The organism is Clostridium sp. AM49-4BH (assembly GCF_003478335.1).
Lineage (GTDB): Bacteria > Bacillota > Clostridia > Lachnospirales > Lachnospiraceae > Butyribacter.
The window spans coordinates 1-52,334 of sequence record NZ_QUFB01000018.1 but is presented as its reverse complement, the minus strand read 5'-3'; the positions used below and the strand labels follow the sequence as shown (position 1 = coordinate 52,334).

47 protein-coding genes are annotated in these 52,334 nt (G+C 41.1%); 37 read left to right on the top strand and 10 right to left on the bottom strand.

Going from position 1 to position 52,334, the window contains the following annotated elements; genetic code table 11:
- Positions 1-118: 118 nt before the first annotated feature.
- From DW981_RS15615 to DW981_RS06945, 7 genes are all read left to right on the top strand, one after another.
- Positions 119-2,857, top strand: coding sequence for an ATP-dependent RecD-like DNA helicase (locus DW981_RS15615; protein WP_182434176.1), 2,739 nt, complete (start codon positions 119-121; stop codon positions 2,855-2,857).
- Between the two features lie 187 nt (positions 2,858-3,044).
- Positions 3,045-3,896: an HAD family hydrolase gene (locus DW981_RS06970; RefSeq protein ID WP_347474526.1), complete on the top strand. Its 852-nt coding sequence runs from the start codon at positions 3,045-3,047 to the stop codon at positions 3,894-3,896.
- A gap of 45 nt (positions 3,897-3,941) precedes the next feature.
- Complete coding sequence (locus DW981_RS06965; protein WP_243034678.1) at positions 3,942-6,842, top strand: DEAD/DEAH box helicase; 2,901 nt, start codon at positions 3,942-3,944, stop codon at positions 6,840-6,842.
- A gap of 84 nt (positions 6,843-6,926) precedes the next feature.
- Positions 6,927-7,328 carry a (deoxy)nucleoside triphosphate pyrophosphohydrolase gene (locus tag DW981_RS06960; protein ID WP_118507225.1) on the top strand — a complete coding sequence of 134 codons (402 nt, stop codon included), beginning with the start codon at positions 6,927-6,929 and terminating at the stop codon, positions 7,326-7,328.
- 26 nt (positions 7,329-7,354) lie between these two features.
- The gene (locus tag DW981_RS06955) at positions 7,355-8,296 is read left to right on the top strand and encodes a hypothetical protein (protein WP_118507224.1); all 942 of its coding nucleotides are present in this window, start codon (positions 7,355-7,357) and stop codon (positions 8,294-8,296) included.
- A 27-nt stretch (positions 8,297-8,323) separates the two neighbouring features.
- On the top strand, positions 8,324-9,403 hold the full coding sequence (locus DW981_RS06950; RefSeq protein WP_118507223.1) for a protein kinase: 1,080 nt from the start codon (positions 8,324-8,326) through the stop codon (positions 9,401-9,403).
- A gap of 7 nt (positions 9,404-9,410) precedes the next feature.
- Positions 9,411-9,884: a hypothetical protein gene (locus DW981_RS06945; protein WP_118507222.1), complete on the top strand. Its 474-nt coding sequence runs from the start codon at positions 9,411-9,413 to the stop codon at positions 9,882-9,884.
- Positions 9,885-10,063: 179 nt separating this feature from the next.
- Here DW981_RS06945 and DW981_RS06940 read toward each other — a convergent pair whose 3' ends face one another.
- Positions 10,064-10,729 carry a DUF4230 domain-containing protein gene (locus DW981_RS06940; RefSeq protein WP_022024635.1) on the bottom strand — a complete coding sequence of 222 codons (666 nt, stop codon included), beginning with the start codon at positions 10,727-10,729 and terminating at the stop codon, positions 10,064-10,066.
- Positions 10,730-10,800: 71 nt separating this feature from the next.
- Entirely contained in the window at positions 10,801-11,115 is a 315-nt protein-coding gene (locus DW981_RS06935; RefSeq protein WP_022024634.1) for a helix-turn-helix transcriptional regulator, read from the bottom strand.
- A gap of 339 nt (positions 11,116-11,454) precedes the next feature.
- On the opposite strand from DW981_RS06935, the gene DW981_RS06930 reads away from it, so the two are divergent.
- The 7 genes from DW981_RS06930 to DW981_RS06900 all read left to right on the top strand — a co-directional run bounded on the left by DW981_RS06930 (position 11,455) and on the right by DW981_RS06900 (position 17,413).
- On the top strand, positions 11,455-12,141 hold the full coding sequence (locus DW981_RS06930) for a hypothetical protein (protein WP_118507221.1): 687 nt from the start codon (positions 11,455-11,457) through the stop codon (positions 12,139-12,141).
- A 271-nt stretch (positions 12,142-12,412) separates the two neighbouring features.
- Entirely contained in the window at positions 12,413-12,934 is a 522-nt protein-coding gene (locus DW981_RS06925) for a flavodoxin family protein (protein WP_118507220.1), read from the top strand.
- Between the two features lie 29 nt (positions 12,935-12,963).
- Positions 12,964-13,233, top strand: coding sequence for an FYDLN acid domain-containing protein (locus DW981_RS06920; protein WP_118507219.1), 270 nt, complete (start codon positions 12,964-12,966; stop codon positions 13,231-13,233).
- Between the two features lie 33 nt (positions 13,234-13,266).
- On the top strand, positions 13,267-13,605 hold the full coding sequence (locus DW981_RS06915; protein ID WP_118507218.1) for a hypothetical protein: 339 nt from the start codon (positions 13,267-13,269) through the stop codon (positions 13,603-13,605).
- Between the two features lie 640 nt (positions 13,606-14,245).
- Positions 14,246-14,707, top strand: coding sequence for a YaiI/YqxD family protein (locus DW981_RS06910; RefSeq protein ID WP_022025934.1), 462 nt, complete (start codon positions 14,246-14,248; stop codon positions 14,705-14,707).
- 253 nt (positions 14,708-14,960) lie between these two features.
- Positions 14,961-16,739: a diguanylate cyclase gene (locus DW981_RS06905; protein ID WP_118507217.1), complete on the top strand. Its 1,779-nt coding sequence runs from the start codon at positions 14,961-14,963 to the stop codon at positions 16,737-16,739.
- A 230-nt stretch (positions 16,740-16,969) separates the two neighbouring features.
- Entirely contained in the window at positions 16,970-17,413 is a 444-nt protein-coding gene (locus DW981_RS06900; RefSeq protein ID WP_147352623.1) for a hypothetical protein, read from the top strand.
- A 10-nt stretch (positions 17,414-17,423) separates the two neighbouring features.
- On the opposite strand, the gene DW981_RS06895 is transcribed toward DW981_RS06900, so the two are convergent.
- The 4 genes from DW981_RS06895 to DW981_RS06880 all read right to left on the bottom strand — a co-directional run bounded on the left by DW981_RS06895 (position 17,424) and on the right by DW981_RS06880 (position 24,251).
- Positions 17,424-20,762, bottom strand: a complete 3,339-nt coding sequence (locus DW981_RS06895) for a leucine-rich repeat protein (protein ID WP_182434175.1) — start codon at positions 20,760-20,762, stop codon at positions 17,424-17,426.
- A 2-nt stretch (positions 20,763-20,764) separates the two neighbouring features.
- Positions 20,765-22,123: an MATE family efflux transporter gene (locus DW981_RS06890; RefSeq protein WP_243034677.1), complete on the bottom strand. Its 1,359-nt coding sequence runs from the start codon at positions 22,121-22,123 to the stop codon at positions 20,765-20,767.
- Between the two features lie 126 nt (positions 22,124-22,249).
- Positions 22,250-22,960 carry a LytTR family DNA-binding domain-containing protein gene (locus tag DW981_RS06885; protein WP_118507214.1) on the bottom strand — a complete coding sequence of 237 codons (711 nt, stop codon included), beginning with the start codon at positions 22,958-22,960 and terminating at the stop codon, positions 22,250-22,252.
- Between the two features lie 22 nt (positions 22,961-22,982).
- Positions 22,983-24,251, bottom strand: coding sequence for an ATP-binding protein (locus DW981_RS06880; RefSeq protein ID WP_118507213.1), 1,269 nt, complete (start codon positions 24,249-24,251; stop codon positions 22,983-22,985).
- A gap of 213 nt (positions 24,252-24,464) precedes the next feature.
- On the opposite strand from DW981_RS06880, the gene feoB reads away from it, so the two are divergent.
- The 3 genes from feoB to DW981_RS06865 all read left to right on the top strand — a co-directional run bounded on the left by feoB (position 24,465) and on the right by DW981_RS06865 (position 28,644).
- A complete protein-coding gene (gene feoB, locus DW981_RS06875) occupies positions 24,465-26,801 on the top strand; it encodes a ferrous iron transport protein B (RefSeq protein WP_118507212.1) in 2,337 nt (778 codons plus the stop codon).
- Positions 26,802-26,866: 65 nt separating this feature from the next.
- Entirely contained in the window at positions 26,867-28,357 is a 1,491-nt protein-coding gene (locus DW981_RS06870; RefSeq protein WP_118507211.1) for an alpha-L-arabinofuranosidase C-terminal domain-containing protein, read from the top strand.
- 20 nt (positions 28,358-28,377) lie between these two features.
- On the top strand, positions 28,378-28,644 hold the full coding sequence (locus DW981_RS06865; RefSeq protein WP_118507210.1) for a DUF6171 family protein: 267 nt from the start codon (positions 28,378-28,380) through the stop codon (positions 28,642-28,644).
- A gap of 165 nt (positions 28,645-28,809) precedes the next feature.
- Here the strand turns inward: DW981_RS06865 and DW981_RS06860 are convergent, their stop codons facing one another.
- On the bottom strand, positions 28,810-30,072 hold the full coding sequence (locus tag DW981_RS06860; protein WP_118507209.1) for an AGE family epimerase/isomerase: 1,263 nt from the start codon (positions 30,070-30,072) through the stop codon (positions 28,810-28,812).
- 82 nt (positions 30,073-30,154) lie between these two features.
- Between DW981_RS06860 and DW981_RS06855 the strand changes: the two genes are divergently transcribed.
- The 11 genes from DW981_RS06855 to DW981_RS15905 all read left to right on the top strand — a co-directional run bounded on the left by DW981_RS06855 (position 30,155) and on the right by DW981_RS15905 (position 41,048).
- Positions 30,155-30,649, top strand: coding sequence for a GNAT family N-acetyltransferase (locus DW981_RS06855; protein WP_118507208.1), 495 nt, complete (start codon positions 30,155-30,157; stop codon positions 30,647-30,649).
- Positions 30,650-30,813: 164 nt separating this feature from the next.
- The gene (locus DW981_RS06850) at positions 30,814-31,584 is read left to right on the top strand and encodes an ABC transporter ATP-binding protein (protein ID WP_022025635.1); all 771 of its coding nucleotides are present in this window, start codon (positions 30,814-30,816) and stop codon (positions 31,582-31,584) included.
- 2 nt (positions 31,585-31,586) lie between these two features.
- Entirely contained in the window at positions 31,587-33,263 is a 1,677-nt protein-coding gene (locus DW981_RS06845) for an ABC transporter permease subunit (protein WP_243034676.1), read from the top strand.
- Positions 33,245-34,252 (top strand): extracellular solute-binding protein, encoded by a 1,008-nt coding sequence (locus DW981_RS06840; RefSeq protein ID WP_118507207.1) that lies wholly within the window; start codon positions 33,245-33,247, stop codon positions 34,250-34,252. Before DW981_RS06845 ends, DW981_RS06840 begins: the two co-directional genes overlap by 19 nt.
- Positions 34,253-34,277: 25 nt before the next feature.
- A complete protein-coding gene (locus DW981_RS15605) occupies positions 34,278-35,390 on the top strand; it encodes a 2-aminoethylphosphonate--pyruvate transaminase (RefSeq protein WP_022025632.1) in 1,113 nt (370 codons plus the stop codon).
- 45 nt (positions 35,391-35,435) lie between these two features.
- Positions 35,436-36,164, top strand: coding sequence for a phosphonoacetaldehyde hydrolase (gene phnX / locus DW981_RS15600; RefSeq protein ID WP_347474524.1), 729 nt, complete (start codon positions 35,436-35,438; stop codon positions 36,162-36,164).
- A 253-nt stretch (positions 36,165-36,417) separates the two neighbouring features.
- Positions 36,418-37,236: an ABC transporter substrate-binding protein gene (locus DW981_RS06830; RefSeq protein WP_022025630.1), complete on the top strand. Its 819-nt coding sequence runs from the start codon at positions 36,418-36,420 to the stop codon at positions 37,234-37,236.
- Positions 37,226-38,110 carry a hypothetical protein gene (locus tag DW981_RS06825; RefSeq protein WP_118507206.1) on the top strand — a complete coding sequence of 295 codons (885 nt, stop codon included), beginning with the start codon at positions 37,226-37,228 and terminating at the stop codon, positions 38,108-38,110. Before DW981_RS06830 ends, DW981_RS06825 begins: the two co-directional genes overlap by 11 nt.
- A gap of 71 nt (positions 38,111-38,181) precedes the next feature.
- The gene (locus tag DW981_RS06820; RefSeq protein WP_118507205.1) at positions 38,182-39,399 is read left to right on the top strand and encodes an ATP-binding protein; all 1,218 of its coding nucleotides are present in this window, start codon (positions 38,182-38,184) and stop codon (positions 39,397-39,399) included.
- A gap of 78 nt (positions 39,400-39,477) precedes the next feature.
- Complete coding sequence (locus DW981_RS15910; RefSeq protein ID WP_279220183.1) at positions 39,478-40,095, top strand: alpha-amylase family glycosyl hydrolase; 618 nt, start codon at positions 39,478-39,480, stop codon at positions 40,093-40,095.
- Positions 40,056-41,048, top strand: coding sequence for an alpha-amylase family glycosyl hydrolase (locus tag DW981_RS15905; protein ID WP_279220182.1), 993 nt, complete (start codon positions 40,056-40,058; stop codon positions 41,046-41,048). Before DW981_RS15910 ends, DW981_RS15905 begins: the two co-directional genes overlap by 40 nt.
- On the opposite strand, the gene DW981_RS06810 is transcribed toward DW981_RS15905, so the two are convergent.
- Complete coding sequence (locus tag DW981_RS06810; protein ID WP_022025627.1) at positions 41,045-41,488, bottom strand: helix-turn-helix transcriptional regulator; 444 nt, start codon at positions 41,486-41,488, stop codon at positions 41,045-41,047. The genes DW981_RS15905 and DW981_RS06810 overlap by 4 nt on opposite strands.
- A 182-nt stretch (positions 41,489-41,670) precedes the next feature.
- Here DW981_RS06810 and DW981_RS06805 point away from each other — a divergent pair, with 182 nt between their 5' ends.
- The 4 genes from DW981_RS06805 (at position 41,671) to DW981_RS06790 (ending at position 44,622) form a co-directional block, all read left to right on the top strand.
- Positions 41,671-42,993, top strand: a complete 1,323-nt coding sequence (locus tag DW981_RS06805; protein WP_118507204.1) for a serine/threonine-protein kinase — start codon at positions 41,671-41,673, stop codon at positions 42,991-42,993.
- Positions 42,994-43,231: 238 nt separating this feature from the next.
- Positions 43,232-43,918, top strand: coding sequence for a hypothetical protein (locus DW981_RS06800; protein WP_147352622.1), 687 nt, complete (start codon positions 43,232-43,234; stop codon positions 43,916-43,918).
- Positions 43,915-44,133: a hypothetical protein gene (locus DW981_RS06795; RefSeq protein ID WP_118507202.1), complete on the top strand. Its 219-nt coding sequence runs from the start codon at positions 43,915-43,917 to the stop codon at positions 44,131-44,133. The genes DW981_RS06800 and DW981_RS06795 overlap by 4 nt, the downstream gene beginning before the upstream one ends.
- An 84-nt stretch (positions 44,134-44,217) precedes the next feature.
- On the top strand, positions 44,218-44,622 hold the full coding sequence (locus DW981_RS06790; RefSeq protein ID WP_022024250.1) for a hypothetical protein: 405 nt from the start codon (positions 44,218-44,220) through the stop codon (positions 44,620-44,622).
- Between the two features lie 173 nt (positions 44,623-44,795).
- On the opposite strand, the gene DW981_RS06785 is transcribed toward DW981_RS06790, so the two are convergent.
- Positions 44,796-45,035 (bottom strand): Veg family protein, encoded by a 240-nt coding sequence (locus tag DW981_RS06785; RefSeq protein ID WP_022024251.1) that lies wholly within the window; start codon positions 45,033-45,035, stop codon positions 44,796-44,798.
- A 258-nt stretch (positions 45,036-45,293) separates the two neighbouring features.
- Here DW981_RS06785 and DW981_RS06780 point away from each other — a divergent pair, with 258 nt between their 5' ends.
- The 3 genes from DW981_RS06780 to DW981_RS06770 are packed head-to-tail and all read left to right on the top strand — an operon-like array spanning position 45,294 to position 47,239.
- Positions 45,294-45,965, top strand: a complete 672-nt coding sequence (locus DW981_RS06780; protein ID WP_118507201.1) for a 3'-5' exonuclease — start codon at positions 45,294-45,296, stop codon at positions 45,963-45,965.
- Between the two features lie 59 nt (positions 45,966-46,024).
- A complete protein-coding gene (locus DW981_RS06775) occupies positions 46,025-46,360 on the top strand; it encodes a hypothetical protein (RefSeq protein ID WP_022026061.1) in 336 nt (111 codons plus the stop codon).
- 15 nt (positions 46,361-46,375) lie between these two features.
- Positions 46,376-47,239 carry a hypothetical protein gene (locus DW981_RS06770; protein WP_022026060.1) on the top strand — a complete coding sequence of 288 codons (864 nt, stop codon included), beginning with the start codon at positions 46,376-46,378 and terminating at the stop codon, positions 47,237-47,239.
- Positions 47,240-47,741: 502 nt separating this feature from the next.
- Here DW981_RS06770 and DW981_RS06755 read toward each other — a convergent pair.
- The gene (locus DW981_RS06755; protein WP_182434174.1) at positions 47,742-49,379 is read right to left on the bottom strand and encodes a lectin like domain-containing protein; all 1,638 of its coding nucleotides are present in this window, start codon (positions 49,377-49,379) and stop codon (positions 47,742-47,744) included.
- Between the two features lie 533 nt (positions 49,380-49,912).
- On the opposite strand from DW981_RS06755, the gene DW981_RS06750 reads away from it, so the two are divergent.
- Positions 49,913-50,761, top strand: coding sequence for a DUF368 domain-containing protein (locus tag DW981_RS06750; protein ID WP_022026058.1), 849 nt, complete (start codon positions 49,913-49,915; stop codon positions 50,759-50,761).
- Positions 50,762-50,875: 114 nt separating this feature from the next.
- On the top strand, positions 50,876-52,003 hold the full coding sequence (gene ytvI / locus DW981_RS06745; protein ID WP_118507198.1) for a sporulation integral membrane protein YtvI: 1,128 nt from the start codon (positions 50,876-50,878) through the stop codon (positions 52,001-52,003).
- Positions 52,004-52,334 lie beyond the last annotated feature (331 nt).

Sequence of the window (52,334 nt, the reverse complement as noted above, 5' to 3'; positions counted from 1 at the left end):
ATTTCAGTACCCGATACATCGAAATGCTCATAGCTATGGTTTATTCGCTGAGATAAAAAGGTTGAGAAACCCTGAATTTTCAATAAAAAACACTTGATTATATGAGGAGATGATGAGGATGCCATATATTGATGAACAAATAATGAATATAGACCGATCTATTTGTAGTAATATTGATTTGCTGGAGTTTTCCGGTGTGACAAGAGATATTATTTCTCAAAATCTTTTGGCACAATCACGAAATCTTGTAGAGCATATTGCGGTAAAAGGATATAGTAATGGTGCCGATATTATGGCTGATCGGCAAACAATTCCTAAAGCGTTAGAGTTTATAAAACATGATAACAAATATTTGTTTCTACGAAAATTTCATGGCTTTTTACAGGAATCTAAATCACATTATACACCTGATGCAGATGGAGCAGAGCGTCTTACCTTAAAATACTATGAATATTATATTATGCTTCGCGAGTTTGTAAAAAAACAGCATGGATTAGATATTCTGCACAATATAGAAAAATTTCCAATAAATATGGACAAGGCGGTAATTGGATATTATCGCGCAGTAAAAAATTGTTTTACAAAAATATACAATGATATAGATTATAAAAGAAGCGAAAGACTTTATGTGCTGAGGTCAAAACCCGTAATAGTTGATCAATGTATAATTTATGAGAATACTTTAATACCGGCTAATGATGTGGGAAGTAAATTCGATCGATTTATTACTTTTTCAAAATTTATGCTTCCTGATCATTATGCTGTGAGGGTTGATATACGAGGAGAACAAATTACCGTAGAAAATCAACAAATGCCGGTCAATATCTTAAATGAGTATCAAGTATCTATTAGACCATGCGAACTGAATAATTTTGCAAAAATATTTGGTTGTTCTGTTGAAATGAATCAAGGGCTTGCCGAATATCAAGGACTAATGAATTATTTAACTAAAACAGGTGGAAGCATTACGGATATTATTATGTCTCCTGATGTACAATATGCGGCGACTAAATCTTGGATATTACAGAATGCTAGAACGGTGAAATTTTATGATGCTTTGGATAAGGCAAGGAATGTGATATTGAATAATATGCCGGGTGCAAATGTTGTCAGATATTTATCATACATTATGCGAAATAAAGTAATTAAGAGCCAAATATGTGACGAAGAGAATAGCACTTTATCTAACTTGTATCTCGAATATGGTTCAATACCATTTGAAACGATGCCGTTTTGTACATCATTAATTGGGCATAATCCTGAAATGAAGGATATTTTTGGATGTATCCCAAAATCTGAAAATGAATCACAATTATTGGCAAAGTATATACAGACTAATACCACTTCCAATGGGCATTTATATACGAAAGTAGAGGAAGTAGCGCATTTCGGTGATATTGATTGCTTGATAAATGATCATAATCGCAGACTATACAAAAAGCATCATTCACGTGATTTGTGTCGTTTTGGAAAAAATTATTTGTATATTAATGAACATTATGAAGATACAAAACGGATATTAGAGGAATTAATAGACTTATCAGAAGAAGGTATTTCAGGATATTGTAACTTTGCTACATACTGGATGAACGAGAATCCGGAAACCGTTAATTGTGAAGAGAAAAAGAAAATTTTGCAAGAAATGTTTGTGGATTCGAAAGTGGCACTCATATATGGTGCGGCAGGAACTGGAAAAACATATTTATTAAATCATATAGCACAAATGTTTGATGAACGAACAAAGCTATTTCTTGCAAATACGAATCCTGCTGTAGATAACCTTCGACGAAAAATGAAAGCACAGAATTGTGATTTTTCTACTATTGCAATGTTTTTGAAAAAAGACAATGTGAATGTTGAATATGACATGTTGGTTATGGATGAGTGTAGCATGGTAAGTAATTCTGACATGCGCAAAGTTCTTGAAAAGGCAAATTATAAGCTATTGGTTTTGGTAGGAGATACTTATCAAATAGAGGCAATATCTTTTGGAAATTGGTTTTCACTTGCAAAATATTTTTTGCCAAAAAAAACATGGAATGAATTAATGACGCCGTTTCGAGCAAAGAATAGCGAATTGCTTGAATTGTGGACGAAAGTAAGGACTTTGAAGGAAGATGTTACAGAGCATCTTGTAAATTATGGTTATTCCTCTGTGTTGAACGAGAGTATTTTTCAGCGAAGTTCTGACGATGAAATTATTCTATGCTTAAACTACAATGGACTTTATGGAATCAATAATATTAATCGATTTTTGCAAAACAATAATCCATCAAAGGGTGTCCGGTGGGGATTGTGGACATATAAAGTCGGGGATCCAATTCTTTTTAATGATAGTCAGAGGTTTTCACCGGTATTATTCAATAATCTTAAGGGGAAAATTGTAGATATCGAACTTGAAAAGAATGGTGATAGAATCTGGTTTTCGATTGAAATTGATAAGGTTATTAGTGAATTCGACATAGAAGATGTTGCGTTGGAACTATTAAACCCGGATGAGTCAGGTAAATCTGTAATAAAATTTTACGTGAATAAGAGTAAAGATTCAGACGAAGATAATGATACAGAAATAGATACTATAGTTCCGTTTCAAATAGCATATGCTGTTTCTATTCATAAGGCGCAAGGTCTAGAATATGAATCAGTGAAAGTTGTCATTACTGAAGATATTGATGAAATGATTACACATAATATTTTTTATACAGCGATTACTAGAGCAAGGAACACCTTAAGAATATATTGGAGTCCGGAGTCACAGCAGAGAGTTATTAGTCGATTTGAAAAGATGGATGCAAGGAATGATGCCAATATTTTTTCAGGGCATTCAGGGTTAAAGTTATTAAATAAAAATATTTAACTGTAATAAGAAAATGGAATCAACTAAATTTAAAGAAGGGCTGTCTGTATGACTTAGACTTGTATTTTGTGGTGGGGATTATGCTTAGTATGTAGGATGTTTTTTTAGAACGTCTATAATTTTAATCTATAAGAAAAATTTAAATCTTAAAAAATATAAGTGGAATATTGAAATTGTGCATGGTACAATGAGAAAGGAAAAATTTGAAGTTGACGGAGGAAAATGCATGAGTGATTTGTATGTTTCAGATTTAGATGGGACATTATTGAGAAGTAACGAAGTAACCTCTAAATACACAAATCAAGTAATCAATTCATTGGTTGAAGAAGGGATGATTTTTTCCTATGCTACAGCTCGTTCTTTAGTTACAGCTAAAAAAGTGACCGAAGGAATAAATGCAAAAATTCCGTTGATTGTGTACAATGGAGCCTTTGTGATTGATAATATTACAGAAAAAATATTAATTGCTAATTATTTTGATGATTCGGTACATTCCGTGCTAGAAGATTTGTTTAGCAATAACGTGTATCCTATTGTTTACGCATACATTAATGGGGTGGAAAAATTCTCGTTTGTGCGAAAAATGTGTACAGAGGGTATGAATAGGTTTCTCGAAAGCCGTAAAGGCGATGTTCGAACAAATGAGGTGAATTCATTGTCTGAGTTGAAAGAGGGTAATATTTTTTATATTACCTGTATTGATACACCGAAAAAACTTATGCCTTTGTATGATAAATATAAGGAGAAATATCATTGCGTATATCAGACGGATATTTATACAAATGAACAGTGGTTAGAAATTATGCCATTAGACGCATCAAAATCAAATGCTATAAGGCAATTACAAAGCATGTTGAATTGTGAAAATCTAATTGTGTTTGGTGATGGAAAAAATGATATAGACATGTTTCAAATAGCTGATAAAAGTTATGCTGTTGCAAATGCACACAATGATTTAAAACAATATGCCACAGAGGTGATTTTGTCGAATGACGAAGATGGTGTTGCTAGATGGCTTGAAGCAAACTATAAGCAATAGAAGCGGGTAAAAAATTCCAGTTTAGCAGGTGAAAGGAGTACCGCTATGGCAAAGAAACTATTAGAGATGCAAAAGGGTTTCCAAACCGCATTTATTGATGCATCATATGATTCTAACCTGGCATATAAACCAGAGTTTGTATATAATGACAACAAAAATGGACAGAAAGTTTTTTCGACAATAGAAGATGAATTGCTGCATTGTGATCGCTTTGCGATTAGTGTTGCGTTTATAACGAGAGGCGGTGTCACACCACTTTTACAGACACTCCAAGAACTGGAGCGTAGGGGTGTGCCGGGTAGAATATTGACAACGGATTATCTTTGCTTTAGCGATCCGGTCGCATTGACTACACTTGCGGGATTGACGAATATAGAGCTTCGGATGTATCAAACCGAGAAAGCGGGGAATGGATTTCATACAAAAGGGTATATTTTTCAGGAACAGGAGGAATATCGTTTTATTATTGGCAGCTCCAACTTGACACAGGATGCCTTGACGCGCAACATGGAATGGAATACCAAACTTATTTCTACTGATCAGGGTGAGATGATAAAATCTGTGATGGGCGAATTTGATAAACTATGGAATGCTAAGGAATACACGAAGTCTTATGAGGATTTTATTGACGAATATCAAAGGCAATATGAAGAGAAACAGTTATTTCAGAAAATGGTTGCCGAGCAGAAAAGGATTGCGAAAAATGAGGTTATTCCGTCTATTCAATCCTATTCAATGCAGCCGAATACAATGCAGAAATCCTTTGTATATAATCTGCGCAACCTAAGAAAACAAGGAATTGACAAAGCGTTATTAATCTCAGCGACAGGTACGGGAAAAACGTATGCATCAGCATTTGCAATGCGAGAGCTTGGTTTTAAACGTGTCCTATTTTTGGTACATAGAAATCAAATTGCAAAACAGGCTAAAAAATCATTTGAAAATGTATTTGGTAGTAGAATAAAGACAGGATTGGTTTCAGGGGCTTATCATGATTATGATGCAGAGTTTGTCTTTGCAACGGTACAGACATTAAGTAAGGATGAGCATTTGCAGCATTTTTCAAAAGATTATTTTGATGCGTGTATTTATGATGAGGCACACCATACTAGCGCAAATAGTTATAAAAAGGTAATGGACTATTTTACACCGCAATTCACATTGGGTATGACTGCTACGCCTGACAAGAGAGATGATAATATGGAAGGGCGGAACATATATGAAATCTTTCATCACAATATTGCATACGAAATTCGTTTGCAGCAGGCGATGGAGGAAGATTTGTTATGTCCGTTTCATTATTTTGGAATAACAGATTTGCAAACGGTTTCTGATGCTGGAAAATCACATGAAGAGCAATTAGAGCATTTTCGGTATTTGACATGTGATGACCGCGTAAATTATGTTATGAAACAGGCTAACTATTTTGGATATTCAGGGGATCGTGTGAAAGGGCTTATTTTTTGCAGCCGCATAGATGAGGCACGTGAATTGTCGAGAAAGTTTAATGAGCGGGGATGGCGCACGCTAGTGCTTAGTGGTGCTGACTCGGAAGAAGCTAGGGCAGAGGCGATCGAGCGTCTTGTCATGGATGTTACATCAGAGGAAGATGATTATTTGGACTACTTGATCACAGTCGATATTTTTTCTGGGGGAACAGATATTGTTGAGGTAAATCAAGTGATTATGCTGCGTCCAACGCAATCGCCGATCGTGTTTGTCCAACAATTAGGACGCGGACTCAGAAAACATTCCGAAAAAGAATACGTTGTGATCCTTGATTTTATCGGCAATTACAAGAATAACTTTATGATTCCAATTGCGTTATCAGGTGATCGAACCTACAATAAGGATACGATCCGAAGATATGTGATGGAAGGGGCTCGTGTTATTCCGGGTAGTTCCAGCATTCACTTTGACGAAATCAGTAAAAAAAGAATTTATGAGGCAATAGATAAGCTAAGTACGCCGAAAAAAATGTTAATTGAAAAATATACTCTGCTAAAAGAACGTTTGGGAAAGGTTCCAAGTATAGTAGATTTTTATGTACAAGGTGAGGTGGATCCGCTTTTGTTTATTCAGTATGCCGGTTCCTATCCGAAATTTTTGCAAATGGCAGAGAAAAACTGTGCTTTGAATTTAAGTGATAAAGAGCATATGACATTAGAGTTCGTGTCACAAAATATAGTAAATGGAAAGCGTATCCACGAGCTGTTATTGTTGCGTCAATTGATGCAGGATGGAAGGATTGATAAGGAGAAGCTGACGGAATATTTACAACGTGAATATTGCGTAAAGTTATCAGATCAATCATACGAATCAGCAATAAGTGTTCTTCAAGGACATTTTTTTAACACACAGACGGAGAAGAAGAAATATGAGAAATTAGATATATTAGTAATGAATAATACGGGGGCATTTTCGCGAATGTTATCGTTATATTCCGGCATAAAGAAGTCCGATTTTTTGGACCAGCTTAATGATTTAATAGAACTTGGCGTGAAACGATATACGGATTTATACTTGCCACTGCAAGATGAATTGGGGTTATCCCTTTATCAAAAATATTCGCGTAAAGATGTTTGTCGTATTTTGAATTGGGAACAGGATGAGAGTTCTACAATTTACGGTTACAAGATTAAGTATAATACCTGTCCTATTTTTGTCACATATGAAAAAAAGGATGACATTGCCAGCAGTACAAAATACGAAGATGAGTTTATAAACAATCAAGTGTTTAGTTGGATGACGCGAAGTCGGGTTTCTGCAGATAGTATAGAGTCTAGAAAGTTAATCGCATCTTCAGACTCAGGACTTAAGATACTTCTTTTGTCAAAAAGAGCGATGGAGAAGGAACTGATTTTTATTATATGGGACGTGTTCATCCTATTGCGTGGGAACAAAAAGAAATATATAATGATAAGGGTATTGCTCTTCCAATTATGAACTTTCGGTTGAAACTGGAGCATAGTGTAAGAGAAGATATTTATCAATATTTTGTATGTACGTAAACACAGAAACGAGGTTGCTATGAAAACAATTCGGGTTGTAGCTGCTGTAATACAGGCAGAAAATGCCGAAGGAAAACCTATGATCTTTGCTACCCAAAGAGGATACGGGGAGATGAAAGATGGTTGGGAGTTTCCTGGAGGTAAAATTGAAAAGGGAGAAACACCGGAAGAAGCGTTGAAAAGAGAAATTATAGAGGAGCTCGAAACTGAAATTGAAGTTTTAGAACACATCGATACAATAGAATATGACTATCCTACCTTTCATCTTTCTATGGAGTGTTTCTTTGCAAAAATTATAAAAGGAGATCTTGTGCTGAAGGAGCATGAGGCTGCGAGATGGCTGACAGAAGAGGAACTGTATTCTGTGGAGTGGTTGCCAGCGGATATTTCATTGATTGAAAAGATTAAACGAACCTTATAACCTTACACCCTATGAAAGGACATACTATGAAGAAAAAAATAATTATTACGATAACACTGGTCTGCATGATACTATGCTCGTTTTTTGTTGTGGGAAATATAGCATCGAATCCCCAGAATCATCAAAAGGCGATTAAATATCTGGACCAGAAGAAAGCAAATGTTTTGAAATTAACCGCGTTGTCGACGGCGTCATCGACAGCAATCACTATGATACCGGGAGATACGGCAACGCCTATCGCGACGAAGCTGGCGGATCTTACTTCATGGTTTTTGCTGATCTTATGCACGATTTTTTTGGAAAAATATTTGCTAACGATAACAGGCTATGCAGCATTTAAAATCCTGATACCGATAGCACTATTGTTTGTGATAATAAGAATTTATTGGCCAAAAGATATTTTGGTTAAATTGGCACTTAAATTAGGACTGTTTGGATTGTTCTTGTTTGCAACTGTGCCGGCAAGTGTATTTGTATCCGATTTGATCGAAAAAACATACCAGGTTACATTGGATGCCACAATGAAAGATGCTGAGCAGACAAATGAAACGATCAAACAAGAAACGCAAACAGACGATTCCAAGAAAGCTGCAGATGATCAGAATAATAAAGATGGACAAACACAGGAGAACAGTGATCAGAAGAATCAATCTATTTGGAATTCGATCGTAAATGGTGGAAAAGAAGTGCTTGATGACACGAAACAATCGGCGCAGGATATTGTTTCGGATATCACGTCGTTTGGTTCTAAAAAAATTGAGGAATTGACGAGCAAAGCGGAAAAAACGCTAAATAATTTTATCGAAGCGACCGCTGTAATGGTCATCACATCCTGCATTTTCCCATTGTTGGTTGTGATGTTTTTCTTTTGGCTGATGAAAGTGTTCTTAGGGATAAATATTGATGTCAGCAAATTTACGAAGTCGGGGAAAAAGGGCACTAAGATGGTGGCCGTGGAAGAAAAATAGTAAATTAGCCAGGGATAAGTGATTAGTATGAATAAATTGCTGAGTTTTCTTTTTCGCCGCAGTCAACGTGAATATGCTGTCGAGTTTTGCCCGCGTTGTGATGCGAATCTGACGTTGCAGAGAGGATACCGAAACGACCTTCTCTATTGGGCGTGCAAGGGCTGTGGCGAGATGTTGATCAATCCAAATATTGATACAGAGACAAATATTGTATGGCTTTGTGATGAGTGTGGTGCAATGCTAAATGTGCAGAAAGGATTTCAGGAAGATTGCGGAGAATGGGAGTGCACAAAGTGCGGCTTTGCTAACGCAATAGAAGAGCGGGCCATATATTTATCAGAAGATGAATATCAGATGTCTCTGCAGAATCCTTATAAGGGGATGAAGGATGAGGATGTATTATCGTTGCTTTGCTATGAAGAAATAGAATCTGTTGGCGGGAATCAAGATGTTATTTTAATATGTGATCGAACGGGTAAGACGTATATAAAAAAGCAGCTCACGATATTTGATGCTAAGGTATATGAGAGTTTACGGGAGCATCCAATTGCACATATGCCACAAATCTATGGGATATATCAGGGGTCAAGATATTTGGTTGTTGTCGAAGAGTATATCGAAGGAATGACTCTCGCTGATTGTTTGCAACAGGGAAGAATGTCGGAATATACGGCAGTGCGGATCGCGAGGGATTTACTTAGGATATTAATAGACCTGCATACACGGGATATACCTATTATTCACAGAGATATTAAACCATCTAACGTAATGCTTGGCAATAATGACGAGGTGTTTTTGTTGGATGTTAATGTAGCCAAAAAATATGCACCTGATCAACTTGAAGATACAAAATTATTGGGGACATTATATTATGCAGCTCCGGAGCAGGTTGGCTTTGGATATGGAGCGTCAACGCCTAAAACAGATATATATGCGCTCGGTGTATTATTAAATGTTTTAATTACCGGGAAATTACCCAAAGAAGAAAAAGCAAAAGGGGAGGTTTGGGTGATTGTTGATCGATGCATCAAGCTGGATCCGGAAGAACGATATAGCGATGAAGAATTATTGAGTGTGCTTAATACATATTTGGAAAAAGGAGTGTGAAACTGTTATGCAGGAAAAGTCGACGGACGAACTGGATGCTCAGCTAAGAAATATCACGCCAGAATGCATGGATAAATATTATAAAGAAAATCGATATTATATTGCAGAAACTTCGAAGGCGTTTACATATTATATGAAAGATGTTATTGATAAGAAAAATCTCGCATTTTGTCATTCCAAATTATATTATAAGGATATTTATTCCTTTGCAGGAGTGTCAGAATCGTATGGAGAAAAAATACTCAATATGGAGAAACATACGAAAAATCGAGATTTGATTATTCGATTTTGTGTGGCAGGACGATTTCAATTGAATGAAATAAATACTGCGCTTAAATTGTATGGGATGAAACCGCTATATGCCAAAGATAAACGAGATGCATGCATTATTGTAGCAATTAATAATCGTAAATATGATCTGGGTGATATTGATGATATGCTTGTAAAAAATGGGCTGCCTAAATTGTCTGCGGATGGTTGATGTAATAGCTGGCAATTGGTGCATTCGGTTTTAAGTAACGGAATACACCAGACTCTGTAAGTACGATAACATCAGAGTGTCCTGTCAGGCAGTAACAAAGAGACCAAGATAGAAAAGAATAACAGCAATAATAATGATCACAAGTACAATTCCAATAATTGTTTTGATAGTATCAAACATCAGTTCGCCTCCCTTACTTCAATATTACAATCTTTATATTCCTTAAAAGAATGTACAAAATTAGTGATTACTTTTTTGGCATTAGCATATGCAAGATCATATATACCATTATCAATAGCATTTTGTTTGGCATTTTCTTGCATTTTTTTCTCTTGTGCATTTATTTTGTCCAAAGTAAGAGGTGTAAAACAATTTTTGTCTTCTTCATATACTTTTAATGAAGAATGGTCGACTTCGGCCTTTAATATTTCCGCTTTAGGTAGTTCTATAATTATTTTTTCACCTACATACTTCGGAGCTTTAATTTTTCTAAAATCATAGCCGGCATCTACAGCGACATTATATGTATAGATGTATTTATTTTGTGTGAAGGGTATCTGTATATTGGTACCCCAAAATTTACGGGAATCATTGATTTCATTAATCATGGTTTCGTGGGCAGATTGCGTTGCTAATTTTCCAATGTTTTCGAAGGAAAGCTTGACAGGATCGGAGCTGTCGCGAAGACTGTATTTACTTCCAACATAGAACCCGACGATTAGCAAGAAAATGCCTAGGATTGAAATGAAGGATATCAATCTTATTTTTTTGTGCATACTTTTTTTCGAAATGTTCTCCTTTTTTTCTGCTAGTATCTCTTTTTGCTGTAATTGTGTTTCTTGCATTTCATGCCTCCGTGTATTGTGTTACATATATATTGTTGCTGTATAATATCATTAGAATGACAATGGAATAATCACTCTTCTCGCTCGTTTGGACGAATTACTTTATATCCATATGATTCGAGAATTTCAATAATATCCGGGGTGATATTTACCGTAAGATCAATATCTTTATATTTCATGCTTCGTATAATTTGATGCATGTCATTGACAGTTACTCCCAGTATATTAGCAAGTTTATACAGATTGTCACGATCTGGAATCCCCCCGTCTGTTTCCCATTTGGCAATTGCTGACTTGGAGACATTAGTTTTCTTTGCCAATTCTTCTTGCGTCATCAACATCCTTTTTCGACGAATTGAAATGAATTGACCTAAGCTCATTCCCATTTTTATTTCACTCCTTTGCACTGTATTTATGATATAAAACCTTGTGGTATATTTCAAATTACTTTTTGATTACTCTGCGTAATCTTTTTTACGATATAGGAAAATGCTCGTAACCTAGAGGGAAGCCACCAAGAATTGCTTTAGCAATTCTTGCAAAGCAAAGCGCTGGCTTTGCTTTTTTATAATTATCAACCTATTTTGCAAGAAACATCCACACCAAAATAGTGGCGATCTGCATATGAACACATATAATTCACAATGCATACATGAATCGAACACAAGTGGCTGGTAAATTGAATGCTATCACAAACAAGGTAGCACAAAGTTAGGAGGTCGCTTATGAAAAAGAGAAGAATTTTAAGTGTTTTATTATGCCTCGCATTGGTTGTTTTTAGTTTGTCAGGTTGCAATAAAACATCAAGTAAAAAAAGCACGAGTTCCAAGAAGGCGGATTCAGGCACGTTACAAGGAATGATAAAAAGTGTTGATGTAGATAAGAAACAAATTACGATTGCAACGATGCCGTCAGGGAACCAGCCACCATCCAAACCGGATGGAGACGGAGCGAACAACAATGACAATGGCACCAACAGCAATGGAGCTAATGATAGCGGAACGAAGAACAATGGCGGTAACAGTGCAAATGATGGCAGCACGAAGAGTAACAGTGCTAATGATGGCAAGGATAATGGGAACCAGCCACCATCCAAACCGGATGGAGACGGAGCGAACAACAATGACAATGGCACCAACAGCAATGCGCAAATGCCGCAACAGGAGGAAACTGTTTATAAGCTAAATGATGCGTCCAAATTAATGGACAAGGATGGAAATACAATCACATTGAAAAAATTATCAGAAGGTGATTTCGTAGAATTTACTGCCAAGAATTCGTATATTGTATCGTTGGCGATTTCTGATCAAACGAAAGGTCAGGGAGAAGCCGGTGGAGGAAATGGCAGCAGTCAACCGACAGAGTATTCTGCGGTTAAACAATATTCTGCATACAAACCACAGGAAATGTGATGCTAAGTATATTTGAGTAGAAAAAGACTGCTTGACAGGGAAACCTGCAAGCAGTTGTTTTTGTATATTAAATTTTATATATATTTTTTGATATGATTATAAATATTTAAACCACGACCATCGCTAAATTTAGGGGGTCAATGCCGTCTGACGAACGATTTGACATTAGAGACCTGTTTCAAAAATTTGGCATCGTGAGGAATATTTGCATTTTACACTGCTTCGGTTTATCATTAACAGTAACAATCGATCTATAAGTGAGGTAACAAATATGAAGATTGCAATTATTAATGGAAGTGCCAGAAAAGGCAATACACTTACCGCGATTAACGCGTTTATCAAAGGGGCATCTGCGCAAAACGAAATCGAGGTGATTGAGCCGCACAAGCTGCATATCAATCCCTGCAAAGGCTGCGGAGCGTGTCAATGTACGAAAGGCTGTGTCGATCAGGACGACACCAATGCTACGGTTGATAAGATCGTGTCGGCTGATATGATCGTGTTTGCGTCACCGGTATATTGGTGGGGAATGACTGGTCAATTAAAACTGGTCATTGATAAATGTTATTGCCGCGGTGTTCAGCTTAATGGCAAAAAGGTTGGTGTTCTTTTAGTTGGCGGTGCACCGATAGATAACGAGCAATATGACATGATTTATAAACAGTTTGACTGTATGGCAGATTATCTTTCTTGGGATATGCTGTTTCAAAAAGCTTATTCAGCGAATGGAAGAGAGGAATTGTCCAAGAATCCTGAAGCTTTAACTGAGCTAGAGGAACTGGGAAGGCTTTGATTATAAGATTATAGACAGGAGTGACAGAAATGTTTTATGTACCGGATGGAACACACCGTTGTGGATTATATACATGTGAAAAATGTGGCAGTCGATTTTTGGATGTTAAGGTAGGTCCAAGTCTTGTATGTCCGTATTGTGGGGAAGAGCCGGATATGGAAATTGGACCGGATGAGGAAATGCCAGTGATTTCAGAAGATGCCAAGCTGGTCAAAATGCTGGAGGGCGAGGAAGAGATTGAAAAGTATGATCAGTTATTGAGCCTTGCGTTGACAGGTGGAGACTATAACTGGATATAAGTAGTTATAGTGTTTGAAGATGGAGAAGATGAAATGACAACAATGTTGGATGCTTGGTTTGAGGAGTGTGTACGCTTTTTGGAACAGAATGATGCATGGCGTGATGATGCAGCATTGATCGGACAGGAGAAAGGTCGTTCTTTGTCAGCATTATGTTCGTTGCGGTTTCACTATACGATGTGGAAACGTCGAACCGGAAATGCAACAGAGTTTGCTACGCGTTATGATGAAATGATGCAGATGGTGGAAATGCTGCAAGGCGATAAAGACTATCCGTATTGGAAGTGTTTTATGAAGTTTTTTATTTGGCTGAGTGCAAGTCAGTGGCAGCAGTTGTGGGATGATGTTGATGCTGTATTGATACAATTATAAGTTACTCAAACTTTCCATACCGGAAGTTATTGCACAGCCACATATTACTTATTATGTCAATGACTTTATAGCATTTTGCAGCCACCAAAGAGCGATTTCTGCCATCAGAGAACTATAGTAATTGCCTTGCCGCATTTTCGTTTTCCGTGATTTCTAGATTTTGTTATCTCTGATGACTGATTTACATGCCTTTCGGAAACTCGAAGTCCCGGAAGCAAGGTAATCATCATTTTTGAAAGGGACTTTGCGCTCGTCGTTACTTATGTCTCGTATTTCAGAGACATTAAGTAACGTGACGTAGCGCATCGTAGCGAAAGCGTCCCGTCCAAAAATGGATGATACCTTGCTAAACCGGGACATCTCAGACACTCCGTCAGGCATGTATTCATCAGAGATTTAACAAAATAAGAAATCACGAAAAAACTCTGCGTTCTGCGGCAATTATCTTAGTTCTCTTATGACAGAACAATTTACTGTATTGGCTGCAAAATAGTTTATTTATTGCTGACATAATAAGTAATATGTGGTTGTGGAGGATTTGAAGTAGGGGAAGTTTGAGTAAGTTATAGATCTCAAACTAAACTTCGTACAGACTGTGCTAGAGTAGTATTTATTAATGTGATCGAGGTGAAAATAAGATATGAAAATATATATTGATGCGGATGCATGTCCGGTTGTCTCTATTGCGGAAAAAGTTGCAGCTAAGTTTCAAATCCCGGTGACTCTTTTGTGCGACACGAATCATATTTTGCAGTCAGACTATAGTGATGTGATCGTGGTTGATGCGGGAGCAGATGCTGTCGATTATAAATTGATCAGTCTGTGTACGAAAGATGATGTGGTAATTACGCAGGATTATGGGGTCGCAGCGATGGCACTGGGGAAAGGAGCGGCGGCGATTCATCAGTCTGGAAAATGGTATACGAATAATAATATCGATCAGATGTTAATGACCAGACATCTCAACAAAAAGGCGCGACGTGCCTCTCATAAAAATCATGTGAAAGGACCAAAAAAACGTACAGCGGAAGATGATAAGATGTTTGAGGAGTCTTTTGAAAAATTATTGACTCAAATTTCCCATACCGGAAGTATTGACTGAACCACCGATTGCTTATTATGTCGCGTATTTCAGTATATTGAACAACTGAAAAATATTGATACGAACTAAGTAGATTTACAGTATATGATAAAAGTAGAGGCTTCATTTAATAATGGGTGAGGCTTCTTTTCGTTTTGCTTATGAGTTTGAAGTGTTGGAAATTTATGTAAATTTATAGACATTTTCTTATCCTAAAGCTATAATATTAAAATTATGTGGAACAGATAGACATTGATTTTAGGAGGCGATACAAATGCAAAAGCTAAAAAAGAGATTCATTGTTCCGGTAGTGGTATTTATATTGGGCATGTGTGCGTTAATCGGTACGATATATGTAGTCGGTGAGGATCAGGAGGAGCAGAACAGGACAAAAGCGCAGCTCAATGCGATGACATATGCAGAGCGTATATATGGCGAGCTTATGGAGGGAATAGGAGTTACCGATACTTTAAAGCAGGTTGTCATAAGTGGTGATGGAAATATAAATAAGTTTTATGATATTGCAGCAAAAATGATGGACGATTCGATTCAGAGTATACAGATAGCACCGAATGGAGTTGTGACTGAAATATATCCAAAGGAGGGGAATGAATCCGGCAAGATAGATCTGATAAATGATAGTGACAGGGGAGAGATTTCGCGCTATGCGAGGGATAATGACACTGTAATTATGCAGGGAACGTTTAAGCTGAAGCAGGGCGGATATGGTATAGCAGTGCGCAATCCTGTTTATTTGGAGAATGAAAATGGTCAGAAGAGCTTTTGGGGCTTCACAATTGTTATACTGAAGGTTCCGGAAATTTTTTCTGAGTCTGTAGAGGCTCTTTCCAATTTTGGATTTAAGTACAGTCTGCAGAAGTGTGCTTCGCCGTGGGATGATACATATGAGTGGGTTTACGGTTCAAAGAAAGAGTTGAACGATCCGGTGATATATGACTTTGACGTGTATAGAGATAAGTGGAGGCTTGAGATTTTACCCAAGAGTGGGTTTTACAATAATAGCAACCTGATATACATGTTTATTGGAGGTGTAATTATAGTCCTGCTTTTGACAGGGCTTACAGTAGCATTAATTTCAATCAATGAAAACAGAAAGCTTTTCAAGAAACTTGCAGTTACAGACACACTGACAGGTATCTACAACAGACTTGGCTTTAATAGGCAGGTTGAGCAATATATGAGGCAGAACCCGCAAAAGCACTGTGTTGTGGCGATGCTTGATATTGATGATTTCAAGCTTGTTAATGATGTGTATGGACATGCGGCGGGTGATGGTGTACTGCAGAAGCTTGCAGAGAGCATGAAGCAATATTTTTCAAAGGATGTTATACTCGGCAGAAACGGAGGCGATGAGTTTTGCATTTTCATGCCGGATTGCACGGCAGTGGAGGTTAAGCCTTTTCTTAAGAAGTTTACAGAAGAAACCAGGAATTTTTATTGTAAAGGTGAAGCGCATACATTTACCATTTCACTGGGCTTTGCGGAGTATCCTGTTTTGGCTGATGAATGTTCAAAGCTTATGCGTTGTGCGGACATGGCACTTTATGCGGTGAAAATGCGTGGGAAGAACGGCTGCATAGCATATCGTGAGGGTGAGCAAGTAAAGAGTCGCGCAAAGCTTGGTTTTGCAATGAAGGATATTATTAATAATTTGCCTGGAGCTTTCATTGTTTACAGAGCAGATAAAGAAAATGATGAGATTCTGCTTGCAAACAGTGAGCTGCTTCGGCTTACAGGCTGTAAAAATATGGACGAGCTGCTTGCATATACAGGTAAGAGCTTCTGCAATCTGATACGGCCGGATGAACAGGAAAGCTGTCAAAAAAGCATATGGTCGCAGATTGACGGAGGACACTCAAATGATTATATTTTCTTTCATATGCGAAAAGCAGACGGTAAATATATTTCAGTGCTCGACCATGGCAGGATAGTGGATTCAGTGCACAATGGCAGAATATTTTATGTGATGATTATGGACTTAAAGTCACTGCAGATGCACTATGGAGACTGTCTGGAGCTGGTGGAGAAGTAGAAAAAAGCAGTTCGTAAAATTATACTTTTACGAACTGTTTGTATTTTTGGTCAGTTTTGCAAACTGGAAGTTATCGGCCTGCTTTACAGTTCATAATAATACAAATTAGATACATTGTTGTTTTATGATGTCACTGCAAAGAAAGTAAGGTGTTTCAGACTCTTTTGAAATCACAATATGTGGATGCAGGGAGTATGGTGAAACCGGAACAGGAATACAAGGAGGACATTATGAAGAAACAAGTATTTATCATTACTATTATGGTAGTGGCAGCACTTGCAACGGCATGTGGTCAAAGAGCAAGCGGACGAAAAAATACAATGAGTACATCGAAGCAGAAAGCTGTTGCAAGCCCAACGAAGAAAGAGCAGAAAGCTGTTGCAAGCCCAACGAAGAAAGAGCAGGAAGCGACTGCGAGCCCAACGAAGAAAGAGCAGGAGAGGGCTTCTGCAGTCGCTAAGGAATCTCTTGATGAAGAAGATATTCACGCAGCACTCAAGGTGGCTAAAGAATATTATAAACACACCACACAAAAGGTGAAGAGCTTGGAATACAATGGTGGATCAGGTGACCAAATACAGTTCCAAGGCAAGGATACGAAGAGCGGAAAGTATCGTATCATTCGTTTGAAGAAAAAGAACGGCAAATGGGTTGTTAAAGGTGAGGGATATTGAAGCGGTCTGTTTATTTTTTGACCCATTTTTTGTACAGCCTTTTCTTGCTGGATGGCAGCTTAAATTTCGCTTTCTTTGCAATGCCATGAAATGCTTTTTTACCAATAGACTTTTTCGTTAGAGACGTCGTCTTAATGGTTATGGTGCGCAGACTGCTGCATTTCGCAAAAGAAGAGGCTCCGATTTTCTTTGTCTTTTTCAAAATGGTTACTTTCTTAAGTGCTTTGCAACCGGAGAATGCTTTACTTCCGATGGATAACACATTACTTCCGGTCGAAACACGCTTGAGTGCTTTGCAGCCATAAAATGCTTTATTGCCAATGGCAGTAACCATACAGCTATATTTGCCGTAAGCTATTTTAGCTGGAATGGATAATGTAACAGATCCCTTTTTCTTGCTTTTTAGATATTTCTTGTCATATCCGAGACAGGTTACAGTGCAAGTCTTTGTGCACACATTGCGGTTTGCAATGCGGTAACGCAGTCCTTTGACGGTAAATACAGTGCCGACTTTTGGAGTGGCGGTATTGTTTTTGTTGACAGATTGTCCATTCCCGGGATTATTGTTATTTTGGTTAGGAAGGTCAAAGTCCGGATCATCGGAGTTGTTATTGTCTGTCAGTTTTGGTATTTCCGTAATACGTGAACGTTCATTACAGCGTTTACAATGCAGTGACATTTCTCCGGTAGATGTTTTGGTTGCCGGGATGTCAATGGTGAAGTTAGTTGCCCAATCGTGTCCAAGTGGTTTTAAATATGTCTCGCTTATGTCGATTTCCTGTTTGCCGTCAGCATCCCAAAAGACCTTACAACATTCGCTGCAGGTATAATAGCTGGCGGAACCGGCTTCCGTGCAGGTCGCGGCAACCGTATCATGAAATATCATAGTATGTACATGATTTGGAATCGCTTCATCATAGTGTGTGGTAGCACCGGCATTTTTTGCCAGATTATAATATCCGATGCCATACTTTGGACAATAAAAGTCTAAAGTATTGGTTTCACTGACGACATTTTTCCAAGCGTCACTTGCAGTGGTCGGTGCGTTATCGGACTGAAAATACATTTTGCTTAATTTGCTGCAGTCAGCAAATGCTTCCGAATCAATGCGGGTGATCGTTTGTGGAAGGGTAATGCTTGTTACGTTCGTTTGTCCGGCAAATGCTTTTTTGGTGACGACACGTACCGGATATGAGGTGTTGTTGATCGTTATGGTAGATGAAACATGGATATCTCCGGTCAGTATATCGTTTGGAACGACAGAGACGGAGGCGAATTTTGTGCCCTCCACACTTTCTTCCAGGGTGAAACGTAAATGATCTTTATTTACATAACGCTGGTAGCCACATACGGTACATTCCCCATCTTTATATTGGTGTCCGAGTGCATTTACAACCTGCTGCGGCGTGAATACCAAGCCGCATTCAGAACAGTGAGATCCTTCGGTAAGTCCCGGAGTGGTACAGGTTGCCGGAACTGCTTCATCGATTACAGTCACATGTGTATGTGGTTTGGCGGCAGAGGATTGAATCGTATACGGAATCGCTGTCTGTCCACAAAACAGACCGGCTCCTGTTACCGTGACAGTTGCTGTACCGACAGCGGTGTTGTTTTCATAACGAATCGTGTAGTCCTTATTTTCGGTCAGGGTAGTACCATGCATGGTCACAGTGACTTTTGGTTTCTGTGGCTTGCCGGTATAGATGTACGACTTTTCGGACAGAGTGATTTCGGCCTGTGCAATGTCAACACTGCCGTTTTCACCGATACGAAGAGTATAGGTTTTCTTTAGGGCAGGGTTATAGGTTGGATACACAGTGATTTGTGTAATGCCTGCAGCTAATACATTAAGCGGATTTACGTAGGTCTTATCGGATATGATACCAGGCGTGGAAATGACAGACGGATCTGAGGATTCAATACGGAGCTCCTGATAATCGCTATCGCCGTTGATATTTTGCGCCCATGCATAAATGGTGGAGCCGATTGGGTTGCTGGCCGGCATGGAAGAATAATAGGAACTTGTGGTGGAGGTACTATTCCGCCAATAAATATCGAACGAGGTTGGCGGAGCGATGTAGATCGTATTCTGGCAGTCGGAGCAGATACCCGTGCTCTTGCCGTTGGCATCGATCTCTCCATATACATAGTTATGTGGTGTTTTGGGGATGATTTCCTCAAAATCTTTATTACAGGTGTCACAGTGATATGTACGTGACCCATTTTTGGTACAGGTTGCCGGTGTATAATCGGTCTCTTTACGCTTATGCGCACAAGAGATATGTACTGTTTTGGTCGCAAATATTGCGTTATCTGCTTTTGCTGTAATGGTGACATCTCCATTGGTAAGACCTGTAACGTTTCCGTTGTTATCTACCGTAGCAATCGTACGGTCGGAAGAGGAATAGGTTAGAGGCTGGACGGACCAGATCTCGCGGGTGGACACTTTGCCATTGCTGCGAGTGCGTTCCAAACGTACTTTTGCGGTTAAGCTGGAAGTCTGCTCCGTTTTTATCGTATCTGTGCCGTCTAAGAAATTCTCTTTGATATATTTGTTGGAGATCTCAACTTTTTGTATAACATCGGTCTGCACATCCTGCATGGTTTCGTTCAGACCGGTTCTCGTAGAAAATTCACCGGCAACGGTATTCGGATAAGGTGCTGCTTCGGAATAGAAATCGCCCAATCCGACATAGTTGTATTTTGGATTGATCATACTTTTATAATGACCGGTTTCATTGGACAGATTTTGATCGACCCAGTCTTTTTGTTCAGATTTCCACAGAAGGACACCTTCGGTCATGCTTTTTCCCCAACAGTAAGCGAGATCTTCACAATTGGAAGATACACCATGAAAGGATAGGGAAAAAGTATCTTTATCGCTGGGACGATCATGTCCGGATGCCATGAAATTAAACGAAATGCCAGCCTCTGCCGCACGGATGCGAGCGATGCTTTCTAAGTCTCTCGACCATCTTAACGGTTTATAATCATCGGATGTCAGCATACGGCTGGGATCGCGCGGATCCGGTATGTTGCCGGCTTCACAGGCTTCTTTACGAATTTCATTTAACTTGTCTAGAGCTTCCTGTGCCTGACTATAATACGAACCATAGATACCAAGCATTGTACATCCGTTGGATGCGCTCGCCACATCTGTTTCTAATATTGGCGGTGTTGCCTTGGAATCAGGCGTAGCGGTTGGTTCAGTTGCGGTTGCTTTGTGAGTAGTGACATCCTTAGGCGTTACAGCAAAAGCAGCTGCCGCTGATCCACTGGTGGTAGGAAGCACCATAGAGATGCTTAGAAGTGCCGCTATTGCAGTCGTTTTCCAATTGTTTTTTCTCATAATCATTTACATTCCTTTCTTTTTTTTTCAATTGAGCGCACAACGAGCAGACAAGTCGGTACGATGTAGAGCGTAGCAGTGATCCAAGCACTTTGATCGGCAAAGCAGATTGCATCGAAGTGAAAAATAGGAACCAATGCCAGACTGACGAAACAGCGTGCCGCCATTTCGACGGCGCCCGAGAGGATAGCTCTGCCGGAATAGCCAAGACCCTGTGTGGTCATGCGGCAGGTGTTTAAGATGCCGAGTGACCAATAGAAGAATCCGAGGCAGCGCAGATATTTGGCAGAAGCATCAAGCACTGCAGTAGCGGATGGCTTCACGAACAGTAGTGTCAATGTACGGCCAAAGAAGATCAGTACAATGCCTGCTACAAGGCCATATGCCATGCCGACGAAGACGCCCTGCAAGATTCCCTTCTTAATACGATCCGTCTTCCCGGCACCAAGATTTTGTCCGCAAAAGGTGGATACACCGGTTGCGATTGCATCAAATGGACACATGGCAAACTGCTTAATACGCATAGCTGCGGTGAATCCGGTAATATAGACGTCACCCAGTCCGTTGTTGGCGGACTGCATGACCATACTGCCTATCGCTGTAATGGAATATTGCAGTCCCATAGGGATCGCCATGATAAGCAGATGCGATACCATCTGTGGGCGAAAAGCGCGATCCTCTGCGGTTGGATGCAGTATCGGTACCTTCTTTAGTATAAACACGAGACAAAGCAGCCCGCTGATCCCCTGAGCGGTGATCGTTGCAATTGCAGCACCGGCACAGCCCCAGTGAAAGACAACGATGCAGACCAGATCCAAGATAATATTTAATATGGTGGAAAACACCAAAAACAAAAAAGGTGTTTTGCTGTCGCCAACGGCACGAAGTATGCTCGAAAGCAGATTGTACAGTAAAGTACAAGGGATGCCCAGGAAAATAATTAACAAGTAAATATAGGCATCTTTATAGATGTTGGCTGGTGTGGTTAAAATATGTAAAATAGCAGGGCAAAGCAGGGCGCAGATCGTTGTCAGCAGGACGGCGGCAGCAATCGTGATAAAAATGCTGTGCCAGATATAGGCGCGCATGGATCTGTAATCCTTGCCGCCAAAGCGTTGAGCGATAGGAACTCCAAATCCACAACAGATGCCGATGCAAAATCCAAGTACCAAAAATTGGACACTAGAGGAGGCACCGACTGCAGCTAGCGCTTTCGGTCCAAGGAATCGTCCAACGATCGCCGCATCAGCAACATTATACATTTGCTGAAAAAAGTTGCCGATCAACAAAGGAAATGCAAACTGCAGGATCAAAAGCAGTGGCTTACCTGTTGTCATATCTTTCGTGACATCTTTACTCATCTAATTTCGACCTCCATATGTAACGCTGAACTCCGATTTGTTTGCCTCGTATAATGTACAGGGAGTAATTAACAATTTCAATATCGCAATTATCTATTTTAACACCATAATTGGGAAATGCAACTGCTATTTTTGAAACATATATCGGAAATAAACTTCCTTGAAGGCAGCATAGTTATTTCGCGAAATTGGGATGACCATGCCGTTTTGAAGAGTCACTTCGGTTTTAGTAAATTGTTCTACGAACATTAGATTTACGATATAGCTGCGATGACACTTGATAAATCCCCGATCCATATGGAATATCTCTTCGCACTTATAAAATGGTTCACGGATTGTGATCTGCGTCCCGTTTGAAAAGGTTACAAGTACCAGTTTGTTTTGCGCTTCCAGACAGGCAACCTCTTCGATCGTCATTTTGTAAAAACCGGTCACAGTCTGTGCCGTAAAGGTTTCTTTGACCTTGCAAAATTGTTTCCGGTATTCGTCCATGACAGCAAATAATCGTATTTCGTCAATGGGTTTCAGCAGATAATGAAAGGCTTTGACCACGTAGGATTCAACTGCAAATTCACGGGAGGAAGTTAGAAAAATAATGGGAACATCCTGTCCGTTTGCACGTAATTCAGCAGCAGTGTCTATGCCGTTCAAAAGAGGCATAATGACGTCTAACAGGATCAAATCCATACATTCATCTGTATGTGCAGCGATCAGATCGTCGCCATTATCATACGTGAAGATCTGCATTTCAATACCATGTTCACCAGCCCATTTCTGTAATAAACGGGAAGTTGTTTCTATATAAATTGGTTCATCATCACAAATTGCTATTTTCATAATGTCCTCTTTCTCTCATTCGTTAAATGATAATTTGAAGGGTAAAGTAGTTGCCGGATACAGAAAAGTGGCACTGTCCGCCGAGCTTTTCAACATAATATATAATACTTCGCACGCCTATACCGTGACCGGGTGTCTCAGAGATTGGAATACCGTCTATGAATTTCGGCGGTTTTTCAATCGTATTTTCGACTTGGATCAAGAGATGTGCGTTTTTTTCAGAGATTGTTAAGGTGATCATACGATTCGGAATAGTCATGTTCTGCAGAGCATGCAATGCATTTTCCAGTGCATTGGACAGAATAGTGCTAACATCCGTTTCGGATTCCGGCAATGGTGGCATACTGCCAATATTGCATTGAAAGATAACGCCGATATCTTCAAATCGTGTATGGTAGATAGAGATTACGGAATTGATCATCTCATCTTTGCAGTAATTTGTAATGACGGTATCATCATAGCTGTCGTATAGTTGTTTGATGTAATCTATCGCATGATCCGGACTGTTGTTTTGAAGCTGTGTCAAGATGATTGTTAGATGATGCCGCATATCATGCCGCAAAATAGCAATTTTTTGTTCGCTAAGTTTGACCTGTTCAATTTCCTTTTGAATAGAAAGAAGCTGCATTTTAGTCAGATCGCTGTATTGGCGGATCTGCTGTTTGCGTTCGTATTCCTTGAAATATATAAGTAGAAATGTAAGATAGGCCAGACAGGAAGCGAAGCCCATAAACTCGACCACAGCTTTGTTGCCGGAGTATAACAGATTGGAAAATTTTGTACACATATAGTCAAAAATATAATAGACAAAAGGGAGAAAGCCAATAACCCAAAGCTCTCGTCTATCCTTCGCAAAAATCATTTCTGTCGTGTGACACACATAGCGGCATAGGAAGAAATACGTACCGAGGGTTGCGATGATGCGAAAGCAGTAATAACACCATTGTTCACTGGAGAGAGAAAGTGCGAACATTCCGATCCACGTACTGACCTGACAGCAAAGGTAGGCAGAGACGATGGAAACACAGGACGAAAGAAATGTGTAATGGTAGTAGAATGTCAAAAACAGAGCGAGCGGAAGATGTATGAACAGAGGGTAGATCTGCATGGTAGCAGTTTCACCGATAAGAGTGAGTGACAGCAGATAGACGGTACCCTCTGCCAGAGAATACAATAGCAGTTTGATCGTATTAGACTTATTTTGGCGCACGCCTAAAAAAAAGGCAGATAAAAAAATGCCAAACAGCAGAGTGGTAGTATTGTGAATTGCTGCCAGTACATGCAGTAACATAGAGCGCTCCCTCCTAATATATTTTGTGTATCAGCTTGAGCGAAAAAAATGGGATCCATTACTTTCGCAGATGCGTAGATCATTACCAAAAGAATAGCAATAAATGTCAGGAAAGTCAAAAAAAACGGTAAAAGGAGTTGACATTGAAAATATATTGATATACCGTAATTTAATGAGAAAAATTCTCAACAAGAATTATACCTGGAGGATAGTATGACCTTAAAAGAACTGGAGATAGGAAAGAGTGCTGTTGTGACGCAAGTAGGTGGCGAAGGCGCGCTTAGACAGCATTTTTTGGATATGGGAATGATTCCCGGAGCAGAGGTGACGGTTGTCAAGTTTGCACCAATGGGAGATCCGATGGAGTTACAAATACACGGGTACGAATTGACGCTTCGCCTAGCAGAAGCAGAACAGATTGAGATAAAACCGATTGACAAGCGCAGTAATAGTCATGCCGGTAGTGAAAGAATACAGCCATCTGTACATCCGGGGCTTGGTGAAGAGGGAAAGTTTCATTCCAAAGAGGACGAACATCCTCTGCCGGAAGGAACCACTTTAACATACGCCCTGGTCGGCAATCAAAATTGTGGTAAAACGACATTGTTTAATCAGTTGACAGGTGCGAATCAACATGTTGGCAATTTCCCCGGGGTTACAGTGGATCGCAAAGATGGTGCTATTAAGGGATATTCAGATACAAATGTGACGGATCTGCCGGGAATTTATTCGATGTCGCCATATAGCAGCGAAGAAATCGTTTCGCGTAACTTTGTGCTGCAAGATCATCCAACAGCAATTATCAATATTGTCGATGCAACCAATATTGAACGTAATTTATATCTGACAATGCAGCTTTTGGAGATGGATATTCCGATGGTAGTCGCATTGAATATGATGGATGAAGTAACCAGTAACCATGGAGCGATCAATGTCAATTTGATGGAGGAATTGCTAGGGGTACCTGTCATTCCGATTTCTGCAGCCAAAAACGAGGGCGTAGAGGAACTCGTGAAACATGCACTTCATATTGCAAAGTATCAGGAACGGCCGATGCGACAGGATTTCTGTGACAAAAAAGATCACGATGGTTCCGTACATCGGTGTATTCATGCGGTGATCCATCTGATTGAAGATCACGCTGAAAAGGCAGATATCCCGGTGCGATTTGCTGCAACGAAAGCAATTGAAGGAGATCTGCTGATCCTAAAGCAGTTAAAACTTGATGAAAACGAAAAGGAAATGTTGGAGCATATTGTGTGCCAGATGGAGACAGAGCGAGGTGTAGACCGCAGTGCTGCAATTGCAGATATGCGCTTTGATTTCATTGAACGTTTATGTGAACAAGCAGTGGTAAAACCAAAAGAGAGTAAAGAGCGAATTCGCAGTGAGAAGATAGACCGGATCTTTACCGGAAAATATACAGCGATTCCGTGTTTTATTGCGATCATGGCTGCAGTATTTTATCTGACGTTTAACGTGATCGGTGCATGGCTGCAAAATATATTGCAATTAGGTATTGATGCAATCGCAGATATGGTAGGAAAAGGATTAAAAGCAGCTCAGCTGAATGATGCGTTATACAGTTTGATCATGGATGGAATATTTACCGGTGTGGGGAGTGTGCTAAGCTTTTTGCCGATCATTGTCACCTTGTTTTTCTTTTTGTCATTAATGGAGGACAGTGGGTATATTGCCCGTGTGGCTTTTGTAATGGATAAGTTGCTTCGCAAGATCGGTCTTTCCGGCAAAAGCATTGTTCCATTGTTGATCGGGTTTGGTTGTACAGTGCCGGCTGTCATGGCAACACGTACGCTGACTAGTGAAAGAGATCGTAAAATGACGATCTTGTTGACGCCGTTTATGAGTTGTACGGCCAAATTACCGATATATGCGTTTTTTGTCAGCGTGTTCTTCCCGGGGCGCGGCGGTCTGATCATGACGGGGCTTTATCTGTTTGGCATTGTTATGGGAATCTTGGTAGCCTTCCTATACCGAGCAACATTATTTGAGGGAGAACCGGTTCCTTTTGTGATGGAATTGCCTAATTATCGTTTGCCTGGTGTGCGAAATGTGGGACAGTTGTTATGGGAAAAGGCAAAAGATTTTCTGCAGAAAGCATTTTCAGTTATACTGGTCGCAACGGTAGTAGTCTGGTTTTTGCAGAGTTTTAATCTGCGTTTGAATATGGTGTCCGATTCTTCGGACAGTATGCTTGCAATGATTGCGCAGATATTTGTGCCTGTATTAACTCCGCTGGGACTTGGTGATTGGAGAATTGCTACCGCATTGATCAGTGGAGTTATGGCAAAAGAAAGTGTTGTTTCCACGTTAGAAGTTTTATTCAGCGGATCGATCAGTACAGTACTTTCACCATTGACGGCCGGTTCATTGCTCGTATTTAGTCTGCTGTATACTCCGTGTATCGCAGCGATCGCATCTGTAAAACGTGAGTTGGGCAGTAAATGGGCTGTCAGCATGGTGATCTGGCAATGTATCGTTGCATGGGTTGCGGCCTTTGCAGTATATTTGATCGGTGGACTATTTTGAGGTTGAAATTAGTTGCTAACCTATAGTATACTAGGAGAAAATAGTAAAAAGGGGGAAACTTATTTATGAAAAAATCAGTGTTAAGTATAACACCAAGTGTTCACAAGAGCACGATCGCACCGGAGATTTATGGACAGTTTTCGGAGCATTTAGGACGCTGCATTTATGACGGCGTTTATGTTGGAGAGGACTCGGATATTCCGAATACCAACGGCATGCGCAATGATGTTGTGGAGGCTCTGCGTGAGATTAAGATTCCTGTACTGCGCTGGCCGGGTGGATGCTATGCGGATGAATATCATTGGAAAGATGGCATTGGCCCGAAGGAGTCCAGACGGAAGATGGTCAATACAAGCTGGGGCGGTACAGTAGAGGACAATAGCTTTGGTACGCACGAATTTATGGAACTTTGCGAACAGATCGGCTGTGAACCATACATTGCTGTTAATCTGGGAAGTGGTACGGTGCAGGAGGCAGCAGAATGGTTGGAATATATGACGGCAGAGTCAGGATCAACTCTTGCAGAGTTACGTGCAGCGAACGGTCATGCAGAGCCTTGGAAAGTAAAATACTTGGGTATCGGCAATGAAAATTGGGGCTGCGGTGGCAGCATGGACGCGGACTTTTATGCCAATGAATATAAGCGGTATCAGCAGTTTTGCAAAGAATATTCCGGCAATCAATTATATAAAATAGCTTGTGGACCAAATGGGGATGATTATGCATGGACGAGAGAGCTGATGAGTCGTATTAACCATCAGCACGCCAAAGGGATTAGTATGCATTATTATACCGTGCCGGGCGACTGGGAACACAAAGGAAGTGCTACGGATTTTACTGAGCAGCAATATTACGCAACGATCGCGAACACGTTAGGGATCGAGCAGGTCATTGAGGGTCATTTGAAGATTATGAATGAGCTTGATCCAGAGCATAATATTGATCTTATTGTAGATGAGTGGGGAACTTGGTATGAAGTGGAGCCGGGAACGAATCCGGCATTTTTGTACCAGCAAAATACGATGCGTGATGCGATCGTAGCCGCTTTGAATTTAAATATCTTTAACAAACATAGTGATAGGATCTCAATGGCAAATATCGCACAGGTTGTCAACGTATTGCAGGCGATGGTGTTGACAGAGGGGGATCAGATCGTTAAGACGCCAACTTATGATGTATTTGCTATGTATAAAGAACATCAGGGTGCCAGTCTTGTGCAAAGTGCGGTTGATACGCTGCCGGTAGATTATGATGGAAAAGTGATACCATCACTTTCGGAGTCGGTGTCTGTGAGTGATGATGGAAATATGACGATTACGCTTGCGAATACTTCGCTGAAGGAAGAAATACAGGTGATCTGCCGTTTGGAAGATAAGAGCCAATTTAACGGACAAGCAGAGATTGCTGTGCTTCAGGATGAGGTGCATGCGCACAATACTTTTGAACAGCCGGATCAGGTGAAGGTGCAGTATCGTACAGAACATTGGAACGGCAGCGAGCAGACAGTTACTTTGTTACCGTGCAGTGTATGTCGGATTCATTGTCCGATTGTCTGAGAAGGGAATGTAGATTTAATATGTCTGGATCAAATATGCGGATCCCCTGTGTACGCTGTCTGCTACGGGAAATGGATGAGCAGACGGCACTACAGCAGGTGTTGGACTTTCAAAGGAGTGTCCCTAAAATGGAACAGGCTGATCCGTCGCAATATGAAACACGCCTTGCGGTATGCAAGGCGTGTAAATGGCTTAATAAAGGTACTTGCCGAAAATGTGGTACTTATGTGGAAGCGAGAGCCTTTCGGTCAGATGCACATTGCCCGCTGGGGACAAACATGTGGTGATCATCAAATCTGTTCGTTATATCACATATCAATTAGTCTTTTTATCAAACTCGCAAATCCGCTCTTTCAGAGCTTATTCGCTTGTTTCACAAGCTTATTTGCTCGTTAATGAGCCCAGAAAAACAAATGTCTGCTTCGCAGCCGCTTGTTTTTCTCTGAGGCTCATTATATCATAGGATGAGCTACTGCTGTTGCAATCGAGGTGTCTACAGGATAGTACGGGATCAGCGTTGCCTGCACGGCATGGTATAGATCTGATTTGCCCGGCCACACGGTTGTCAGGACATTTCCGGCAGCATCGAGCTGGTGATACCAAGAGCCGTGGACATGATCCAATACCTGTTCATCCAAATAACGGAGAAACATTGCATAGTCATCGGCATACTGTTGTTTGTGAGTGACATGCCAAAGTACGGCAGAAGTATTGATTGCTTCTGCAAGAGTCCAGTGCATGCGGTCATGAACGACAGGGTTTCCCTGCCAGTCTGTAGTATAGACGATACCCGGTGCACCGTCTGCGTTCCATGCATCTTTGATTGCCCTCTGATAGAGAGATTCGGCAGCAGTCACATATTTTTCAATCGGAGTAGTATCTTCCGTTGTATTTTTCATCGAATATGCCCATTGCGTGATCAATCTTGCCCATTCGATACCATGACCCGGTGTTGCACCATAGGGTTTGAACGGATCGTCCGGATGATCCTTGTTACAGTCCAGATCCGGTGTCCAGTCTTTTCGAAAATGTTCCGGGATACGCCAGTCATTATGGTTAGCCCATGTAAGAACATGATCAATAATACGTCCTGCCCGCCAGCGGTAGGTTTCATTGCCTGTTGCATCCGCAACTGCTAAAAACGCTTCCACCGTATGCATATTTGCATTAAGCCCACGGTAATCATCTAATATCGTAAATTCTGTATTCCAAGTATCGCAGGAAAGTCCCTCTGTTTCATTCCAAAAATATTTATCGTAAATTGCTAAAGCATCCTCTAGCAATGACTGCGCTGCAGGTCTTTTCGCTAAAACGCCGGAACAGGCTGCCAAGATGACAAAAGCATGTGCATAGCATTGTTTGGTTGGCAAAGGAGTGCCATCCGCTTGTAATCCGGCATACCAGCCACCGTTGGAGCAATCATGCAGTTCTCCACACAATCCTTGCAAAGCGGCATCGGCAAGCAAACCATAATCCGATGCAGGTTCTAATAAAGAAGCGATGCTGTAGACATGTGCCATGCGGCTCGTGATCCAAGTTTCACGCGGACGGTCTTTCAGTGGCGTGCCATCATCGCCGAGGTAATAGGAACCACCGCCCGGTGAGGGAAACTGTCTGCCAAAGGAAAATAACGTGTCGCGGATCTCGGACAGAAATTGGCGGTTTTCCGGTGTGTCTATGGTGTATTTTAAGGAGGTAGTGTTGGTCGTTATCATGAGAAACTTCCTTTCTATATAAATTAATGATATTATATATACTTTACAGGCAGAATAACACTTTGTAAAGGAGCGAAAGAAAATGGCATTATATCAAGCAACTATCGGCGATAAACCATATATTATGGCACTATACACAGAAGCCATCGGAAGCGAAGGCTGCACTTGGAACGAAGATTATCCAAGCGAGGAGACTATGGACAGCGATCTTGCCCGTGGAGATGCATACGTTTGGAAAGACGAGATGGGAGAACTTCTGGGAGCAATCTCTATCGACGATGATCATGTCGTGGAAGAACTGCCTTGCTGGTCTGCGCAACTACAGCCCGCTGCAGAGTTCGCCAGACTGGTCGTACGTGAGGATGCCAGAGGACAGGCGATTGCCAGAAAAATGATTTTGGCAATGATGCAGGTTGCCGCAAAGCGTGGGTGCAAAAGCGTGCACTATCTTGTCAGTCCCGGCAATCAGCGAGCGGTACACTCTTATGCCCATCTGCATTTTACACTGTGCGGGGAAGCAGATCTCTTCGGAGAACATTGGCTCTGTTATGAAAAACAACTTTTGTTAAGTCTCTGATGAATACCTTGCTTCCGGGACTTCGAGTTTCCGAAAGGCATGTAGTCATCAGATACTTTTTACGGTTTTTTTACTTTGGCGCGGTAGTGAATTTTACATAGACTTTCTATAATGGTCAGCAGATAAAACATATATTGCATGACAGTATAGAAAGGAATGAGCCCATGTTAAAGTTAGATCATATTAGCAAATCATTTGATGGTGTGAGTGTATTGAATGACATTTCCCTTGAAGTGCAGGATGGGGAGATCGTTTCAATCTTAGGACCGTCCGGCTGCGGTAAGACGACCCTTTTGAATTTGATCCTAGGGATTACCGATACGGATGAGGGAACGATTTATTATCAGGAAGAAGATATCACAAAGCTTTCTATGGAAAAAAGAGATTTCAATATCGTATTTCAGGATTATGCATTATTTCCCAATTTAAATGTATATCAGAATATTGTATATGGACTACGCAACAAGCCTGGCTTATCAACAGCAGAAGAGGTAGATGCCTTGATCGATCTGTTGGAACTGCGTGCACATCTGGACAAAAAAATAGAGCAGTTGTCCGGTGGGCAGAAACAGCGCGTTGCGCTAGCGAGAACGATGGTGATGAAACCAAAGATCTTATTGTTGGATGAGCCGCTTTCGGCGTTGGATGGAGTGATCAAGGAGTCGATCAAAGACAAGATTAAGACGATTTCCCGACAGTTTCACTTGACAACGATCATCGTGACACATGATCCGGAAGAGGCACTGACACTTTCGGACAGGGTTCTTATTATCGAACACGGCAAAATATCCCAGTATGACACGCCGGCACAGATCGTGCACAGTCCGCAAAATGATTTTGTCCGCAAATTTATCTTAAATCAGCTTGTGATCAAACGAGATAACATCTTGACACTGTTTGGCGCTGCGCCATTAACAGCAGGGAAAGCGGTGTAACAGTGAAAAAGAATGCAATTGGAATTAAATTGATATTCGGAGTGATCAGTCTGTTTTTTGTCGTATTTTTAGCAATGCCGATCGTCAGATTGTCACTTCGTTCGTTTATGGATACAAATGGAGTATACACCTTGTCGGTTTATCAAAGTGTATTTACAGGGCATAAATTTGGACAGGCATTACGCAACAGTTTTGAGATCGCCGCATTGTCTGCAGCAGTAGCAACGCTGATCGCCTTTGTGTTAGCTTATACCTGTTATTATACTAATTTGCCGGCGAAAGGAAAAAGTATTATTCGCATTGCAGCGATGTTTCCCATGTTTATGCCAACGATCACGTATGGATTCGCCATTATTTATTCCTTTGGTAATAATGGATTGCTGACAAAATGTTTCCATCACAAACTGCCATTTGATCTTTATGGTATTTGGGGATTATTGATCGGATATAGCGTATACACAATACCGGTTGCCTTTTTGCTGATCAGTAACACGATGCAGTATATCGACAAGAAGGTGATGGTCGTATCCAAAGTAATGGGAGATAAGTCCTATGCTACTTTTTGGATCGCTATTATCAGACCGCTTTTAGGGACACTATGCGGTGCGTTCATTCAGGCATTTTTCCTGAGTTTTACCGATTTTGGTATTCCGGCATCCGTTGGAGGACGATTTGAAGTAGTAGCGAGTGTGCTTTATCGCCAAATGCTGGGAGGCATTCCGAATTTTGGCAAAGGTGCAGCGGTAGCGATGATCATGCTGCTTCCATCCATTGTAAGTATTTGCTTATTACAATTTCTGGAAAAATATAATATCCGCTACAAAAAGATCAGTGGTGCAGAACTGACCAAAAATCGTTTGAGAGATGTTATATGGTCTGGATTATCAGTCCTGTTTTTGGTACTGATGCTTTCGATCTTTGCGGTGATCTTTGTGGCCCCATTCGTGACAGACTGGCCGAATAAAGTGAGCTTTTCACTGGAACACATCATCGCAGTGTTTACCGATGACAGTTTGCTGCAGATTTATATCAACACATTGGAAATGGCAGTGCTTACTGCAATCATTGGAACATTCACAGCGTATGGTGCCGCACTTGTTACAGCGAGAAGTCATATGCCGAAGTGGTGCAAAGGGATTATCGAGGGCATTGCATTGGTGACAAACACGATTCCGGGTATGGTGCTTGGTGTAGCATACATGTTTGTGTTTTCGGGAACGAGTTTGCAAAACACCATGTGGATACTGCTGATCTGTAACGTGATCCATTATTTTTCATCGCCGTATCTGATGATGAAAAATTCATTATCTAAGCTAAATGAAAGTTGGGAAACGACAGCAGGACTGATGGGAGACAGTTGGCTCAAGACGATAGTGCGTATTGTGACGCCAAATGTGCGGGAAAGTTTGTGGAGTGTATTTGACTATTATTTCACAAACGCCTGCGTGACGGTGAGTGCCATTATTTTCCTGGTGGGATCAAGAACGATGGTCTTAACGACGAAGATCAAGCAGCTACAGTATATTAATAAGTTTAATGAAGTATTTGTATTATCTTTGTTGATCTTTTTTACGAATCTGATAGCAAAAGCACTCTTTGCGGTGCTTGCTAAATATAAATTATCAAGACGTGCGAAAGGGATGCACAAGAAGGAGGAACTATGTTTCGAAGAAAATTAATGGGAATGATGATGGCAGTGACATTGGCTGCAACAGCGATTACAGGATGTGGAAATGCAACAGGGGGATCTTCGGGAAAAGGGTCGGATGCGAAAATTGTTATTTACTCAAACGCAGATGATGAAGCGATCACCGCAATGCAGAATGCGTTGGATAACAACGGCTACAAAGATAAATATACCTTTAATGGATTTGGTACATCAGAGCTTGGCGGTAAGCTGCTTGCAGAAGGCAAAAATATTGAGGCAGATATGGTGACTATGAGTACTTTTTATCTGGACAGTGCACAGCAGCAAAATAAGATGTTCCAAAAGTTGGACTTTCCGGTAAAGACGTTGGATAAGTTTGGCGATTATGCAGCACCGATCACTTCGCAGGAAGGTGCGATCATCATGAATACGGATCTGATGAAAAAGCATAATCTTTCCGCACCGACCTGCCTGAAAGATCTGACCAAAAAGGAGTATAAGGGTTATCTGGCAATTACGGACGTGAAGTCTTCCTCAACTGCTTGGCTGCTTATGCAGGCATTGATCTCTGCCTATGGCGAGAAGGAAGCGCAGAACATATTAAAGCAGATTTATGTAAATGCAGGCGATCATATTGAGGATTCCGGTTCTGCACCGTTAAAATTGTGCCGTGCAGGTGAAGTTGCGATTGGATTCGGTCTCAGACATCAGGCAGTCGCAGATAAGGCAAATGGTCAGCCGATTGATTATGTAGATCCGACGGAAGGTAATTTCTCCCTGACCGAGTCGGTTGCAGTCATCGACAAGGGCAAGGATACCAATCCGCTGGCACAGAAGATGGCACAGTGCATTATCGAGCATGGACGTGAGGAGTTGCAGAAATCCTATCCTAATCCGTTGTATGAGGGTGAGTCTGCAGATGCAGCGAATAAGTCAACCTATCCAAAGACTTTCTCAGAGCCGTTGACCTTTGAGCTGTATGAGAAACATCAGCAGTTGTCAGACGAAGTTATGCCATAATTGATTACACGAAATGGAGATTAAAATGCGATATAAATTATTAACACCGGGTCCGCTTACGACAACGGATACGGTAAAGCGGGAAATGATGATCGATCATTGTACTTGGGATGATGATTACAAGTCAGTTACACAGAAGATTCGTGCGGGGCTGCTGAAGCTGGCACATGTTTCTGAGGAGGAGTATACCAGTGTATTGATACAGGGTAGTGGAACCTTTGGTGTAGAAGCGGCAATTACGACGTTAGTGGGAGAGGACGATTACTTATTGATCCTCGCCAATGGTGCATATGGAGAGCGCATGGCAGATATTGCGCATCATGCGGGAATCTCCTATCATATGCGTTCTTGGGCAATTGACGAACAGCCGGATGCACAGACGGTGAAAATGATCTTGCAGGAAAATAAGTCGATCACGCATGTTGCGATGGTTCACAGTGAGACTACGAGCGGTATTCTGAATGATGTACAGTCGATCGGCAGGGTTGTGAAAGAAGCAGGTGCAACCTTTATCGTCGATGCAATGAGCAGCTTTGCCGGAGTGGATATCCCGGTGAGAGAGTGGGGGATTGACTGCATTATCAGCAGTGCCAATAAATGTATTCAGGGCGTACCGGGTTTTGCGTACGTGATCGTCCGTAAAGATCTGTTAGCTGCCTGTGAAGGCAATGCACGTTCATTAGCATTAGATCTGTATGATCAGTGGAAAACTATGAATGTGGACGGCAAATGGAGATTTACATCACCGACACATGTCGTTCTGGCATTTGCCAAAGCAATGGAAGAACTGGAGGCAGAGGGCGGCATTACTGCAAGACATGAGCGTTACGCAGCCAATGAGAAGCTGCTTCGCAAGAAATTGTCGGCACTTGGATTTGTCCCATTTTTGGAACAGGAGGTGCAGGGCCCGATCATCACAACATTTTATTATCCGGCCGGATACAATTTTTCGTTCCAAGAAATGTATGACTATATCAAGGAGCGTGGATATATTTTATATCCGGGAAAAACAACAAAAGCAGAGACGTTCCGAGTAGGAAATATTGGAGAAATTTATCAGGACGATATTGATAAGGTGGCAGGCCTGCTGTCTGATTTTTTGGACAGCAAACGAAATCTGCAGGCAAAGGGTGCATAGTATTATGCAGCAAATATTGGGACAAGGATGAAGGAGTTGAGACGTATGGATATTAAAATGGTAGTAATGGACTGGGCGGGAACGACGGTAGATTATGGCTGTTTTGCGCCTGTCCATGCATTCGCAAAGGCGTTTGAAGAAGTAGGGATCACACCGACGATGCAAGAGATCAGAGAGCCGATGGGATTACTCAAAATGGATCATATACGTGCAATGTTGTCTATGAAACGTATTCAAAGAGCTTGGATCGCAAAATATCAACAGGCGCCGACAGTAGACGATGTAGAAAGGATCTACGATATCTTTGAAAAGCAATTGTTGTCCGGTCTGGCAGAATATACAGATCCGAAATATGGCTGTTTGGAGTGTGTTCAATGGCTTCGCGAGCAAGGTATACGTATCGGATCTACGACGGGTTATACGCATGCCATGATGGATATTGTTAGTGTTGAGGCATCCAAGAAAGGATATGAGCCGGATGCACTTGTGACACCGGAAGATGTTGGCGGCAAAGGAAGACCGGCTCCATATATGATCTTTCGAAATATGCAGTTACTTGGCATCGAAGATGTCAGACAGGTGATCAAGGTAGGTGACACGGCATCGGATATGAAAGAAGGCAAAAATGCCGGAGCGTTTACGATCGGAGTGTTAGAGGGAAGCTCTGCGTTGGGACTCAGCGAAGAAGAATTTACTTCACTTTCTGCGGAGGAGAAAGCAGAACAGATGCACGTACGCAAGAAAAATTCACACGCGCAGGGGCAGATCTGGTGATCAGGGATCTAAGTGAGCTTCCGGAGATTATTGAGAAAGGTGTATTTATTATTTAGCGCCTTAATATGACGAACAATAGACTGTTGAAATGTTTATATTTTCTTGATCTTGATATCGTTATACGCAGGAAAGTACGACATAATTCGACAGTCTATTTACTTTCTAAATTTAATTCTATATAATGATGAAAGCGAATCAAGGAATAAGATTATTCGTAATTATAATTCTGTTAAAAGCACGAAAGGAAACAGACATGTGCATAAAAAAATGGATAGCGGTGCTGAGCGCACTGTGCGTTGCAGTCAGTTTGATAGCCGGCTGCGCACATCTTACGAAAGAATCCCGAAATAAACAAGACAATAGACCGACGATCATTGTAGGAAGTGATATATTTCCACCCTATAACTATACGGACGAGCATGGTAATCCGGCGGGAATTGATGTGAAGATTGCCGAAGAAGCATTTGGACAGCTCGGTTACAGGACGGTGTTTCGAAAGATTGACTGGGAAAAAAAAGATGAGCTGGTCGAGTCAGGGAAGATAGACTGTATCTGGGGTTGCTTTTCGATGGAAGGAAGGTCGCAGGATTACCAATGGGCAGGACCTTATATGGTCAGTCATCAGGTAGTAGCGGTGGATGCGAAGAGTTCTATCTATCATTTGAGTGATCTAAAGGATAAGATCATCGCCGTACAGTCAACTACCAAACCGGAAATGATCTTTTTGAAACAAGAGGGGAATATCCCTAGAGTAAAAAGTGTTTACAGTTTTGAAAATCGAGAGTATATATACACGGCACTGGGAAAAGGATATGTAGATGCAATTGCAGCTCATGAAACGGCGGTGGAACAGTATTTGAAAGATTTCAACGCAGATTACCGCATATTAAAGGAATCTATTTTGACAACGGGTTTGGGGGTTGCTTTTGCGAAAAAAGATCAGCGCGGCATCGCTGCAGCCTTGTCCAAAGAGCTTGACAGTATGCGAAAAGACGGAAGAACAAAAAAGATATTGGAGCAGTATGTAACAAACGCCGACGAATTTCTGGAGGTAGATGTTCTTGAAAAATAATAAGGAATATTGGGGAAAAACAAGAAGACGCACACTGGGATTAATAATGTTGGTTGGATGTATGATCCTGTTTGGCGTATTTGAGTTATCTGCGGAATCGGACTTGAAAGATGCGCAGAAGCGTGTAGAAGATAAAGCAGAATATATTAAAACACAGTATATTACATATCAGAAATACAATGCATCAAACGTCACCAAGAGCCTTGATCGGCTGATTGATAAGACGCAGCAGGTTCGACGTGATGTTGCACGCCACAGTAAGGAGATAGATTATGACTTGCTCAAGAAATATACAGGTGAGCAAAGATTGAGTGGAATTACATTAATGTCGCCCTCCGGGGATGTTGTACAGGAATATAAAACAGTTGACATTCCCGATGCAGAAGTGAGAAAGGAAATAAAACGAGAGGTTGTCTTAAATACAGCACAATATGAATTAAAAAACTATGCAGAAAGAATTGAAACGGAAGACGGAACGCTCGTTGATATATCGGCAGTCGGACGACCTGATCAAAAAGGCGTGATCGTTTGTTATACTGTAACAAAGGCACAGTATGCCAAAAATTATGCTCTGTCAATTCAAAGTTTGTTGGAGGGGTATAATATGCATACCAATGGTACGATCATAATTACGAAAGAGAAAAAGATCATTGCTTCGAATGATAAAAGACATGTTGATCTGAATTCGTTTGACTGCCCTTTTGTTTCAAAACTAAATCGTGCGATAAGAAACCATAAAAAACGATCACAATTGATGCGTTTTCAAGTAGACCACAACTTCTATTATGGAAATGTGAGCGGTGGGACAGATTATTATATCTATACCTGTCTTCCGTTGTCGAAAGTTTATGTAACTGTTGGCGCAACGTTTTAGTAGCAGCTATTATTTATATTAGTTTTTCTGCAATCATATTATTTGTGCAGTATCGCGGAGAGCAGGTTCATATGCGTGAACGGCGACAACGTGAACGGGAATACCAACGCGAGCTTGTTATAAAAGCGCAGGAAGCACAGAGTGCTAATGTTGCCAAGACCGAGTTCTTGCAGAGAATGAGTCATGATATCCGAACGCCGATCAACGGTATTCGTGGAATGATCGAGGTTGCTAATTATTACAATGATGACCTGGATAAGCAGGCAGAATGCCGTAAGAAGATATGGGATGCCTCAGGGCTTTTATTAGAACTGGTCGATGAAGTGTTAGATATGGGAAAACTCGAGTCCGGGGAAATCATCATGGAGGAACGCTCATTTAACCTGTCCCGAATGTTGGACAACTTATATCAGGTAGTGGAGCAGCAGGCGGTAGAACGAGGCATAACGATTCAGGTGGCGGATTATGATGTTAAACATTCTTCCTTCGTGGGAAGTCCGATCCATATTAAGAGAATGTTTATGAATATACTGAGTAATGCTGTGAAGTACAATAAAGACAATGGAAAGATCATATTAAGCTATAAAGAAGAAACTATGGATGAAGATCATGTTGTCTTAACCTTTCGCTGTGAAGATACCGGCATTGGTATGAGCGAAGAATTTCAACAGAAAATCTTTGAACCGTTTGCGCAGGAGTCGGAGACAGCACGGACTTTATATGGCGGTACCGGCTTAGGGCTGCCTATTGTCAAAAATATATTGGATAAGATGAATGGACAGATTTCGTTTACCAGTAAGCAGGGAAAAGGGTCTGTGTTCGAGATAAGGATGCCTCTCGTGGTGAACCATGAGGCTGTTTTGGAGGAAGAGCAGCCTGAGGAAGAAGTATCCGGTGTATTGACAGGCAAAAAAATTCTGGTGGCAGAAGATAATGAATTAAATATGGAAGTGGCCAAATTTATATTGGAATCGGCAGGAGCTACAGTGGTTTTAGTGGAGAATGGAGAGCGCTGTGTTAAAGAATTCAGGGCTTCTGAGGAAGGCGAGTTTGATGCTGTTTTGATGGATATTATGATGCCGATCATGGATGGATTAGAGGCAACTGCGTGCATTCGTGCATTGGAGCGGGAAGATGCCATGACAGTTCCGATCATTGCAATGACCGCCAAGGCGTTTGTAGATGATCGTCAGAAATCGTTTGCGGCTGGCATGAATGAACATCTTGCAAAGCCATTGGAGGCAAAGGAAATAATAAAAACACTTGTAAAATTTGTTGTGCAAGATTAATATTAAGGAGAAAAAATCTAAGCAAATATAGAATTGGCCGATATACACAAATAATACGTCTGCGTAATAGGACTGCAGATGTACAGTAAGAAAGGTAAGGTTATAATGATGACAAAGAGAAAACAACCGGAATGGCTTGATAACGCTGTGTTTTATGAGATTTATCCGCAGTCTTTCCGCGATACGAACGCGGACGGAATTGGTGATATCAATGGTATTATTGAAAAATTGGATTATATTCAGGATCTGGGGTGTAATGCGATTTGGATCAATCCATGTTTTCAGTCTCCGTTTGGAGATGCGGGCTATGATGTAGAAGATTACTATACAGTGGCACCGCGTTATGGAACTAATGAAGATCTGATACGTTTGTTTGAGGAAGCGCACCGCAAAGATATGCATATACTCTTAGACTTGGTGCCGGGACATACTGCGGTAACGCATGAGTGGTTTAAGCAGTCTATGAAAGCAGAACGTAATGAGTATACAGATCGGTATGTGTGGACAGATTGTATCTGGGTAGAACCGACAGGAATGGGAAGTATTCGTGGCATATCCGATCGTGACGGCTCTTGCGCTGTGAACTTTTTCTCGCATCAGCCGGCGCTGAATTATGGATTTTATCAGCGGATCCGGAGCAGAAATGGCAGCAGCCGATGGATGCAGAAGGGCCGATCGCTACGAGAGAGGCTCTAAAAGATATCATGCGTTTTTGGCTGGATGCAGGCTGTGACGGTTTTCGTGTGGACATGGCGGGATCTCTGGTGAAAAATGATCCGGAAAGCAAGGGGACGATTGCTCTTTGGCAGAATATTCGTGAATTTTTGGATGAGGAATTCCCGGATGCAGCAATGGTATCAGAATGGGGTGAGCCGGATAAGTCTTTGATCGGCGGTTTTCACATGGACTTTTTGCTTCACTTCGGGCCATCTCATTATAATGATCTGTTCCGTTGCGATCATCCGTATTTCAGCAAGGATGCGGAAGGATCTGCCAAAGAATTCGTTGCTGCTTATCAGGCGAACTATGCGAAGACAGATGGAAAAGGATTGATCTGTATTCCGTCCGGCAATCATGATATGGATCGTTTGGCAAAGAACTTGGACACGGATGAATTAAAGGTGGCATTTGCATTTCTGCTTTCTATGCCGGGAGCACCATTTATTTACTATGGGGATGAGATTGGCATGCGTTATGTGGAAGGCTTAACTTCTGTGGAAGGTGGATATGGAAGAACCGGTTCTCGTACACCGATGCAGTGGGATGACAGTTTGAGTGCCGGATTTTCAGCAGCTCGTAAGGATAAATATTATATTGCTCTTGATGAGAGCGCAGACCGTCCAAATGCGAAAACGCAGTCAGAACAGGAAGATTCACTTCGCAGTGAAGTAAAACGTTTGATCGCATTTCGTAAGGCAAATCCGGCGTTGCAAAGCAAAGGAGAGATTTCTTTTGTATCCGATGATTATCCGTTGGTTTACAAGCGCACTTCAGCAGAACAGGAGATCACGGTCATCATTAATCCGGGAGCAGATGCCGTGACAGTACCTAATGTAAACGGAAAGGTATTATATACCGTTGGCGGTTCAGCTGTAGTGGAGAAAGGCATCGTTAAAGCGGATGGATGTACGGCAGTATTTGTCGGTTAATGCTCGGTGCTAAGAGGTGATAAATGGTACTGAAATAATTCGTCATTAATGCGATCTATGTCATATTCTTTGTTGTTGATATAGGTCGCAATAATGATATCTCTTGTATCTTTTGCGTATAGATCGCGGTGGCCATATTTTTCAAGCAGCCGTCTTGTCTGCTTGCGATCTGCATGGACGGCGATACATAAGAGCAGAACAACATCGCGAGACGGATTTCGTTTGGTCCCATTTAGAATGTCATATACATAAGATTTGGATAATATACCACGGCAGCGATGCACAACGTCAGCAATGGCAATGCCATGTTCGGCGATGTATTCCGGGAATGGAGCTGCGGCTGAAGCGGTTGCAGCAAATTCTTTGATGTACGCACTCATGTCCTTTTTGTCGATGTTATTAAGAATATCGAGTAGTTCGGTTGTTGGTTGTTCTTTCATAGGTTCCTCTTTTCCACTACAATATATTTATGGTTAATATTACTTACAGCCAGAAAGGAATTATCCATTTTGTTGCTATAATTTATCTATTATGATATTTTAAAGGAATGTGTTAGAAAATACAAGAACCTATGCAGTAAATAACGGAGCGCACTATGCAATGAATGATAGTGTAGTATGCAGTGGATGACAGGGCGCACTATGCAGTGAATGACAGAGCGCACTATGCAGTGGATGACAGGGCGCACTATGCAGTGAATGACAGAGCGCATGATGGGAGGATAACATTGACGTTGGAAGAAAAATACCAATTATCGTTATATGAAAAAGTCACCCGGTTAAGTGATGATAAGCAGATATGGCTGGTAAAAAATATAGAGACGAATGAAATCTATGTGCGTAAGGAACTTCTATTATATAACTTTGAAGTATATGCACAATTAAAAGAAAAACAATTCGATAATATTCCAAAGGTTATAGAGTGTGTGGAAGAAGAAAATCGTTTGATCGTGATCGAAGAATATATTCATGGAAAGACACTGGAGACTGTAATGGAAGAGCATGGGGTATTATCGGAGGAAAATGCGGCGTTTGTTATCCGATCGCTTTGTGATATTTTGCACAAGCTGCATGGCAATCTACCGCCGATCATACATCGTGACATCAAACCATCGAATATTATCTTTAGCTCTGATGGAGTCGTAAAACTGATTGATTTCAATGCGGCAAGAGAACTCCGTGCGGAACAAAATGAGGATACCAGACTGATGGGCACAAGAAGATTTGCAGCACCGGAACAATATGGTTTTGGACAGTCAGATCCTCGTACGGACATTTATGCGCTGGGCATCACGTTCTATTATATGCTGACCGGTGATTATCCGGACAGCGGCAAATATGCCGGCAAGTACTATGATATCATCACCAAATGCATACAACTTGCCAAAGAAGATCGTTATCCGACAGTGGATGAACTGCGGAAAGTCATTCAGGAATGTGGAACGATCGCCGGATCGAATAAGCGGACGAATGATCTGTGTAGCGAATTGGCTGCCAAACGTAAATTAGCTGCACAGAATAGATTTTACTCGGATGCGTTAGACTTTATAAAACGTATCGTACAGTTCGCATTACAGCCCAAAAGTACAGACAAACAGCTTGCGCTTGGATGGCGCAGGTGGCTGCCGGTTGGATTTCGGACAGGAAAAATTTGGAAAATGCTTATTGCAGCTCTTGGCTATGTACTAATTTATGCACTTTGTTTTTCCGGTACGTTTACGGATGCGGACAATGCGGCATATACCGGTTTTACATTATGGGCATTTCGCATTGACGCTTTGTTAATGCTTCTTGGTTGTGTCGAATTGATAGGAAACTATGGCGGGGTAATGGATCGTTTGCCTCTCATGAATAAAAGCAGACTGCTGTACATGATCATGACGGTCATTTATACGATAGTATGGTGCTTCTTGATCATAAGTATATTGGCACTCGTTGTTTCTTGATCATAAGTATATTGGCACTCGTTGTTTCTTGATCATAAGCATATTGGCACTCGTTGTTTCTTGATCATAAGCATATTAGCACTCATTGTTTCTTAATCGTTTGACAACTCACGCTTATTCCGCTGTATAGCGGACGAAAAATAGAATTATTTCATGTAAAATCAGACTATAAGCCGGCACAAATAATTAAAGCGTGCCTGATAGTCTGTTTTTTTGTCAGGCAGGAGAAAGGATGCGTATGAAAGATAAAAAAAGCAGTTTTTTGATCTTTGCCGTTGTAATAGTAGCTGTTGTAGTTTTAGCAATGACTTGTAGCGGTGGAAGTGATAAAGAGGAGAGTAACAAGGAAGCAAAAGGGAGCAGCAAGACAACGACGGAAAGTACATCGGATCAGACTACTTCTAAAACGCAGACAACGGTGACCAAGGAAAATGTTTATAACAAGAAAAATCTGGTGATTGATGTTGATAAATTCGATGATGCAAACACGGCGATCTGGTTCCGGCTTCAGAACAAATCCAGTGCAAATTGGACAATTTATGCCAGTGCATATTCGATCAATGGAATTATGACGAATAACAACATGTTTGACCTTGATTGTGAAATTGCCAAAGGAAAGAAAGCAAATGCAAAACTAGAGCTTGATACAGATTTTATGGAAGACATGGGAATGAAAGACATAGAATTTGTGGATATCAAATTTCAAGCAGTAGATTCTGATGAGTATAATTCGTTTTACACAGATGTGATCCGCATAAAACGAATAAGTTTCAAGGCAGGAAAGTGGTCAAAACCGGTAAATCGATTTATAACAAAAATGGCATTAAGATCGAATATCTGGGAGGCGACGGGGATAAATATCAATTTGCCGTTACGAATACGACTGGAAAGTATCAGGTTTTTGATGTTGAAAACATTACCGTGAATGACTATACCTCGTCAGAAACAGATTTTGATCTTGTTAGTATTCCGGTATTTGATAAACAGCAAAACATAGTCACGATAGATTTAAGCCAAGGCTTTTTGACTGACAACAATATTAGCAAAGTAAAAACGATCGAGTTTACATTGGATGTCAGACCAAATGATGATTATATGAAAGAGTACAAAACAGGAGTGGCGAAGTTGACACTTAAGTAAACAGGTAACAGGAATAGGAAGTTGAGAATAGCCTGAACCTTACGATAAAAGGTAAGCATATCATGGAAAGGAATGAAGGAGAATATGGATAATAAGAGAAAAGGCGTGTGGAGTAGTGGAAGGTTGACGATAGGGATTATTTCCATTGTTTTGTTCTTGTTTATTGCATTACAGTCTTGCGCAGTAGGGGTAGGAAATGCATTGCAGGAGAATAATTCAACCAGCGGCAGTTCAGGGTTATTATGTGCATTTGTATATCTGGTCGGTGGAATTTTGGGAATTGTGATGCGTAACGCAAAAGGGATTGCGGGACTGATCGTAACTGCTGTATTCTATTTGCTTGGATTTTTGATGAGTCTTGCTGATCGAGGAGAATTTGGTGATTTAGCAATCTGGGGCGGATTAAGTCTGATCCTGGCAGCGTTTTATATTGTTTGTGCGATCAAGACCAGACAACGCAATGCAGACAATGACGGCGAGGCAATATAATTTGTTTCAGATAGTATGATGACAGAATACACATAAAAAGAAGATACCGTATTCATCGCAAAGTGTGAATCGGTATCTTCTTTTTGCATTGTCATTAATAATATAATGCATGGCTCAAAAGAGTATTTGTACCTACATCATAATATCAAAATAATATTAAAACACAGCGATCCTTAAATCAACTGCATCTGGACGTCTTTTGTGAGTACATCTGTGTAGCTGAAAGAAATCTTCTGTGTGGTATCGTCGAGCTTATTCTCTACTTCCACCAGAAAGATACTTGGGTAGGTTTCACGGATGATACCCTCTGTCACATCGATCTTGTGGCGCCCGCGGTTCGCACGGATCTTAACTTTATTTCCGATGTTTTGGTCTACGGAGGATCTTACCCGGAGTATGTCTGTCTGACTCATATAGCACCTATACCTTTCTATGGTGAGATTATCTTCTCAGAATCTTTAGTCCGAAAATATTACTAACTGTATGAAGATCGAACTTGTCCCAAAAATAATCCATTCAATTGACAATAACATTATAACATAATTTTGATGTTACGTCAATTTTTGCGAAGTTGTTAATGCAAAGTGTATCGCTTTGTGGTACAATAAAAAGAGGCGGTATTACCGCATGAGAAGCAAATTCGATCATCGAACAGAAGGGAAGTGTGTCCGGTGAATCATATCATGATTGATTTGGAAATGAACAAAATTGATAAACAACAGCGAGGTGACATAAAGCTCTCCAGTGAGTTAATAGAGATTGGCGCAGTGAAGATGGATGATCAGTTTGAGGTTATTGATCAGTATCAGACATATGTTGCTCCGGATTATGGGGCGATGGATCATCGGATCATAGCGTTAACCGGCATTACGGATGATAAACTGGTAGGGGCACCGCGGTTTGCGAAGGCGATGGATGATTTCGCTGAGTGGATCGGATCAGAGTCTACCTGGTTTTATTCTTGGAGTATGTCGGATATCCGGCAGTTTCAGACGGAATCGACATTTAAGGAGTACAAGGGACCGATCATTGCCCGTATGGAGAGTCATTGGACGGACTTTCAAGAAGTATATAGTGAGCTGTTAGGAATTAACAAGAAGATTAAATTGAAGCAGGCAGTTACGGCAGCAGATTATGAGTTTACCGGGGCGCAGCATACCGCCTTGGCAGATGCGGTCAATACGGCGGAAATATTGCGTTTATCCAAAGATGCAGACAAGTTTGAACGCGTTATGAAGCCGGTTTTGGACTTGTTTCGTCCGGATAAGGATCAACCGACTTTATTGGATATGTGCCCTGAGTTTTTTGCATCTTTTATGGAGGAGTCAGCCGGTTCCGAGTGACTGCGTCCTTTTGGAAATATAAAGACAGCGGCAAATAAATCGAAGAGTGGGAGGTATGTATGGTAAGAAATAAATATTATGTAGTACGCAAGTTGGCAGATGTCATATATGCACTGCCGGTAGGACAGGGAATTGTCAGAGATTATCCGGTCATGCAATTGGGGGCGTTGGAGTATGATATTGTGCGTAAGATCGATCAGGATGAAAATCCACGTAAGGTATTTGATGAATTAGCAATCAGTTATATGATCGCAGAAGAACAGAGAGATTCTTTTTGGGAGGATTTTTGCACAGCGGCAGAAGACCTGGCGAGCTGTAATATTATTCAAAATTATGTTGTGAACGAAAAATTGAACAGCAGAACGAAAATGAGACGCATCAAAAGGTTTCGATAGAGGGAGGATACGCCAATGAAATACTGCATTGGAGATACCGTTGTTTGCATTAATGTGGAGGAACAGAATCTGCATTCTAATTTTCAGGCTTTCCGATGCGATGAAAGCGAAGAACCGCAATTGACGATTGATATCGTGGAAGAACCGGAAATGACAATGAACATTCAAATGACAGTTGGTCAGATCATGCTGATGGAATCGGAAGAAATCGGTGTGTTTGAGGGAGCTATGGGAATTGATCTGCTCTATCCTAAGAATGTACAGTTGACCAGTATTGCAATTGCCAAGGGCTATCGCAGTGCCAAAGTATATGTGGTACAGGATGCAGAGGGTAAATGGAAGGAAGAGTTGTTTTTGGCATTGCGTGACGTTATCTATCTGGCATTGGAGCAAAATGGACGTTTTGTATTGGATTCCTCGTCGCTGCTTGTTGATGGCCGCGGTGTGATTCTTGCGGCAGATCCGAATGCAGAATTTGCGGGGATCTGTCAGGGAAAGCAAATTGGAAAAATCTTGAACGATTCTGCGAATATTATCGGAATTTATAAAGAAAGATTATATTTATACGGAACGCCTTGGTGCAGTCCTGAGGCAGTACAGGCAGAGCGTGCACCGTTAGGTGGTATTGTATTTTTGAAGAAGTCGGATGCCGGCGCAGTTACAGATTTGCCGGAGGACAAAAGACAGCTTCTGATGTTAGTACACTGCAAGTCGCCGTTTTGGCGTGAGGGGCTTTTGGATCAATGTCTGAATACGATCCAACGTGTGGAACCATCTGTGTGGATCCGACAGTTGGAATCGCATGCAGATGAGGCCGCAGCTGATGTATTGAAGCCGGCGCTTGATACGATAGAGAATGACACCGTGGCAGAGTATTAATGTCTACACACCATGATCTAACGTTTATGGCAGATGATGTTCGGTTGGCATAGTGCGGCAGAGAGGGAGAGCCTAGGTTATCGCTATTTGACGCGAAGTTTTAACTTGGCCTTATGGCGGTTATAGGTCATCACTGTAATGGTCGCGGTCCCTTTTTTGCGCGCATAAACGATCCCGCTTGAGGATACCTTCAGCACTTTTGGATTTGATGATCGAAAAGTTCGTTTTCGGCTGGCACTATGTTTGGAAAGTGCAACCTTCAATTGTAGAGCAGAGCCTTTTTTCAGCACTTTTTTCTTCGCTTTCAAAGCGACAGAAGAGGGTGCTTTTTTTACGACAATTTTTATGCGTGCCTTGACATTTTTGCCATAAGCGGTAATTGTAGCGGTTCCTCGTTTTTTGGCACGGATCTTACCTCTTGCAGTTACAGAAACTATTTTTTTCTTACTGCTTTTATAGCGGACCTGGCTTGCGGTAATGTGTTTTAATGTAAGAGGAAGCTTTAAGGTCTCTTTCTTCCCAACAATAATTTTGGCAGATCGAAAGGAAATTGTCGGCTTTGGCGTTGTGTTTTTGGCAAATGCTTGATGCAGACGTTATTTTGTCCTGCCGCAGAAGTGTCTACCCAGCTATTCGCAGTAGGCGAATAATAAAAACTCTGCCCGGTTTCGCTGTTGTACAGAGATTGCACACGATTAGTAGAAGCGCCTGTCCCTTCAATCGGCAGATAAGCCTCTGTGTTATTTTTTGAATGGTAGGTTACCACGACAGAAAATGAGGAGCCTCCTGTGAGTGCTACCGGTTTTGCGAGTGTGATCGTGTGAAAGCCATTGTAGGGAATGGATGCGGTAGTGGTACTTGCCTTGACAAGTTTACCGCTTGTCGGGTAGCCGGAAGTAACGTTTTTGTATATTTGGATCGTTACATTTTGGGCGTCGGTGATCGTATAGATGCCTACAGCCTTAAGGTTTTGGTTGTAATCTGAACGGACACGAAAGATATTAGCCCCTTTCGGACTTGTAGTATCTGGGATCGCACTGCCCCATCCAAAACCATCGTATTGATAATTTGTGTCGTACTTTGTATTTTTTTCCAGCTCGAAGGCGTAGACATCACAAATAGACGGTTCTTCGTATGACAGCCAGAAATATCCGTTTTCATCGGTTTTGCGGCCATAGCTGTTGGCAACCAGCCACGCACCGTCGGATTTGGGGCGATGACTGCTTGGAAAATTCAGTCTGGAGTAGTTATCGTCCCAGCCAATGATCGTTACGCAGTGATTGGAGGATTTTACAGCGGTAGAACCTGCATATGCAGTCTGGTAATAGGTGGCACCGGCAGAACCCTTGGAAGCGTAGGCCGTGTTGTAATACATTCCGGCCGCTAGTGCGGAAGTGTTCATGAGTGCATTTTTCCAGGCACTTGTTGGTGCAGCATCATAACAGGTGGCATTTTGCATATGATAGTTTGAGCGATAGCGGAGAACTTCTCCGTTTTTTTTCATTTTTTGTGCCATTGCACTGCGTTCTGCCAATGTATCAGCCTGGAAAGGTGCAGTGGATTCTGATACTACGCCAGACCAGCGTGCTAATGTAAATAAAGCGATCAGGGATGATCCGCCCCAGGTATAGGCGGCATCAACGTCTGAGGAAATTGGATAAAAGCCGTCTGTGATCAGTTTGTCACCGCCACGTTCGGATGGATGAAAAGCAAACCACGCCAAATGATTTTCTGAAAAATCGGCATGATTTTTTGTTAAGAAACCTTTGCGAATGGCATTGGATTCTGCTGATTTGAGAGTGCCAAATGCCCAACATGCCCCACTATTTCCTTGATCTTTGATGGAAGTGATAACTCCGGAGTCACGCAGATCGTATGAGGCTGGCAGATTGCTGTCTCCTTTTAAGGCTGACTGGATCGGAGCTGTCAGTCTAAAACTCTGGAGAGCAGCTGATGATAAGTTGGTAGAAGGATTCTGTGTTAGTGAATCTGACTGCGGCAAAGTGATATTTTCCGTCAGGGATACCTCCTGCTCATTTTGATCCATAAATCGAAAATGAAGGAGTTTGCTGTTTGGATTTGTGATAGTGTGTGTGATCACGCGTCTGGTCCAATCTGTTTGTACATTCTCCTTTGCCATTGTCGGACGAGGCGACATAGAAAGTACAAGGGAGATCAGTACAAACAAGCATATGCTTTGACGCCAAAGGACGTTTTTTCTGTGAATTTGTATATATTTCAATGTTATGTTCCATACCTTTCTTATGATGGGTTCCTATAGGTGGTTGCCGGATAAAGCCGACAGGTGTTTGTTACAGGCAAGATACAGAGCCATCTGCATTGATACCTACTACATTATTATGATGCAGAGCCATCTGTATTGATACCTACTACATCATTATGATGCAGAGCCATCTGTATTAGTACTTACATCATTATGATACAGAGCTATCTGCATTAGTACTTACATTATTATGATACAGTATTATTTGCTTTTGCCCTGTGCATCTTATTACCTGTGCATCTTATTATAGGAAGTATTGAGCACAGTTGCAACTGCTAAACGGTGTCGCAAAATTCATAAATTTTTAATGTATTACTAATTGTAACTGCCTGTTTATTATAGTAAAATGTGTCTGTGACAAAAATTTGTTGAAATTGTGGAGGAAAGAAATGAAGTATATTAAAGACATATTAAAAGGTATGTTGATCGGTGTGGCAAATGCCATTCCGGGAGTGAGTGGCGGAACCATGATGGTCTCGATGGGAATCTATGATGACATTATTTATTGTGTGACACATTTGTTTTCACAATTGAAAAAGAGTTTGAAAATCCTGTCTCCATATATTATCGGTATGGCAGTTGGAATTGTTGGTTTTGCATATATTATTGGATTTTTGTTGGAACATTATGGATTTCAGACCAAGATGGCATTCATCGGTCTGATCTTAGGCGGTCTCCCGTTGCTGCTAGGCAAAGTAAAAGGCAAGAAAAAAGGGATATCCCATGTTATTGTATTTTTAGTATTTTTCCTATCTATTATATTAATGCAGTATTTTGGCGGCGAAGGCAAGGAAGTGACGCTGACGGTAGGAATCATTCCGGCAATCTTGCTGTTTATCGTAGGTGTGATCGCATCTGCAACAATGGTTATCCCTGGTGTGAGCGGGTCTATGATGCTCATGATCCTTGGTTATTACAACCCAATCCTCTTAGCAGTCAAAGATTTCACGAGCGCGCTTGCAAAGGGACAGTGGCACACGATTTTGCAGTTATGTGGATCATTGATTCCATTCGGACTTGGCGTTGTGATCGGTATTTTTGCTATTGCTAAGATGATCGAAGTGCTGCTTAATAAGCAGGAAACATTGACCTACACGGCTATTTTGGGATTAGTAGCTGCCTCTCCGGTAGTAATTCTCATGCAGACACCACTGCTTGGACTTAGTGCCGTGACTTGGATTTCCGGTGTTATCATTTTAGCAGTTGGATTTGTATTTGCTATAAAATTGTCAGATTAAGTAACAATGTTATCATGTTCTCTGTGATGATTGGGCAAGGCATGGTTGTATGCTTTGTCTTAATATAGAGGCAGAGAAACACTATTTACGGCAAAGAAAGAGGGGAATGCAGTTATGCCAGAAGAACGAAAGGTTTTGCATCAACGGATCGTGGTCAATTTAGTAGTGACTCTAGCAGCACTACTGGCAGTTTTCTTTTTGGGACCGAAGCTGTTTCGATTTTTTTTACCAATCATCATAGCGTGGGTCATTGCAATGATTACAAATCCGTTGGTTAGTTTTTTGGAAAAACGGATCAAGATCATGCGTAAGCATGGTTCCGTGATCGTTATCGTGCTTATTTTGGCGGCTGTTGCAGCGCTGCTTGTTTTTGGCATACGAGAGATAATTTTGCAGGTTAGTGCCTGGGTTGTTGATCTGCCGGGATTGTATCAGACGGTACTTCAAAACATTAATGATTCGCTGGCAACCTTGCACAGCAAGGTTCATTTGATACCATCTGATGTGGACAAGCTGCTGCCGGGAGACAACGGTAGATTAAATGATTATATTTTGAAATTTTTGAATTCATTGACGGACAGTCCAATGAAAACAATGAGTTCCCTAGCTGGTTCCGTTATTGATGGACTGGTGTTGTCGATCTTGACGATCATGTTAGCGTATTTCTTTGTCGCTGATCGACAAAAGATCAAGGATACAGTTTTGAAATACACACCATCGAGTGTTAAGCACATATGGAATGTATTTTGTGATGTTATGGTGAAAGCCGTTGGTGGATATCTGAAAGCATGTTTTAAGATCATGTTCATCATGTTTGTTATTTTGTGGTGTTTTTTTGGGGCACTTCATATTAAACACGCGATGGTGATCGCGGTGATCACAGCACTCTTAGATTTTCTGCCTTTTATTGGTACGGGAACTGTGATCATGCCGTGGGCGGCTTATTATTTGCTGACCGGAGGATATGTTCATGCGGCAGTATTGATAGTTGCTTATTTTGTCACAATGATCGTTCGAAGATTGATCGAGCCAAAACTTGTGGGAGACAGTATCGGGATCAGCCCATTTTTGACACTGTTATCTATGTTTATCGGCTATCGCTGGATCGGAATGCTTGGATTGATCATCGGTATACCGGCCGGCATGATCATCAAGGCACTCTTTGAGCAGGGCGTATTTGAAAGCCAGATCCGTGGCATTAAAATCTTAGCCAAAGACATTAATGAGTTCCGCAAATATTAGTACAACAAAATTCCCATACCGAACACTGTTTTATGACCACATATTGCTTATTATGTCAAAGAATACTAAGAATTTTGCAGCCACAACATCGTGGTTTCTGCAGACAGAGAACTATAATAATTGCCTTGCCGCATTTACGTTTTTGGTGATTTCTAGATTTTGTTGTCTCTGATGATTGATTTACATGCCCTTCGGAAACTCAAAGTCCCGGAAGCAAGGTAATCATCATTTTTGAAAGGGACTTTGCGCTCGTCGTTACTTATGTCTCGTATTTCAGAGACATTAAGTAACGTAACGTAGCGCATCGTAGCGAAAGCGTCCCGTCCAAAAA

Bases quoted from the DNA above. Each gene is read 5' to 3' on its own strand.
- DW981_RS15615 (WP_182434176.1), top strand. From the start codon at position 119: ATGCCATATATTGATGAACAAATAATGAATATAGACCGATCTATTTGT.
- DW981_RS06970 (WP_347474526.1), top strand. From the start codon at position 3,045: ATGAGAAAGGAAAAATTTGAAGTTGACGGAGGAAAATGCATGAGTGAT.
- DW981_RS06965 (WP_243034678.1), top strand. From the start codon at position 3,942: ATGGCAAAGAAACTATTAGAGATGCAAAAGGGTTTCCAAACCGCATTT.
- DW981_RS06960 (WP_118507225.1), top strand. From the start codon at position 6,927: ATGAAAACAATTCGGGTTGTAGCTGCTGTAATACAGGCAGAAAATGCC.
- DW981_RS06955 (WP_118507224.1), top strand. From the start codon at position 7,355: ATGAAGAAAAAAATAATTATTACGATAACACTGGTCTGCATGATACTA.
- DW981_RS06950 (WP_118507223.1), top strand. From the start codon at position 8,324: ATGAATAAATTGCTGAGTTTTCTTTTTCGCCGCAGTCAACGTGAATAT.
- DW981_RS06945 (WP_118507222.1), top strand. From the start codon at position 9,411: ATGCAGGAAAAGTCGACGGACGAACTGGATGCTCAGCTAAGAAATATC.
- DW981_RS06940 (WP_022024635.1), bottom strand. From the start codon at position 10,729: ATGCAAGAAACACAATTACAGCAAAAAGAGATACTAGCAGAAAAAAAG.
- DW981_RS06935 (WP_022024634.1), bottom strand. From the start codon at position 11,115: ATGGGAATGAGCTTAGGTCAATTCATTTCAATTCGTCGAAAAAGGATG.
- DW981_RS06930 (WP_118507221.1), top strand. From the start codon at position 11,455: ATGAAAAAGAGAAGAATTTTAAGTGTTTTATTATGCCTCGCATTGGTT.
- DW981_RS06925 (WP_118507220.1), top strand. From the start codon at position 12,413: ATGAAGATTGCAATTATTAATGGAAGTGCCAGAAAAGGCAATACACTT.
- DW981_RS06920 (WP_118507219.1), top strand. From the start codon at position 12,964: ATGTTTTATGTACCGGATGGAACACACCGTTGTGGATTATATACATGT.
- DW981_RS06915 (WP_118507218.1), top strand. From the start codon at position 13,267: ATGACAACAATGTTGGATGCTTGGTTTGAGGAGTGTGTACGCTTTTTG.
- DW981_RS06910 (WP_022025934.1), top strand. From the start codon at position 14,246: ATGAAAATATATATTGATGCGGATGCATGTCCGGTTGTCTCTATTGCG.
- DW981_RS06905 (WP_118507217.1), top strand. From the start codon at position 14,961: ATGCAAAAGCTAAAAAAGAGATTCATTGTTCCGGTAGTGGTATTTATA.
- DW981_RS06900 (WP_147352623.1), top strand. From the start codon at position 16,970: ATGAAGAAACAAGTATTTATCATTACTATTATGGTAGTGGCAGCACTT.
- DW981_RS06895 (WP_182434175.1), bottom strand. From the start codon at position 20,762: ATGAGAAAAAACAATTGGAAAACGACTGCAATAGCGGCACTTCTAAGC.
- DW981_RS06890 (WP_243034677.1), bottom strand. From the start codon at position 22,123: ATGAGTAAAGATGTCACGAAAGATATGACAACAGGTAAGCCACTGCTT.
- DW981_RS06885 (WP_118507214.1), bottom strand. From the start codon at position 22,960: ATGAAAATAGCAATTTGTGATGATGAACCAATTTATATAGAAACAACT.
- DW981_RS06880 (WP_118507213.1), bottom strand. From the start codon at position 24,251: ATGTTACTGCATGTACTGGCAGCAATTCACAATACTACCACTCTGCTG.
- feoB (WP_118507212.1), top strand. From the start codon at position 24,465: ATGACCTTAAAAGAACTGGAGATAGGAAAGAGTGCTGTTGTGACGCAA.
- DW981_RS06870 (WP_118507211.1), top strand. From the start codon at position 26,867: ATGAAAAAATCAGTGTTAAGTATAACACCAAGTGTTCACAAGAGCACG.
- DW981_RS06865 (WP_118507210.1), top strand. From the start codon at position 28,378: ATGTCTGGATCAAATATGCGGATCCCCTGTGTACGCTGTCTGCTACGG.
- DW981_RS06860 (WP_118507209.1), bottom strand. From the start codon at position 30,072: ATGATAACGACCAACACTACCTCCTTAAAATACACCATAGACACACCG.
- DW981_RS06855 (WP_118507208.1), top strand. From the start codon at position 30,155: ATGGCATTATATCAAGCAACTATCGGCGATAAACCATATATTATGGCA.
- DW981_RS06850 (WP_022025635.1), top strand. From the start codon at position 30,814: ATGTTAAAGTTAGATCATATTAGCAAATCATTTGATGGTGTGAGTGTA.
- DW981_RS06840 (WP_118507207.1), top strand. From the start codon at position 33,245: ATGTTTCGAAGAAAATTAATGGGAATGATGATGGCAGTGACATTGGCT.
- DW981_RS15605 (WP_022025632.1), top strand. From the start codon at position 34,278: ATGCGATATAAATTATTAACACCGGGTCCGCTTACGACAACGGATACG.
- phnX (WP_347474524.1), top strand. From the start codon at position 35,436: ATGGATATTAAAATGGTAGTAATGGACTGGGCGGGAACGACGGTAGAT.
- DW981_RS06830 (WP_022025630.1), top strand. From the start codon at position 36,418: ATGTGCATAAAAAAATGGATAGCGGTGCTGAGCGCACTGTGCGTTGCA.
- DW981_RS06820 (WP_118507205.1), top strand. From the start codon at position 38,182: ATGCGTGAACGGCGACAACGTGAACGGGAATACCAACGCGAGCTTGTT.
- DW981_RS15910 (WP_279220183.1), top strand. From the start codon at position 39,478: ATGTACAGTAAGAAAGGTAAGGTTATAATGATGACAAAGAGAAAACAA.
- DW981_RS15905 (WP_279220182.1), top strand. From the start codon at position 40,056: ATGGATGCAGAAGGGCCGATCGCTACGAGAGAGGCTCTAAAAGATATC.
- DW981_RS06810 (WP_022025627.1), bottom strand. From the start codon at position 41,488: ATGAAAGAACAACCAACAACCGAACTACTCGATATTCTTAATAACATC.
- DW981_RS06800 (WP_147352622.1), top strand. From the start codon at position 43,232: ATGAAAGATAAAAAAAGCAGTTTTTTGATCTTTGCCGTTGTAATAGTA.
- DW981_RS06790 (WP_022024250.1), top strand. From the start codon at position 44,218: ATGGATAATAAGAGAAAAGGCGTGTGGAGTAGTGGAAGGTTGACGATA.
- DW981_RS06785 (WP_022024251.1), bottom strand. From the start codon at position 45,035: ATGAGTCAGACAGACATACTCCGGGTAAGATCCTCCGTAGACCAAAAC.
- DW981_RS06775 (WP_022026061.1), top strand. From the start codon at position 46,025: ATGGTAAGAAATAAATATTATGTAGTACGCAAGTTGGCAGATGTCATA.
- DW981_RS06770 (WP_022026060.1), top strand. From the start codon at position 46,376: ATGAAATACTGCATTGGAGATACCGTTGTTTGCATTAATGTGGAGGAA.
- DW981_RS06755 (WP_182434174.1), bottom strand. From the start codon at position 49,379: ATGGCAAAGGAGAATGTACAAACAGATTGGACCAGACGCGTGATCACA.
- DW981_RS06750 (WP_022026058.1), top strand. From the start codon at position 49,913: ATGAAGTATATTAAAGACATATTAAAAGGTATGTTGATCGGTGTGGCA.
- ytvI (WP_118507198.1), top strand. From the start codon at position 50,876: ATGCCAGAAGAACGAAAGGTTTTGCATCAACGGATCGTGGTCAATTTA.